44 protein-coding genes and 1 tRNA gene are annotated in these 46797 nt (G+C 62.6%); 13 read left to right on the top strand and 32 right to left on the bottom strand.

Going from position 1 to position 46797, the window contains the following annotated elements:
• Positions 1–1281 (top strand): PhoH family protein (locus AC1DXS_RS22075; RefSeq protein WP_477739594.1); only part of this gene is annotated, 1281 nt, incomplete at its 5' end.
• 72 nt (positions 1282–1353) lie between these two features.
• Here AC1DXS_RS22075 and AC1DXS_RS22070 read toward each other — a convergent pair.
• The 10 genes from AC1DXS_RS22070 to uvrB form a co-directional block, all read right to left on the bottom strand.
• Positions 1354–1428 (bottom strand) — tRNA-Val (locus AC1DXS_RS22070).
• A gap of 89 nt (positions 1429–1517) precedes the next feature.
• Positions 1518–2225, bottom strand: coding sequence for a DNA polymerase III subunit epsilon (dnaQ, locus tag AC1DXS_RS22065; protein ID WP_477739593.1), 708 nt, complete (start codon positions 2223–2225; stop codon positions 1518–1520).
• A gap of 54 nt (positions 2226–2279) precedes the next feature.
• Positions 2280–2618, bottom strand: a complete 339-nt coding sequence (gene fdx, locus AC1DXS_RS22060; protein WP_007867024.1) for an ISC system 2Fe-2S type ferredoxin — start codon at positions 2616–2618, stop codon at positions 2280–2282.
• Positions 2619–2638: 20 nt separating this feature from the next.
• On the bottom strand, positions 2639–4501 hold the full coding sequence (hscA, locus tag AC1DXS_RS22055) for a Fe-S protein assembly chaperone HscA (RefSeq protein WP_477739592.1): 1863 nt from the start codon (positions 4499–4501) through the stop codon (positions 2639–2641).
• A gap of 30 nt (positions 4502–4531) precedes the next feature.
• Positions 4532–5050, bottom strand: a complete 519-nt coding sequence (gene hscB / locus AC1DXS_RS22050) for a Fe-S protein assembly co-chaperone HscB (RefSeq protein WP_477739591.1) — start codon at positions 5048–5050, stop codon at positions 4532–4534.
• A gap of 87 nt (positions 5051–5137) precedes the next feature.
• Entirely contained in the window at positions 5138–5461 is a 324-nt protein-coding gene (gene iscA / locus AC1DXS_RS22045; RefSeq protein WP_074575253.1) for an iron-sulfur cluster assembly protein IscA, read from the bottom strand.
• A 46-nt stretch (positions 5462–5507) separates the two neighbouring features.
• A complete protein-coding gene (iscU, locus tag AC1DXS_RS22040) occupies positions 5508–5894 on the bottom strand; it encodes a Fe-S cluster assembly scaffold IscU (protein WP_007867013.1) in 387 nt (128 codons plus the stop codon).
• Positions 5895–5928: 34 nt separating this feature from the next.
• Positions 5929–7146 carry an IscS subfamily cysteine desulfurase gene (locus tag AC1DXS_RS22035; RefSeq protein WP_007867012.1) on the bottom strand — a complete coding sequence of 406 codons (1218 nt, stop codon included), beginning with the start codon at positions 7144–7146 and terminating at the stop codon, positions 5929–5931.
• 113 nt (positions 7147–7259) lie between these two features.
• The gene (iscR, locus tag AC1DXS_RS22030) at positions 7260–7796 is read right to left on the bottom strand and encodes a Fe-S cluster assembly transcriptional regulator IscR (protein ID WP_092128187.1); all 537 of its coding nucleotides are present in this window, start codon (positions 7794–7796) and stop codon (positions 7260–7262) included.
• Positions 7797–8062: 266 nt separating this feature from the next.
• On the bottom strand, positions 8063–10186 hold the full coding sequence (gene uvrB, locus AC1DXS_RS22025) for an excinuclease ABC subunit UvrB (protein ID WP_477739590.1): 2124 nt from the start codon (positions 10184–10186) through the stop codon (positions 8063–8065).
• 209 nt (positions 10187–10395) lie between these two features.
• Here uvrB and AC1DXS_RS22020 point away from each other — a divergent pair, with 209 nt between their 5' ends.
• Together AC1DXS_RS22020 and AC1DXS_RS22015 are read left to right on the top strand one after the other, a co-directional pair.
• Positions 10396–11592 carry an amino acid aminotransferase gene (locus AC1DXS_RS22020; RefSeq protein WP_477739589.1) on the top strand — a complete coding sequence of 399 codons (1197 nt, stop codon included), beginning with the start codon at positions 10396–10398 and terminating at the stop codon, positions 11590–11592.
• Positions 11592–12197 carry a nucleotidyltransferase family protein gene (locus AC1DXS_RS22015; RefSeq protein ID WP_477739597.1) on the top strand — a complete coding sequence of 202 codons (606 nt, stop codon included), beginning with the start codon at positions 11592–11594 and terminating at the stop codon, positions 12195–12197. The genes AC1DXS_RS22020 and AC1DXS_RS22015 overlap by 1 nt, the downstream gene beginning before the upstream one ends.
• Here AC1DXS_RS22015 and ygiD read toward each other — a convergent pair whose 3' ends face one another.
• On the bottom strand, positions 12198–13052 hold the full coding sequence (gene ygiD, locus AC1DXS_RS22010; protein ID WP_477739588.1) for a 4,5-DOPA-extradiol-dioxygenase: 855 nt from the start codon (positions 13050–13052) through the stop codon (positions 12198–12200).
• A gap of 269 nt (positions 13053–13321) precedes the next feature.
• Between ygiD and AC1DXS_RS22005 the strand changes: the two genes are divergently transcribed.
• Together AC1DXS_RS22005 and rsxB are read left to right on the top strand one after the other, a co-directional pair.
• Positions 13322–14692 (top strand): polyhydroxyalkanoate depolymerase, encoded by a 1371-nt coding sequence (locus tag AC1DXS_RS22005; RefSeq protein WP_477739587.1) that lies wholly within the window; start codon positions 13322–13324, stop codon positions 14690–14692.
• Between the two features lie 55 nt (positions 14693–14747).
• The gene (rsxB, locus tag AC1DXS_RS22000) at positions 14748–15431 is read left to right on the top strand and encodes an electron transport complex subunit RsxB (protein ID WP_477739586.1); all 684 of its coding nucleotides are present in this window, start codon (positions 14748–14750) and stop codon (positions 15429–15431) included.
• A 16-nt stretch (positions 15432–15447) separates the two neighbouring features.
• Here rsxB and AC1DXS_RS21995 read toward each other — a convergent pair whose 3' ends face one another.
• The 10 genes from AC1DXS_RS21995 to scpA form a co-directional block, all read right to left on the bottom strand.
• On the bottom strand, positions 15448–15924 hold the full coding sequence (locus tag AC1DXS_RS21995) for a VOC family protein (RefSeq protein WP_477739585.1): 477 nt from the start codon (positions 15922–15924) through the stop codon (positions 15448–15450).
• Positions 15924–17972: an acetyl-CoA carboxylase biotin carboxylase subunit gene (locus AC1DXS_RS21990; RefSeq protein WP_477739584.1), complete on the bottom strand. Its 2049-nt coding sequence runs from the start codon at positions 17970–17972 to the stop codon at positions 15924–15926. Before AC1DXS_RS21990 ends, AC1DXS_RS21995 begins: the two co-directional genes overlap by 1 nt.
• A gap of 10 nt (positions 17973–17982) precedes the next feature.
• On the bottom strand, positions 17983–18576 hold the full coding sequence (locus tag AC1DXS_RS21985) for a hypothetical protein (protein WP_477739583.1): 594 nt from the start codon (positions 18574–18576) through the stop codon (positions 17983–17985).
• Positions 18573–20105 (bottom strand): acyl-CoA carboxylase subunit beta, encoded by a 1533-nt coding sequence (locus tag AC1DXS_RS21980; protein WP_477739582.1) that lies wholly within the window; start codon positions 20103–20105, stop codon positions 18573–18575. The genes AC1DXS_RS21985 and AC1DXS_RS21980 overlap by 4 nt, the downstream gene beginning before the upstream one ends.
• Before the next feature lie 32 nt (positions 20106–20137).
• Positions 20138–21010, bottom strand: a complete 873-nt coding sequence (locus tag AC1DXS_RS21975; RefSeq protein WP_477739581.1) for an alpha/beta hydrolase family protein — start codon at positions 21008–21010, stop codon at positions 20138–20140.
• Positions 21007–22035 carry a methylmalonyl Co-A mutase-associated GTPase MeaB gene (gene meaB / locus AC1DXS_RS21970; RefSeq protein WP_477739580.1) on the bottom strand — a complete coding sequence of 343 codons (1029 nt, stop codon included), beginning with the start codon at positions 22033–22035 and terminating at the stop codon, positions 21007–21009. Before meaB ends, AC1DXS_RS21975 begins: the two co-directional genes overlap by 4 nt.
• Positions 22035–22511 (bottom strand): GNAT family N-acetyltransferase, encoded by a 477-nt coding sequence (locus AC1DXS_RS21965; protein WP_477739579.1) that lies wholly within the window; start codon positions 22509–22511, stop codon positions 22035–22037. The genes meaB and AC1DXS_RS21965 overlap by 1 nt, the downstream gene beginning before the upstream one ends.
• Complete coding sequence (locus AC1DXS_RS21960; protein WP_477739578.1) at positions 22508–22699, bottom strand: hypothetical protein; 192 nt, start codon at positions 22697–22699, stop codon at positions 22508–22510. Before AC1DXS_RS21960 ends, AC1DXS_RS21965 begins: the two co-directional genes overlap by 4 nt.
• The gene (locus AC1DXS_RS21955; protein ID WP_477739577.1) at positions 22684–22809 is read right to left on the bottom strand and encodes a hypothetical protein; all 126 of its coding nucleotides are present in this window, start codon (positions 22807–22809) and stop codon (positions 22684–22686) included. The genes AC1DXS_RS21960 and AC1DXS_RS21955 overlap by 16 nt, the downstream gene beginning before the upstream one ends.
• A gap of 79 nt (positions 22810–22888) precedes the next feature.
• Positions 22889–25054, bottom strand: coding sequence for a methylmalonyl-CoA mutase (gene scpA / locus AC1DXS_RS21950; protein WP_477739576.1), 2166 nt, complete (start codon positions 25052–25054; stop codon positions 22889–22891).
• Positions 25055–25262: 208 nt separating this feature from the next.
• Here scpA and AC1DXS_RS21945 point away from each other — a divergent pair, with 208 nt between their 5' ends.
• Complete coding sequence (locus AC1DXS_RS21945; RefSeq protein WP_477739575.1) at positions 25263–25898, top strand: GntR family transcriptional regulator; 636 nt, start codon at positions 25263–25265, stop codon at positions 25896–25898.
• Positions 25899–25918: 20 nt separating this feature from the next.
• On the opposite strand, the gene AC1DXS_RS21940 is transcribed toward AC1DXS_RS21945, so the two are convergent.
• From AC1DXS_RS21940 to AC1DXS_RS21915, 6 genes are all read right to left on the bottom strand, one after another.
• Entirely contained in the window at positions 25919–27478 is a 1560-nt protein-coding gene (locus AC1DXS_RS21940) for a SpoVR family protein (RefSeq protein WP_477739574.1), read from the bottom strand.
• Complete coding sequence (locus AC1DXS_RS21935; protein WP_477739596.1) at positions 27475–28749, bottom strand: YeaH/YhbH family protein; 1275 nt, start codon at positions 28747–28749, stop codon at positions 27475–27477. Before AC1DXS_RS21935 ends, AC1DXS_RS21940 begins: the two co-directional genes overlap by 4 nt.
• Positions 28750–28810: 61 nt before the next feature.
• Positions 28811–30733 (bottom strand): PrkA family serine protein kinase, encoded by a 1923-nt coding sequence (locus AC1DXS_RS21930; RefSeq protein WP_477739573.1) that lies wholly within the window; start codon positions 30731–30733, stop codon positions 28811–28813.
• Between the two features lie 451 nt (positions 30734–31184).
• Positions 31185–32132, bottom strand: a complete 948-nt coding sequence (locus AC1DXS_RS21925; RefSeq protein ID WP_477739572.1) for a DMT family transporter — start codon at positions 32130–32132, stop codon at positions 31185–31187.
• The gene (dusA, locus tag AC1DXS_RS21920; protein ID WP_477739595.1) at positions 32125–33105 is read right to left on the bottom strand and encodes a tRNA dihydrouridine(20/20a) synthase DusA; all 981 of its coding nucleotides are present in this window, start codon (positions 33103–33105) and stop codon (positions 32125–32127) included. Before dusA ends, AC1DXS_RS21925 begins: the two co-directional genes overlap by 8 nt.
• Positions 33106–33254: 149 nt before the next feature.
• Positions 33255–33740, bottom strand: coding sequence for a hemerythrin domain-containing protein (locus tag AC1DXS_RS21915; RefSeq protein WP_477739571.1), 486 nt, complete (start codon positions 33738–33740; stop codon positions 33255–33257).
• A gap of 253 nt (positions 33741–33993) precedes the next feature.
• Here AC1DXS_RS21915 and AC1DXS_RS21910 point away from each other — a divergent pair, with 253 nt between their 5' ends.
• From AC1DXS_RS21910 to AC1DXS_RS21885, 6 genes are all read left to right on the top strand, one after another.
• A complete protein-coding gene (locus AC1DXS_RS21910; protein WP_477739570.1) occupies positions 33994–35820 on the top strand; it encodes a M14 family metallopeptidase in 1827 nt (608 codons plus the stop codon).
• A gap of 294 nt (positions 35821–36114) precedes the next feature.
• A complete protein-coding gene (locus AC1DXS_RS21905) occupies positions 36115–36510 on the top strand; it encodes an RNA-binding protein (RefSeq protein ID WP_477739569.1) in 396 nt (131 codons plus the stop codon).
• 58 nt (positions 36511–36568) lie between these two features.
• Positions 36569–37105: a cupin domain-containing protein gene (locus AC1DXS_RS21900; protein WP_477739568.1), complete on the top strand. Its 537-nt coding sequence runs from the start codon at positions 36569–36571 to the stop codon at positions 37103–37105.
• Positions 37106–37131: 26 nt separating this feature from the next.
• Positions 37132–37851, top strand: coding sequence for a glutathione binding-like protein (locus AC1DXS_RS21895; protein WP_477739567.1), 720 nt, complete (start codon positions 37132–37134; stop codon positions 37849–37851).
• A gap of 30 nt (positions 37852–37881) precedes the next feature.
• Complete coding sequence (locus tag AC1DXS_RS21890; RefSeq protein WP_477739566.1) at positions 37882–38508, top strand: DsbA family protein; 627 nt, start codon at positions 37882–37884, stop codon at positions 38506–38508.
• A gap of 35 nt (positions 38509–38543) precedes the next feature.
• Positions 38544–39161 (top strand): DJ-1/PfpI family protein, encoded by a 618-nt coding sequence (locus tag AC1DXS_RS21885; RefSeq protein WP_477739565.1) that lies wholly within the window; start codon positions 38544–38546, stop codon positions 39159–39161.
• Positions 39162–39165: 4 nt separating this feature from the next.
• Here the strand turns inward: AC1DXS_RS21885 and AC1DXS_RS21880 are convergent, their stop codons facing one another.
• Positions 39166–40875 carry a cation:proton antiporter domain-containing protein gene (locus AC1DXS_RS21880; protein WP_477739564.1) on the bottom strand — a complete coding sequence of 570 codons (1710 nt, stop codon included), beginning with the start codon at positions 40873–40875 and terminating at the stop codon, positions 39166–39168.
• Between the two features lie 265 nt (positions 40876–41140).
• Here AC1DXS_RS21880 and AC1DXS_RS21875 point away from each other — a divergent pair, with 265 nt between their 5' ends.
• The gene (locus AC1DXS_RS21875) at positions 41141–41983 is read left to right on the top strand and encodes a hypothetical protein (protein ID WP_477739563.1); all 843 of its coding nucleotides are present in this window, start codon (positions 41141–41143) and stop codon (positions 41981–41983) included.
• A 91-nt stretch (positions 41984–42074) separates the two neighbouring features.
• Here the strand turns inward: AC1DXS_RS21875 and phbB are convergent, their stop codons facing one another.
• The 4 genes from phbB to AC1DXS_RS21855 all read right to left on the bottom strand — a co-directional run.
• Positions 42075–42812, bottom strand: a complete 738-nt coding sequence (gene phbB / locus AC1DXS_RS21870; protein WP_477739562.1) for an acetoacetyl-CoA reductase — start codon at positions 42810–42812, stop codon at positions 42075–42077.
• Positions 42813–42931: 119 nt separating this feature from the next.
• Positions 42932–44110 (bottom strand): acetyl-CoA C-acetyltransferase, encoded by a 1179-nt coding sequence (locus AC1DXS_RS21865; RefSeq protein ID WP_477739561.1) that lies wholly within the window; start codon positions 44108–44110, stop codon positions 42932–42934.
• 70 nt (positions 44111–44180) lie between these two features.
• Positions 44181–45941: a class I poly(R)-hydroxyalkanoic acid synthase gene (phaC, locus tag AC1DXS_RS21860; protein ID WP_477739560.1), complete on the bottom strand. Its 1761-nt coding sequence runs from the start codon at positions 45939–45941 to the stop codon at positions 44181–44183.
• 277 nt (positions 45942–46218) lie between these two features.
• On the bottom strand, positions 46219–46797 hold a 579-nt coding region (locus tag AC1DXS_RS21855), incomplete at its 5' end, for a purine nucleoside phosphorylase YfiH/LACC1 family protein (RefSeq protein WP_477739559.1).

Genomic DNA, 46797 nt, shown 5'->3' with positions numbered 1-46797 from the left:
GAGCTCGACGGCCACAAAAAAGGCATGACCGAGGTGGCGCGCAACGCCCGCCAGACCAGCCGCACCCTGGACGCCCTCGCCGGCGCGCAAGGCGCCGACATCGCCAAGGGCCTGAAGCTGGACACCACCGGCCATCCCGAGGCCGGCGGCTGCCTGTTTTTCCAGACCAAACCGCTGGATTACACGCTGCCCATGAGCCTTCCGCAGGGCAAGGCCGACAACCAGATCCTGGGCGTGGTCGAGGCCCTGCGCAAGGAATACGCGCCGCGCGAGGTGGTCCTGGTGTCCAAGGACATCAATATGCGCGTCAAGGCGCGGGCTCTGGGCCTGGCCACCGACGACTACCAGAACGACAAAACACTGGAGGACGGCGACCTGCTGTATTCCGGCTCGCTGGCCCTGCCGGCTGATTTCTGGACGCGCCAGAGCAAGACCATCGAAAGCTGGCAACAAGGCAGCCACACCTTCTACCGTATCACCGGCCCCATCGTGGGCAGCTTGCTGATCAACCAGTTCGTGTTCTTTGAGGCTCCGGGCGAGCCGCCCCTGTATGCCCGCGTGACGGAAATCCGGGCCAAAACAGCCGTCCTGAAGACCTTGAAGGACTACAACCACCTCAAAAACGCCGTCTGGGGCGTCACCACGCGCAACCGCGAGCAAAACTTTGCGATGAATCTGCTGATGGACCCTGAAGTGGACTTCGTCACCCTGGCCGGCACGGCGGGCACCGGCAAGACGCTGATGGCGCTGGCCAGCGGCCTCACGCAAGTGCTCGATGATCGCCGCTACACGGAAATCATCATGACGCGCGCCACCGTTTCGGTTGGTGAAGATATCGGCTTCCTGCCAGGCACCGAAGAGGAAAAAATGGGGCCCTGGATGGGCGCGCTGGACGACAACCTGGAAGTGCTGGGCAAGACCGACAGCGGCTCGGGCGAGTGGGGCCGCGCGGCCACCAATGAGCTGATCCGCTCGCGCATCAAGGTCAAGAGCATGAACTTCATGCGCGGCCGCACCTTCCTGAACAAGTACGTGATCATCGACGAGGCGCAAAATCTGACGCCCAAGCAGATGAAAACGCTGATCACACGGGCCGGCCCGGGCACCAAGATCATCTGCATGGGCAACCTGGCGCAGATCGACACACCCTACCTGACTGAAGGCTCCTCGGGCATGACCTTTGCCGTCGACCGCTTCAAGGGCTGGCCGCACGGCGGGCACATCACGCTGGCACGCGGCGAGCGCTCCCGCCTGGCCGATTTCGCGAGCGAAGTGCTCTAAGTCCGCGAAAAAACAACGCCCCAATGAAAAAAGGCCAAGTCGCAAGACTTGGCCTTTTTCTTCGTCAAATTCTGGTGGGCGGTGCAAGTTTCGAACTTGCGACCCCTGCAGTGTGAATGCAGTGCTCTACCCCTGAGCTAACCGCCCTATCGGTCAGCCTACGATTATATGCTGTTTCGGGCTGATTTTTTGGCTTGATAGGCGGAATCGCCTTTTACGGCCTGTCGACCCATCGCTCAGGCGGCCAGAGCCCGCCAAACCGTTTTCCCCTTGCTGGCCTTGTCGATGCCGGCCAGCAATTTCTCGTGCTCAGCGGCCTCCTGCTCGTTGGCCGCCAGCAAAGGTAGTTCAAACACACTCAGGTCTATCTGCGGTACGTTGTTGTCGCCCTCCTGGACCGTGTCGCCCACGTCCATGACCAGCGCGTTCTGGCCGCGGGTCAGGTTGATGTAGACGTCGGCCAGCAGTTCCGCGTCCAGCAAGGCGCCGTGCAGGGTACGGCCTGAATTGTCGACCTCCAGCCGGTCGCACAGGGCGTCCAGCGAGTTGCGCTTGCCCGGAAACAGCTCCTTGGCCATCATCAGGCTGTCGGTGACCTTGGCCACGCAATGCTTGATGGGCGGGCGGCCTATGAGTTCGAGCTCCTTGTTGAGGAAGCTCACGTCAAAGGGCGCGTTGTGGATGATGATCTCGGCGTCCTGCAGGTATTCCAGCAGTTCGTCGACCACGGCCGAGAATTTGGGCTTGTCTTTCAGAAACTCGTTGCTGATGCCGTGGACCTTGAGCGCGTCCTCGTGGCTGTCTCGCTCGGGATTCAGGTAGAAGTGGCGGTTGTTGCCGGTGAGCTTGCGAGCCACCAGTTCCACGCAACCGATTTCGATGATGCGGTCGCCGTTTTCAGCGGAAAGACCGGTGGTTTCAGTGTCAAGAACGATTTGGCGCATGGCTCGATTATCGCCTCCGCGCAGGACCGCCCTCGCCTGGTTTTTCCCGGAAACTCAGTGGTTTTCCTTGGCGTGGTTGATGGAGTACTTGGGTATTTCCACCGTCACATCGGTCTGGGCCAGCACGGCCTGGCAGCTCAGGCGCGAATTGGGCTCCAGCCCCCAGGCGCGGTCCAGCAGGTCTTCCTCGCTCTCGTCAAGCTCGTTGAGCGAATTGAAACCCTCGCGCACGACAACGTGGCAGGTCGTGCAGGCGCAACTGAGGTCGCAGGCGTGCTCGATGTTGATCTTGTTGTCGAGCAGGGCTTCGCAGATCGAGGTGCCGGCCGGTGCGCTGATTTCGGCGCCCTGCGGGCAGTATTCGGGGTGAGGCAGTATTTTGATGATGGGCATGGTTGTCTCAGTCAGTCGGCTCAAACCGCCTCGATGTTTTTACCGGCCAGGGCTTGTTTGATGCCGCGGTTCATGCGCTGGGCGGCGAAAGCTTCCGTGCCTTTGGCCAGGGCCTGGGTGGCGGCCTCTATCGCGGCCGCGTCGCCGTGGGTACGCGTGTCGGCCAGGCCGGCGATCAGGCCGTCGATCTGTGCGCGTTCATCGGGGCTCAGCAGGTCGGCGTCCGCGGCCAGCGCGCTTTGCGTGGCCAGGATCATGCGGTCCGCATCGACCTTGGCCTCGGCCAGGGCGCGGGCATTCATGTCCTGCTGGGCGGTGGAAAAGCTGTCCTGCAGCATGCGCGCGATGTCTTCGTCAGACAGGCCATAGGAGGGCTTCACGTCAATACGCGCCTCGACACCGCTGACCTGCTCTTTTGCATTCACGCTGAGCAGGCCGTCGGCATCAACGGTGAAGGTCACACGGATACGCGCGGCGCCGGCCACCATCGGCGGTATGCCGCGCAACTCGAAGCGGGCCAGGCTGCGGCAATCGGCCACCAGGTCGCGCTCGCCCTGCACCACATGCAAAGCCAGGGCGGTCTGGCCGTCCTGGTAGGTGGTGAAGTCTTGCGCCATGGCGGTGGGGATGGTCTGGTTGCGCGGCACAATGCGCTCGACCAGCCCGCCCATGGTCTCTATGCCCAGCGACAAGGGAATCACATCCAGCAACAGCAATTCGTCACCGGTGTTGTTGCCGGCCAGCTGGTTGGCGGAAATGGCTGCGCCCAGCGCCACCACTTCGTCGGGGTTCAGATTGACCAGCGGCTCACGGCCGAAGAAACTGGCAACCGCCTTGCGCACCTGCGGCATGCGCGTGGAGCCCCCCACCAGTACCGCACCCTGGATATCTTCCTTGGCGAGTTTGGCATCGCGCAGCGCCTTGCGAACGGCAGCCAGCGTGCGCTGGGTCAGGTGGGCCGTCGCGGTTTCGAAGTCTTCGGCCTTCATCTCGAAATTGACGAGGGCCTTGGCCAGTTGCACCGAAAAAGGCACGGGGTCGGCGGCCGACAGGGCTTCCTTGCAGTTTCGCGCGGTGCGCAGCAGGGCGGCCTTGTCTGTCGGCGCGAGGGTGTCGGCTGCCAGGCCCGCTTTGGCCAGCACCCAGTCGACCAGCGCGCGGTCGTAGTCGTCGCCGCCCAGCGCCGAATCGCCGCCGGTAGCCACCACCTCGAAAACGCCTTGCGTCAGGCGCAGGATGGAAATGTCGAAAGTGCCGCCACCCAGGTCATAGACGGCGTAAACGCCTTCGCTGGCGTTGTCCAGGCCGTAGGCAATCGCAGCCGCCGTAGGTTCGTTGAGAAGGCGCAGCACATTGAGGCCCGCCAGTTGCGCGGCGTCCTTGGTGGCCTGGCGCTGAGCATCGTCGAAATAGGCCGGCACGGTGATCACGGCGCCGTAGATGTCGTCGTTAAAGGTGTCTTCGGCGCGGTAACGCAAGGTGGCCAGGATCTCGGCGCTGATCTCAACCGGGCTTTTCTCGCCGGCAACGGTCTGCAGCGTAACCATGCCTGGCTTGTCGTTGAGCTCGTAAGGCAACTGGGCACGGCTGCCGATGTCGTCAATGCCGCGGCCCATCAGGCGTTTGACTGAAGAAATGGTGTTGCGCGGGTCTTCGACCTGCGCCGCCAGGGCCTCATAGCCGATCTGGCGCTTGTCGCCCTCCAGATAGCGCACCACGCTGGGCAGCAGCACCCTTCCCTGCTCGTCAGGCAGGCATTCGGACACACCATTGCGCACGCTGGCCACCAGCGAGTGCGTGGTGCCCAGGTCAATGCCGATCGCGATGCGCCGCTGGTGCGGGTCGGGCGTCTGGCCGGGTTCGGAAATTTGCAGGAGTGCCATGCGTGCTTGTCGTACTTTTTCTGTAATGCTTTATTGTCCCAGCAGGTCGATGCGCGCATCGACCTCGCTGGCAAAGCGCTCAATAAACATAAGGCTTCTGACCTGCCGGGCGGCCGCGGGAAAGTCCCTGTCCACGTCCAGCGATTGCGCTATTTTTGCCAGCTTCTCGCGCCCGCTCGACATGGCTTGCGAGGCGATTTCCTCAAAATCCTCGGCGGTCTCGGCCTCATCCAGCGCTTCACGCCACTGCATCTGCTGCACCAGGAAATCGTGCGGCATGGCCGTGTTTTTCTCGGCATCGATGGGTGCGCCATTGAGCTCGCACAAATAGCTCGCCCGCTTCAGCGGGTCCTTCAGGCGCTGGTAGGCCTCATTGATGCGCACCGACCACTGCATGGCCACACGCTGCGCCGCCGGGCCCTGGGCCGCGAACTTGTCGGGATGCGCCTCGCGCTGCAGGTCCTTCCAGCGCGCGTCCAGCGCGGCACGATCCTGCGCGAAGCGCTGGGGCACGCCGAAAAGCTCGAAGTCGTTGGATTGAAGATTCATGCCGAGCTTATGCCGATAAAAAGCCGCCAGCACAATCAGTGGAGGCGGCTTCGGTAAGGGTGCAGCACGCGTAAGACAGCTTGCCCGTCAAACCCGGAAACTTTCGCCGCAACCGCAACGGTCACGCTCGTTGGGGTTGATGAACTTGAAGCCTTCGTTCAGGCCTTCACGGACAAAATCCAGCTTGGTGCCGTCGATGTAGGCCATGCTTTTCGGGTCGACCAGCACCTTGACGCCGTTGTCTTCAAACACGACGTCTTCCGGCGCGATCTCGTCGGCGTATTCAAGCTTGTAAGCCAGGCCGGAGCAGCCGGTGGTCTTGACACCCAGGCGCACGCCAACACCTTTGCCGCGCTTGGTCATGTAGCGGGTCACGTGCCTTGCGGCTGCATCAGTGAGGGTTACGGACATTTAAATCACTCGAGAATGAAACAGGTGACGGGTAATGCGGTTCAGATCAGTGCGCGTGCTTTTGCTTGTAATCATTCACGGCGGCCTTGATGGCGTCTTCCGCCAGGATGGAGCAGTGAATCTTCACGGGCGGCAGCGCCAGTTCTTCGGCAATCGCGCTGTTTTTGATGCTGGCCGCTTCGTCCAGCGTCTTGCCCTTGACCCATTCGGTCACGAGCGAGCTGGAAGCGATCGCGGAACCGCAGCCATAAGTCTTGAAGCGCGCATCTTCGATCACACCCGTCACTGGGTTGACCTTGATCTGCAGCTTCATCACGTCGCCGCAAGCCGGCGCGCCGACCATGCCGGTGCCTACCGATTCGTCGCCCTTTTCAAAAGAGCCGACGTTGCGGGGGTTTTCGTAGTGGTCCACCACTTTTTCGCTGTATGCCATTTTGTTTACCTCTTTAAGCTGTCGGGCGCGCTGCTCAGTGTGCAGCCCACTGGATGGTGGACAAATCGACACCATCCTTGAACATCTCCCACAGGGGAGACAGTTCGCGCAGTTTCGCCACGTTTTCCTTGATGGTGGCGACCGCGTAGTCGATTTCTTCTTCGGTGCTCCAGCGGCCAATCGTCATGCGAAGGCTGCTGTGCGCCAGTTCGTCGCTGCGGCCCAGGGCGCGCAGCACATAGCTGGGTTCCAGGCTGGCCGAGGTGCAGGCCGAACCGCTGGAAACCGCCAGGCCCTTGATGCCCATGATCAGCGACTCGCCTTCGACGAAGTTGAAGCTCATGTTCAGGTTGTGCGGCACGCGCTTGTCGGCGTGGCCGTTGAGGAACACCTCTTCGACGTCCTTGAGGCCGTTGAGCATGCGCTCATGCAGGGCGCGTATGCGTTTGTTCTCTTCGTGCATCTCGGCCTTGGCAATGCGGTAGGCCTCACCCATGCCCACGCACTGGTGGGTGGGCAACGTGCCCGAGCGCATGCCGCGCTCATGGCCGCCGCCGTGCATCTGCGCTTCCAGCCGCACGCGCGGCTTGCGGCGCACGTACAGGGCGCCTATGCCCTTGGGGCCATAGGTCTTGTGCGAAGTCAGGCTCATCAGGTCGACCGGCAAGGTAGCCAGGTCGATGTCGATCCGGCCGGTCGCCTGGGCGGCGTCCACATGGAAGATGATGCCTTTTTCACGGCACAGGGCGCCAATGGCCGGGATGTCCTGAATCACGCCGATTTCGTTGTTGACGAACATGACGCTGACCAGAATGGTGTCGGGGCGGATGGCGGCCTTGAGCGCTTCGAGGTCCAGCAGGCCGTCGGCCTGCACGTCCATATAAGTCACCTCAAAACCCTGGCGCTCCAGCTCGCGGCAAGTATCGAGCACAGCCTTGTGTTCGGTCTTGACCGTGATGATGTGTTTGCCCTTGGTTTTGTAGAAATGGGCCGCGCCTTTGAGTGCCAGGTTGTTGGACTCGGTGGCGCCGCTGGTCCAGACGATCTCGCGCGGGTCGGCGCCGATCAGGTCGGCGATCTGCCCGCGTGCTTTTTCGACGGCGGCTTCCGCTTCCCAGCCCCAGGCGTGGCTGCGCGAAGCGGGGTTGCCGAAGTGTTCGCGCAACCAGGGAATCATGGCGTCCACCACCCGCGGGTCGCAGGGGTTCGTGGCGCTGTAGTCCATGTAGATGGGAAAGTGTGGGGTGTCCATGTGGCTAGCTTTTTTAATTCACGGGCTGGCTGGCAGCGCGGTCAACAGTCAAAAGAGTCAATGCAGTCGAGTCACAAAGCGGGGAAGCCGGGCGAGCGCCCGGCTTTGCTTCATCAGGATTTTGAGAATGCATTGCCCAGTGCAAAGACCGAATTCGGCGCATTCACGCGAATCGGCTTGACTGCCGGCGCCGTAAAGATGGCCTTCTTGACCTGCGGCGTGTTCTCGATCACCACGCCCTTGGCAAGCTGGTCTTCCACCAGCTTTTGCAGGGTCACGGAATCCAGGAACTCCACCATGCGGCTGTTCAGCGATGCCCACAGTTCGTGCGTCATGCAGCGCCCGCCTTCGCCCAGGCAGTTTTCCTTGCCACCGCACTGGGTAGCGTCGATCGGCTCGTCCACCGACACAATGATGTCGGCGACGGTGATCTCGGAAGCCTTGCGACCCAGGGTATAACCGCCGCCGGGGCCACGGGTGGACTCCACCAGCTCGTGGCGGCGCAGTTTGCCGAACAGCTGTTCGAGATAGGACAAGGAAATCTGCTGGCGCTGGCTGATCGCGGCCAGGGTGACCGGGCCGTTGTTCTGGCGCAGTCCCAAATCAATCATTGCAGTGACCGCAAAACGGCCTTTGGTCGTGAGGCGCATAACAAGCTCCTTTAAATGGCTTGACTGTCGTTTTCACCCCGCAAACTTGTGGCTTACAGGGAACTCTTCCTCCAGCCGCCCAGGTCAGTCAACCGGTATCGCGGGGGCTTTTTGTTGTTCTGGTATTGTTCTTGACTGTTTTCGTCAAGTATAACACAGCAGGGGTTTCCCCGCTGGCGCCGCCGAAACCATCAGGGCTAACCCGTAGCGCAAGACCAATAATGCACCAAAATGGTGCAACTCGAATCGGCCAGCGGCGCCGCGCCTCAGGCCCGTGATTGGCCCGCAGCGGAAAGAGGAACGACGTTGTCGGCACCGGGAGCGCCGAAAGCCTGTTCCTTGAGGACGTGCAACTGGTCCCGCACGCGGGCGGCTTTTTCGAACTCCAGGTTTTTGGCGTGTTCGATCATCTGCTTTTCCAGGCGCTTGATTTCGCGGGCGATGTCTTTTTCGCTCATGTCCTCGACTTGTGCCTTTTGCATCTCGAGCTTTTCCGCTTCCTTGCCGGATTTCTCGCTGTAGACCCCGTCGATCAGGTCGCGGATGCGTTTGACCACACTGCGCGGCGTGATGCCATGCTCCAGGTTGAAGGCGATCTGCTTGTTGCGCCGCCGCTCGGTCTCGCCCATGGCTTTTTTCATCGAATCGGTGATCCGGTCGGCATACAGGATGGCGCGGCCGTTGAGGTTTCGGGCGGCCCGGCCTATGGTCTGGATCAGGCTGCGCTCGGCGCGCAGAAAGCCCTCCTTGTCGGCATCCAGGATGGCCACCAGCGAGACCTCGGGAATGTCCAGGCCTTCCCGCAGCAAGTTGATACCCACCAGCACGTCAAAAGCGCCCAGCCGCAGGTCGCGCAGGATTTCAACCCGCTCCACCGTGTCCACATCGCTGTGCAGGTAGCGCACCTTGACGCCGTTGTCGCTCAGGTAGTCGGTCAGCTGTTCGGCCATGCGCTTGGTCAGCGTGGTGATCAGCACCCGCTCGTTCTTTTCGACGCGGATGCGGATTTCCTGCAGCACGTCGTCGACCTGGTGGGTGGCCGGCCGCACTTCGACCTGCGGGTCCACCAGGCCCGTGGGCCGGACGACCTGCTCCACCACCTGGCCGGCATGTTCCTGCTCGTAGGCGGCCGGTGTGGCCGACACGAAGATGGCCTGCCGCATCTTGGACTCGAACTCCTCGAACTTGAGCGGCCGATTGTCCAGCGCACTCGGCAGGCGAAAGCCGTATTCCACCAGCGTGGTCTTGCGCGCCCGGTCGCCGTTGTACATGGCATTGAGCTGGCCGATCATGACGTGGCTTTCGTCCAGGAACATCACCGCGTCCTTGGGCAGGTAATCGCATAGCGTCGAAGGCGGAGCGCCGGGAGGCGAGCCGCTCAGGTGGCGGGTGTAGTTCTCGATGCCTTTGCAGTGGCCGATTTCGCTGAGCATCTCCAGGTCAAAGCGCGTGCGCTGCTCGATGCGCTGGGCCTCTACCAGCTTGCCGTCGGCCACGAACTGGGCCACCCGCTCGGACAGCTCAAGCTTGATGGTCTCCACCGCCGTCATGACCTTGTCGCGGGGCGTGACGTAGTGGCTCTTGGGGTAGACCACAAAACGCGGGATTTTCTGGCGAATGCGGCCGGTCAGCGGGTCGAACAGCTGCAGCGTCTCGATCTCGTCGTCGAACAGCTCTATTCGTATAGCCAGCTCGGAATGCTCAGCCGGGAAGATATCGATCACGTCGCCCCGCACACGGAAAGTGCCGCGCGCGAAATCCTGCTCGTTGCGCGTGTACTGCATGCGGATCAGCCGCGCGATCACGTCGCGCTGGCCCATCTTGTCGCCTATGCGGGCGATAAAGCGCATCTGCGTGTAATCCTCGGGCGCACCGATGCCGTAAATCGCACTGACCGTGCCGACGATGATGGTGTCGCGCCGCTCCAGCACGCTCTTGGTGGCCGACAGGCGCATCTGCTCGATGTGCTCGTTGATGGCCGAGTCCTTTTCGATGAAAAGGTCGCGCTGCGGCACATAGGCCTCGGGCTGGTAGTAGTCGTAGTAGCTGACGAAATACTCGACCGCGTTCTTGGGGAAAAACTCGCGGAATTCGCTGTAAAGCTGCGCCGCCAGCGTCTTGTTGGGCGCGAACACGATAGCCGGGCGGCCCAGGCGGGCAATCACATTGGCCATGGTGAAGGTCTTGCCGGAGCCCGTCACGCCCAGCAGGGTCTGGAACACCTCGCCGTCCCTGACGCCTTCCACCAGTTGCTCGATCGCCGTCGGCTGGTCGCCTGCCGGCGGATAGGGCTGGAACAACTCGAACGGCGAATCGGGGAAACGAACGAACTGGCCCTCGCGGGGGGCCTCATCCGCAACCTCGGTTATGACTTCTAAAGCTTCTGGCATAAAACCTCGATCAAGCCCCGTTAAAATTCGGGGCAACCAAACAGAATACGACATTCGGCCGAAAATGGGAATTGCAATCCCCGATCACCCTCCGACTGCCGTTTTGATACCTCTTGTAGCCTTTTTTCCGGTCAACTTGTGACCTAAATTTGCGACCTGAGTCCCGCCCCTTCGCTTTCGCCTTTTTTCACTTTCTCTGAGGATATTTCATGTCTTTGTTTACCGCTGTCGAAATGGCCCCGCGTGACCCCATCCTGGGCCTGAACGAGCAGTTCAATGCCGACACCAACCCCAACAAGGTCAACCTGGGCGTGGGCGTGTACTACGACGACAACGGCAAGCTTCCCTTGCTCCAGTGCGTGCAGGCGGCTGAAAAACAGATGATGGCCGACCCCAAGGCACGCGGCTACCTGCCCATCGACGGCATCGCCGCCTACGACGCGGCCGTCAAAGGCCTGGTGTTCGGCGTTGACAGCGAGCCCGTCAAGTCCGGTCGCGTGGCCACTGCCCAAGGCATTGGCGGCACGGGCGGCCTGAAGATAGGCGCCGACTTCCTCAAAAAGCTCAGCCCCAACGCCAAGGTGCTGATTTCCGACCCCAGCTGGGAAAACCACCGCGCGCTCTTCAGCCAGGCCGGTTTCGTGGTTGACAGCTACCCTTACTACGACGCGGCCAAGCGCGGCGTCAACTTCGAGGGCATGCTCGCCGCCCTCAATGCCGCAGCCGAAGGCACCATCGTTGTGCTGCACGCCTGCTGCCACAACCCGACCGGTTACGACATCACCGCCGCCCAGTGGGACCAGGTGATCGCCGCCGTCAAGGCGCGCAAGCTCACGCCTTTCCTCGACATGGCTTACCAGGGCTTCGGCCACGGCATTGCGGAAGACGGCGCCGTCATCGGCAAATTTGTGGCTGCCGGCCTGAGCTTTTTCGTGTCGACCTCGTTCTCCAAGAGCTTCAGCCTCTACGGCGAACGCGTGGGCGCCCTGTCGGTGCTTTGCGAGTCCAAGGAAGAAGCCGACCGCGTGCTGTCGCAGCTCAAGCTGGTCATCCGCACCAACTACAGCAACCCGCAGATCCACGGCGGCATGGTGGTAGCCACGGTGCTGAATACGCCGGCGCTGCGCACCCAATGGGAGCAGGAACTGGCGGAAATGCGCGTGCGCATCAAGGCCATGCGCCAAAAGCTCGTGGACGGCCTGAAGGCCGCCGGCGTCACGCAGGACATGAGCTTCATCACCGCCCAGATCGGCATGTTCAGCTATTCCGGCCTCAGCAAAGACCAGATGGTGCGCCTGCGCAATGAGTTCGGCGTCTACGGCACCGACACCGGCCGCATGTGCGTGGCCGCGCTCAACAGCAAAAACATCGACTACGTCTGCGCCTCCATCGCCAAGGTCGTCTGATTTCCCCGGCGCCCTTAGCCCCTTCCAGCCCGGATGGCTTCATCCGGGACGCCCTGCTAAACCGCCACAACCAGCGCATCCTGCAGCAGCTGCCCACCCTGGGCCTGCCGGATGCCTGGCTGGTCGCGGGTTGCCTCTTCCAGACGGTCTGGAACCTGCGCTCGGGCAATCCGCCTGAAGCGCACGTCAAGGACTACGACCTGTTCTACTTCGACCCGGCCGATCTTTCGGAGGCGGCCGAGACTCGGGTCAACGAACAAGTCCAATCCTCTTTTACGGACCTGCAGATCACCGTGGAAGCGAAAAACCAGGCCCGCGTCCACACCTGGTACCAGGATTACTTCGGCTTTCCCTACCCTGCCCTGCGCAGCTCCCGGGACGGCATAGACCGTTTCCTCGTCACCTGCACCTGCGTGGGCCTGCGGGCCAGCAGCTCAGGCCTGGAGCTTTATGCGCCCAACGGCCTGGACGACCTTTACCAGGGCCGGCTCAGCCCGAACCCGCTGTGCCCCCACCTGCCGCTGTTTGAGCAAAAAGCCCGTGCCTACCAGGAACGCTGGCCTTGGCTGCAATCGGCGCTTGATCCGGGCGTCATCCGGGCTTGATCAGCCCCACACCGCCGAACGCATCGAAATCGAACCGGCCTGGAAGCTGGTATTGAAAAAGCGCATGACCTCCTTGCCGTCGGCGGCGCCGGCCGCATACAGCAAAGGCAGGTAGTGCTCATAGGTGGGATGGGCCATCCTGGCCACCTGCCCCAGCTTCTGGAAGTTCTGCAGCGCATCGAGATTGCCCTGCTGCAGATAGCCGCCGATGGTCTGGTCGAACTCCAGCGCCCAGTCGTAGGCCTGATTGCCGCTCGCGCCGCGCTGCATCTGCCGCAGGTTGTGCACGATGTTGCCGCTCGCCACAATCAGCACGCCGCGCTCGCGCAAGGCCTTGAGCTGCTTTGCCAGCGCATAGTGGTCCTCGGGCGCTCGGCCATAGTCCATGCTGAGCTGGATGACCGGAATGTCCGCACCCGGGAACATGGGCTTGAGCACCGACCAGGCCCCATGGTCCAGCCCCCACTCGCTTTCGTCCAGGCCCAGCGGCGCGGAGGCCCGCTGGCGCACCAGCTGGCTGATGGCTTGCGCGGCGGCCGGATCGCCCGGTACGGGGTACTGCTGGTCAAACAGCTCCTGTGGGAAACCACCAAAATCGTGGACGGTTTTGGGCTTGTCCATGGCGGTCAGCCACCAGCCTTCAGTCAGCCAATGGGCGGAAATGCACAAAATCAGCTGCGGCCTCGGGTATTTACTCCCAAATTCGGCACCCAGCGCCTGCCAGCTGCGCCGGTATTCGTTATCGCCGATGGCGTTCATGGGACTGCCGTGGCCCAAAAAAATCACCGGCATCCGGTCGGATTTCTTCAGGGAGGCGATTCGATCCAGCGCGGAGTCGTCAATCGTGGGGAGCATATATGTTGTTTCCTGTTTGGAGAGCGGCGCCAGCGGGGCAAAACCGCTGGCGGGCAGGCAAAATAGTAAGTGTTCCTTCAATTCCGCAAGTGGCGGCGGCTTATCGGTAAAACAAGCCCGCCCCGTCTGGTGGCGTTGGGGCACCAAACCCGTGAAAAGAGCCCGGAATTGGTGGTTTTCCTCAAAACAGCGCGGCAAGCCCCTGTTATATTGCACTGCAACATACTACGATTTACCTGTCATAACCACATAACCCAAGGTTGTCCCCGATGCTGTACCAAGTCTATGAAGCCCAGCGCACCTTGATGGAGCCTTTTGTCGATTTCGCGCAGGCCGCCGCCAAGCTCTACGGCAACCCGCTGTCGCCGCTCGGGCAGAATCCTTTTGCCCAGCGCGTGGCCGCCGGCTACAGCCTGATCTACCGGCTGGGCAAGGATTACGAAAAGCCAGCTTTCGACATCCGGACCGTCGACGTCAACGGCACCGAGGTCAGCATCCACGAACGCGTGGAAATCGACAAGCCCTTTTGCGAGCTGCGCCGCTTCAAGCGTTTCACCGACGATCCCGCCACCCTGACGGGCCTCAAAGGTGAACCCGCGGTGCTGATCGTGGCGCCGCTGTCCGGCCACTACGCCACCTTGCTGCGCGACACCGTCCGCACCATGCTCAAGGACCACAAGGTCTACATCACCGACTGGAAAAACGCGCGCACCGTGCCGCTGTCCGACGGCTCCTTCCACCTGGACGACTACGTCAACTACGTCCAGGAATTCATTCGCCATATCCAGGGCATTTACGGCAACTGCCACGTCATCAGCGTGTGCCAGCCCACAGTGCCGGTGCTCGCGGCCGTGTCGCTGATGGCCTCGCGCGGCGAGACCACGCCCCTGAGCATGACCATGATGGGCGGCCCCATCGACGCGCGCAAGTCGCCGACCGCCGTCAACAACCTGGCCATGAACAAGAGCTACGAGTGGTTTGAGAACAATGTGATCTACCGCGTGCCCAGCAACTTCCCGGGCGCCGGGCGCCGCGTCTACCCCGGCTTTTTGCAGCACACCGGCTTCGTCGCGATGAACCCCGACCGCCACGCCAGCAGCCACTACGACTACTTCAAGGACCTGCTCAAGGGCGACGACGCCAGCGCCGAGGCGCACCGCAAGTTCTACGACGAATACAACGCCGTGCTCGACATGGACGCCGATTACTACCTGGACACCATCAAGACGGTGTTCCAGGAGTTCAAGCTGGTCAACGGCACCTGGGACGTCAAGAACGTGGACGGGGAACTTGAGCGCGTGCGGCCCCAGGACATCAAGACCACGGCCCACTTCACTGTCGAAGGCGAACTGGACGACATCTCCGGCTCGGGCCAGACCGAGGCGGCCCACAGCCTTTGCCATAACATCCCCAAGGGGTTGCAAAAGCACCTGGAAGTCAAGGGCGCGGGCCATTACGGCATCTTCAGCGGCCGCCGCTGGCGCGAGATTGTCTACCCGCAGGTCAAGGCCTTTATTCTTGAGAACAACCGGCCTGCCGCTCCAGCCAAACGGGCGGCAGCGACAAAGACCCCCGCAAAATCCACGGCCAAACCCGCCACAAAACCGGCGGCAAAGAAGACGGCGCGCAAGCAAGCCTGAAGGCCAGCGCAGCACGGCCAGGCCGGGAAGCCGCGACTGGTAGGACAATAGGCGGGTGACCTCCCCCGCCGATTTCCGCCTTTTTGAGCGCCTCAACGACGCCCTGCCCCAGACCCAGTGCACCCGCTGCGGCTACCCCGACTGCGCGGCCTATGCCGAGGCCATGGCCTGCGGCCAGGCCGCCATCAACCAATGCCCGCCGGGTGGCGCCGAAGGCGTGCAACGCCTTGCGGCCATCACAGGCCTGCCCGCCCTGCCTCTGAACCCCGCCAACGGTACGGAAGGCCCGCGCGCCATAGCGGTCATCGACGAGAACTGGTGCATAGGCTGCACCCTGTGCCTCAAAGCCTGCCCCACCGATGCCATCATGGGCAGCAACAAGATGATGCACACCGTCATCGAGCCCTGGTGCACGGGCTGCGAACTCTGCATCCCTGTGTGTCCGGTCGATTGCATCAGCCTGGAAAACGTCACCGGCGCACGCACCGGCTGGCAAGCCTGGTCGCAGCAAGAGGCGGGCACTGCCAAGGCGCGCTATGAAGGCCATAAGGCCCGGTACAAGAAAGAAGAAGGCAAGCCTCCCGGCGGCATGGACGCCGGCAAGCCCACCGGTTCAGCGTCCGTAGCGCCGACGGATTCCGCCGCGCGCCCCGAGGCCGATCCCGCCGTAGCGGACCGCAAACGCGCCGTGATCGAAGCGGCGTTGGCCCGGGCCCGGGCACAGCGCACAAAAGAGTAAACCGGGTAGCCGGCTTTCAGCCCAGGGCGGCAAACGCCTTGATGACGTCAGGCGGCGCCTGCACCATCTCGACCAGCACACCCTCGCCCGCGATGGGAAATTCCTCGCTGGCCTTGGGATGCAAAAAGCAGATATCAAAACCCGCCGCGCCCTTGCGTATGCCGCCGGGTGCGAAACGCACGCCCTGGGCCGTCAGCCATTCCACGGCTTTGGGTAGGTCGTCTATCCACAGGCCCACATGGTTGAGCGGCGTGGTGTGCACCGCGGGCTTTTTGTCCACGTCCAATGGCTGCATCAGGTCAACCTCGACCTTGAAGGGGCCGCTGCCTATGGCGCAGATATCTTCGTCCACGTTCTCGCGTTCGCTGACGAAGTTGCCAGTGACTTCCAGGCCCAGCATGTCCACCCACAGAGTACGCAGTCGGTCTTTACTTGTGGCGCCGATGGCGATCTGCTGGATTCCGAGAACTTTAAAGGGACGTACGGCGCTCATTATTGGAACTCCACAATCGGCTGGTCCACGCTCAGCGACTCGCCTTTGTTCGCCAGCACCTTGCCCACCACACCATCGGCCACGGCAAACAACACGTTCTCCATCTTCATGGCCTCAATCACGGCCACACGCTCCCCGGCCTGCACCTTCTGGCCCACCTGCACCGCCACGTCCACCAGCAGGCCGGGCATGGGGGAAAGCACATAGCGGCTCATGTCGGGCGGCGCCTTGTAGGGCATCAGCGCATGCAGCTGCGCCGCGCGCGGCGACAGCACCAGGGCATCCAGCCGGGTACCGTTGTGCGCGATGCGGATGGCCAGCGGATTGCGCCCGACACCCCGCTCCACCTGTGCGGCGAAAGGCTGGCCGTTGACGGTGCCGCGAATGCGCGCACCGCCCAGGTGCCAGCTGCTGCAGATCTCATAACTCCTGGCACCTACCTCCACCGTGCCGGAACCGGTTTGCGCCTGGTAGTTGCCTACCGTCACCGGGTGTGGCGTGTTCTGCCCCGCCGCACCCAGGCTCACGACGACGAACTCCTCGCCCACCGTTACGCCGTGGCCCGGCAATTGACCGCTGATGCCGGCCGCGCGGCCCAGCATGCGGCGATTGACGTAAGCCGCCAACGCCAGCAGGAAGGACGGGTCTTCATGCGGCACGTCCTCGGCATGGAAACCCTTGGCGTAGTTCTCGGCGATAAAGCCGGTGTTGAAATCGCCCGAAACGAATTTGGGGTGCGCCAGCAAGGCTGCCTGGAAGGGAATGTTGCTGGAAATGCCGCGGATCACAAAACCATTGAGCGCCTCGCGCATCTTGGCGATGGCATCCTTGCGGTCCTTGCCGTGCACGATGAGCTTGGCGATCATCGAGTCGTAAAACATCGGAATCTCACCGCCGTCCTGCACGCCGGTGTCGACACGCACGCCCTGCAGTTGCGAAGTGTCGGCCGCGAACATGGTTTCCTTGGGCGGCTGGAACCGCACCAGCCGGCCGGTGGACGGCAAAAAGCTGCGGAACGGGTCTTCGGCATTGATGCGGCACTCGATGGCCCAGCCATTGCGCTGCACGTCTTTCTGCGCGATCGGCAGCTTCTCGCCGGCAGCCACGCGGATCATCAGCTCCACCAGATCCAGCCCGGTGATGCACTCCGTCACCGGATGCTCCACCTGCAGCCGGGTGTTCATTTCAAGGAAATAAAAATTCTGGTCCTTGCCGACCACAAACTCCACCGTGCCGGCGCTCTGGTACTTCACGGCTTTGGCCAGCGCCACCGCCTGCTCACCCATGGCCCTGCGTGTCGCGTCGCTGATAAAGGGCGACGGCGCCTCTTCAATCACCTTCTGGTGACGCCGCTGGATGGAGCATTCGCGCTCATTGAGGTAGACCACATTGCCGTGGCTGTCGCCCAGCAGCTGGATTTCAATGTGACGCGGCTCCTCGACAAACTTCTCGATAAAAACGCGGTCGTCGCCAAAGCTGTTGCGCGCCTCGTTGCGGCAGGAAGTAAAACCTTCCAGGGCCTCCTTGTCGTTGAAGGCCACGCGCAAACCCTTGCCGCCGCCGCCCGCGCTGGCCTTGATCATCACCGGGTAGCCAATCCCCTTGGCGATCTCCACGGCCTTCTCGGCGCTGTCAATTGCGTCGTTCACGCCCGGGATGCAGTTGACGCCCGCCGCGCCGGCCAGCTTTTTGGACTCGATCTTGTCGCCCATGGCGGCAATCGAATAGTGCTTGGGGCCTATGAAGACAATGCCCTCTTCTTCTACCCGCTTGGCAAAACCCGCGTTTTCGCTCAGGAAGCCGTAGCCAGGATGCACCGCCTGCGCGCCCGTCTGCTTGCAGGCCGCGATGATCTTGTCGGCCTGCAAATAGCTGTCGCGGCTGGGCGCCGGCCCTATGTTGACGGCTTCATCGGCAAGCTCGACATGGCGCGCGTCCTTGTCGGCATCGGAGTACACAGCGACGGTCTGGATGCCCATCTTGCGGGCGGTGAAGATGACGCGGCAGGCGATTTCGCCGCGGTTGGCGATCAGGATTTTTTTGAACATAACTTTGCCTTCATTCGGGAACACAAGACCGGAGAGCCTTCATCAGCGCCCCATCTTCATTACTGGGATATATCCGGATGACCCAGTAATCTCTATCGCTTAATGCCATGATGCCTTTCTCCTTTGTGAGAAGAAGCAACGAACTTCCACCATCAATCGAAAAAAGCTTGTGCTCCTGCGCATTGGCAAGCAGCGAGTGTATGAACTCCGACTCAGTACCAGTCTTCGTTATGGGTTCACTCGAAACTAGTTTTTCTATTTCAGATCCCGCATCAGCGGAATATGGAACGGACAGAATCAGACTTGACAGTCGTCCGGCGACGGGGCTGGACGTTGCCGTAGCAATAGCTGCATAGTTTTTGGACCCCACCAAACACATTTGACTGTAGTTTGCAAATAACAAACGAACTTCGCGCACGCAGGTATTTGACGAAAACGCCATCGTCTTGCTGGGTAAAAAACTCTCAATTCGAGCTTTCAACTCATCAAAAGATTGGTTTAAGGAAAGCGGAAAACATGAGTCCATCACGTCAGCGCGACTCACACCGTCAAAGGACAATCCGCAAACAATTACCGCAAGCTGTCCAAGTTGCCGGAGCTTCATAGCGGAATATTCCCGTGCTTGCGCCACGGGTTCTCAATTTTTTTGTCTCGCAGCATCACCAGCGAGCGGCAGATGCGCTTGCGCGTTTCATGCGGCAGGATCACGTCGTCGATAAAACCACGTGCGCCGGCCACAAAGGGGTTGGCGAAGCGCGCCTTGTATTCGGCTTCCTTGGCCGCCAGCTTGGCCGGGTCCCCCTTGTCTTCGCGGAAGATGATTTCCACCGCGCCCTTGGCGCCCATCACGGCGATCTCGGCGTTGGGCCAGGCAAAGTTGACGTCGCCGCGCAAATGTTTGGAGGCCATCACGTCGTAGGCGCCGCCGTAGGCCTTGCGTGTGATCACGGTGATCTTGGGCACGGTGCATTCGGCGTACGCGTACAGCAGCTTGGCGCCGTGCTTGATGATGCCGCCGTATTCCTGGCTGGTGCCGGGCATGAAGCCGGGCACGTCGACAAAGGTGATCACCGGGATGTTGAAGGCGTCGCAAAAGCGCACAAAGCGCGCAGCCTTGATGGAGCTCTTGATGTCCAGGCAACCGGCCAGCACCAACGGCTGGTTGGCGACGATGCCCACCGTCTGCCCTTCCATGCGGGCAAAGCCGATGATGATGTTTTTCGCGTATTCGGGCTGTATCTCGAAGAAGTCGCCGTCGTCCACCGTCTTGACGATGAGCTCCTTCATGTCGTACGGCTTGTTCGGGTTCTCGGGCACCAGCGTGTCCAGGCTCAGGTCCATGCGCGTGGCCGGGTCGGCGCTGGGGCGCACCGGCGCTTTTTCGCGGTTGTTGAGCGGCAGGTAGTTGTAGAGGCGGCGCAGCATAAGCAAGGCCTCCACGTCGTTCTCGAACGCCAGGTCGGCCACGCCGCTGCGTGTGGTGTGCGTCGTGGCGCCACCCAGTTCCTCGGCCGTGACTTCCTCATGCGTTACGGTCTTGACCACCTCGGGGCCCGTGACAAACATATAAGAGCTGTCCTTGACCATGAAGATGAAGTCGGTCATCGCCGGTGAGTACACCGCGCCGCCGGCGCTGGGGCCCATGATCATGCTGATCTGCGGAATCACGCCGCTGGCCATCACGTTGCGCTGGAACACATCGGCATAACCGCCCAGCGAGGCCACGCCCTCCTGGATGCGGGCGCCGCCCGAATCGTTAAGGCCTATGACGGGCGCGCCCACCTTCATGGCCTGGTCCATCACCTTGCAGATTTTCTCGGCATGGGCCTCGCTCAAGGCGCCGCCGAACACCGTGAAATCCTGGCTGAAGACAAACACCAGGCGGCCGTTGATCATGCCGTAGCCGGTGACCACACCGTCGCCGGGGATTTTGTTGTCCTGCATGCCGAAGTCGGTGCAGCGGTGCTCGACAAACATGTCCCACTCTTCAAATGTGCCCTCGTCCAGCAGCAACTCCAGCCGCTCCCGCGCCGTGAGCTTGCCTTTGCCGTGTTGCGCGTCTATGCGCTTCTGGCCGCCGCCCAGGCGTGCTGCGGCGCGTTTCTTTTCGAGTTGTTCAAGGATTTCTTGCATGGTGTGTTCCGCTATTTTTGGACGGTGAAAATCTACTTGCCAGAATCAAACAGAAGGCGCGCGGCGGCCTGGCTCATGCGGCGTGAGTCATGCCCTACTCCAGGCACAGTGACCCGCTCCCATGCTAGGGGCGTGCCCAGCTTTTGCGCCTGCATCTGTGCCTGCGTAAAGAAATTGGTACCACGCTCGAACCGGTTCACGCCCTGCGCCGTGGCCTGTCTGGCCTTGGGCAGGTTGGCTGCGTCGGTCTGGATGTCGGCCTCGCCGAGCAGCACGATCAGCTTGCGCGCAAAAACCTGTTTGAGCTTGTCGGGGCTGACAATGCTCTCGTCCAGAGCGTAAGGAAACTTGTCGTCCATCAGGCCTGGATAGCGGGGCATGGTGTAGCTGCCGGCATTGGCCGCCACCGCGACGGAAACGCGCGGCGCCTCCGTCAGCAGCATGAAGCGGTGCACAAACTGCCCGCCCGCCGAATGGCCGAACAGCAGGTAGTCGTTGGCCGACAGCCCCTCATCGGCGCGGACAAAATCAAACAGGTGCTCGATGATCTGGAAGGACCACTGGCTGCGGTCGCGGCTTTCAATGCCGCCCATGTTGAACAGCCGCGAGGAAAACCGCGCTTCGTCAAATTCCGGGGCCAGCACGATGAGCTTGTTTTTCTCGGCAAAAGGCAGCCAGTTGTCGCGCATGCGCGAGCCCTGTCGCTCGGCACCGTGGATCACCATCATGACCCTGGCATCGGGCCCGGCGCTGCGCGCCTTGTAGTAATACACGGTGACGGGCTTGTCCGCAAAAAAACCTTTGTCGGTGAAGACAAAGCTGCCCGGTTCGCCGGCTGCCAGGCCGCCGGCCCAGGCGATGCAGGCCTGCAGGAGCAGCGCGCAAAGAACGATTGTCTTTTTCATGGGTTCCCTCCTTTGGCAGCCACGGCCAGCAAGCTGCGTGCGGCGGTAGAGGCCGCGACTTCGCCGCGCGCCACTTCGGCGATGAGGCCGGGAAGGCGCTCGCGCACCTGCGGGTCCTGGCGGAAGGCCTGCTTAAGGCCCGCATCTATACGCTCCCACATCCAGGCCAGCGACTGCTGCCTGCGCCGCTCGGCGAACTGGCCGTTGGCGGCCTGCAAGTCCTTGAACCGCGTCACCGCTTTCCAGAACACGTCCACACCCTTGTTGTGCAGCGCGCTGAGCTGGATGACTTGCGGGTGCCAGCTTTTGTCGAAATTGGCGGCCTGTTCGCTGCTCATGGCGTTGTTGACCAGGCCGAACAGGCGCATGGCCGAGGTGATCTGGGCTTCGGCCCGCATGGCCGCGTCGGCGTCGATGTCGGCCTTGTTGATGATGACCAGGTCGGCCAGCTCCATCACGCCCTTTTTGATGGCCTGCAGGTCGTCGCCGGCATTAGGCAGCTGCATCAGCACAAACATGTCGGTCATGTTGGCCACAGCGGTTTCGCTCTGGCCCACGCCCACGGTCTCCACAATCACCACGTCGTAACCGGCGGCTTCGCAGACCAGCATGGCTTCGCGCGTTTTTTCGGCCACACCGCCCAGGTTGCCGCTGGAGGGGCTGGGCCGTATATAGGCGCGCTCATGCACCGAGAGCTTTTCCATGCGGGTCTTGTCTCCCAGAATGGAGCCACCCGAGACGGAGGAAGAAGGATCGACGGTGAGTACCGCGACGCGATGGCCCTGCGCAATCAGGTACAGGCCCAGCACCTCGATAAAGGTGGACTTGCCGACGCCGGGCACGCCGCTGATGCCCAGGCGCATGGCTTTGCCGGTGTGCGGCAGCAAGGCCGTGAGCAGTTCGTCACCCTGGGCGCGGTGGTCGGCACGCGTGGACTCCAGCAGCGTGATGGCCTTGGCGATCGCACGGCGCCTGGCCATGGCGTCCGGGCCCAGGATGGGCTGGAGGAAGTCAGGCGCAGCCATCACGCCACGTGCTCCGCCGCGGACCATTCATAGTGCAGGTCCACGCCTTCTTCGCCTTGCAGCACAAAACCGTGGCGCAGGTAGAAGCGGTTGGCATCGCTTTCCTTGAGCGCGGTCAGCCTCACGGCCAGGCCGCGTTCGCGCGCCTGGGCCAGCACCTGGCGCAGCACCCAGGAGCCTATGCCCTGGCCGCTGGCGCTGCTGCGCAGATAAAGGTGGTCAAGCCGCAGGGCCATTTCACCTTCAGCGCCTTCGGGCTTGAGCGTGAAGAACCCCACGCGCTCGCCGTCCAGCAGGATGTGCTGCATATAAGCCGGAAAGAAGCCTGCCGTCAGTCGCTCGCGCGAGCGTGCGAGATCAAAGCGGCCCACGCGCTCCAGGCTGGGCCGCATCGCGTCTATGCGCAAGGCCAGCATGTCCTCGAAGTCGCCGGCCACTACCGGCCGCAGGGACAGGCGCAAACTGATGTCCGTCACCGCACACTCACTTCGCAACAGCAGCGCGTATCTGTTCCAGCACATCCTTGGCGCTGGCCGACATCGATACAGCTTAATTCCGGCTGCGTGACGACCTTGGCGATCGCGCGGCGCTGCGCAGCGACCCCACACAGCCCCAAAACACCATCATGAAAATCAACAATCGGCGACATCACAAACTTGGCCACCGTGCCAGTTTTTCCAGCAGCACATCGGAGCCAAAAAGCAAAACGCCAATGAACCCGAAAAGCAGAAAAAGTATGAGAAGTGCTCCAAAAGTCTCGCCTGCGATCAGCATGATGATTCCTGGGGGAAACACAAGAATAAAAAGTAAGCCAGCACAGACCCATCGTCCAACAGGATCCTTTCTTTGAGAGTCAGGCATTAACGGCTTTCCGTATTTGTTCCAGCACATCCTTGGCGCTGGCCGGAATCGGCGTGCCAGGGCCGTAGATGCCCTTCACGCCGGCTTCGTAAAGCATGTCGTAATCCTGGCGCGGGATCACACCGCCCACAAACACGATGATGTCGTCGGCGCCCTGCTTCTTGAGCTCGGCGATGATGGCAGGCACCAGCGTCTTGTGGCCCGCGGCCAAGGTGGAGACCCCCACCGCGTGCACGTCGTTTTCAATCGCCTGGCGGGCGCACTCCTCGGGCGTCTGGAACAGCGGCCCCATGTCCACGTCAAAGCCCAGGTCGGCAAAGGCCGTGGCCACCACCTTGGCGCCGCGGTCGTGGCCGTCCTGGCCGAGCTTGGAGATCATCACGCGCGGGCGGCGGCCCTGCTCTTCGGCAAAGGCATTGATTTCGGTCTTGAGGGTTTCCCAGCCTTCGGCCGAGTCATAAGCGGCAGCGTACACACCGGTCACCTTTTGTGTATCGGCGCGGTGGCGCCCGTAGACTTTCTCGAGGGCATCGCTGACCTCCCCCACCGTGGCGCGCAGGCGCACGGCCTTGATGCTGAGATCCAGCAGGTTGCCGTTGTTATTTTCGGCGGCTGCCGTCAAGGCGTCCAGCGCGGCCCGCACCGCCGCATTGTCGCGGCTGGCCCGTATGGCCTTGAGGCGCTTGATCTGGCCTTCGCGCACGGCCACGTTGTCGATGTCGCGCGCCTCGATCGCGTCTTCGGTCTTGAGCTTGTATTTGTTGACGCCGACGATGACGTCCTTGCCGCTGTCGATGCGTGCCTGTTTTTCAGCCGCGGCCGCCTCGATCTTGAGCTTGGCCCAGCCGCTGTCCACGGCCTTGGTCATGCCGCCCATGGCCTCGACTTCCTCGATGATGGCCCAGGCGGCGTCGGCCATGTCCTGGGTCAGCTTTTCCATCATGTAGCTGCCGGCCCAAGGGTCAACGACATGCGGAATGTGGGTTTCTTCCTGGATGATGAGCTGGGTATTGCGGGCGATGCGCGCGCTGAACTCGGTGGGCAAGGCAATCGCCTCGTCGAAGGAATTGGTGTGCAGGCTTTGCGTGCCGCCAAAGACCGCGGCCATGGCTTCGATGGTGGTGCGCACCACGTTGTTGTAAGGGTCCTGCTCGGTCAGGCTCCAGCCCGAAGTCTGGCAATGCGTGCGCAGCATCAGGCTTTTCGGGCTCTTGGCATTAAAGCCCTTCATGATGCGGCACCACAGCAGGCGCGCGGCGCGCATCTTGGCGACTTCAAGGTAGAAGTTCATGCCTATGGCCCAGAAGAAGCTCAGGCGCCCGGCGAATTCGTCCACGTCCAGGCCCTTGCCCAGCGCGGTTTTTACATACTCTTTCCCGTCAGCCAGGGTGAAGGCCAGCTCCAGCGCCTGGTTGGCGCCGGCCTCCTGCATGTGGTAGCCCGAGATGGAGATCGAATTGAACTTGGGCATGTTCTGCGCCGTGTATTCGATGATGTCGCCGATGATGCGTATGCTGGGCTGGGGCGGAAAGATATAGGTGTTGCGGACCATGAACTCCTTGAGAATGTCGTTCTGTATGGTTCCGCTCAATTTGTCCTGGGCGACGCCCTGCTCTTCGGCCGCCACCACATAACCCGCCAACACCGGCAGCACCGCGCCGTTCATGGTCATGGAGACGCTGACCTTGTCCAGCGGGATCTGGTCGAACAGTATCTTCATGTCCTCGACCGAATCGATGGCCACGCCGGCCTTGCCCACGTCGCCGGTCACACGCGGATGGTCGCTGTCATAGCCGCGGTGCGTGGCCAGGTCAAACGCCACCGACACGCCCTGCCCGCCGGCGGCCAGCGCCTTGCGGTAGAAAGCGTTCGACTCTTCGGCGGTGGAAAAACCGGCGTACTGGCGAATCGTCCACGGCCGCACCGCATACATGGTGGCCTGCGGCCCGCGAATGAAGGGCTCAAAGCCCGGCAGCGTGTTGGTGTGGGGAAGGTCCTTGATGTCCTCAGCGGTGTACAGCGGCTTGACGCTGATGCCGTCCGGCGTTTGCCAGTTGAGCGCGCCCAGATCGCCGCCGGGCGCCGACTTGGCGGCTGCCTTGGCCCAGGCCTCCAGGCTGGCGGCGGGAAATTCAGGTTCGGAATGAGGCTTGGACATGGGATGTTGTTACCGTACAGGGCTTCCGGCCATGGGCTGCGATGCAAGCAGCATAGGCTCAAGCCGAGGTGAATACATGAATCGGGGGCAAGTTTACATCATTTATAATTATTGATGCAAAATTCAGTTTCAGTTAAGATACCGCCAGCGCTGACAGGAAGCAGCGCCCGCTGAAGCCTCCTGCCCCACCCAAAAACACCCTATGTCCATGGCCGCCGTGTCCCTGACTCCCCGAGCGCTTTATGAAGAAGTCGCCGAGCTCCTGCGCCAGCGCATCTTCAACCGCGAGCTGGCGCCGGGCAGCTGGATAGACGAGCTCAAGCTGGCCGAGGAATACGGCATCAGCCGCACGCCGCTGCGCGAGGCCCTGAAAGTGCTGGCCACCGAGGGCCTGGTCACCATGAAGGTGCGGCGCGGCGCTTACGTGACCGAGGTCTCCGAACGCGATCTGGCCGACGTGTACCACCTGCTCGCCCTGCTCGAAAGCGACGCGGCGGGCGTGGTGGCGACCCAGGCGACGGCGCCCCAACTCAAGGAACTGCAAGGCCTGCACGAGGAGCTTGAAAAAGCCGCCGGCAACCGCGAGCGCTTTTTCGAGATCAACGAGGCCTTTCACATGCGCCTGCTGGAAATCGCCAACAACCGCTGGCGCGACCAGATGGTGGCCGACCTGCGCAAGGTGATGAAGCTCAACCGCCACAACTCGCTGCTCAAGAGCGGCCGCATTGAGGAATCATTGGCCGAGCACCGCGCCATCATGCAGGCGCTGGCCGCGCGCGACGCCGAGGGCACGGCGCAGCGCATGCGCGAGCATTTCAAAAACGGGCTGGAAGCGGCGGGCTGAAGTCCGGCGCCAGCGGGATCTCAAGCGGGCGGCAACGCCTCCCAGTGCTGCACCACCTTGCCGTGCTTGTCCACGCTTTCAAGCAAAACGCTGAAACCCCAGAGCCGGGCGACGTGCTTGATGACCTCCTGCACATCGTCGGTGAGCGTGCGGTCGTTGTGGCGGCTGTGGCGCAGGGTCAATGAGCGGTTCCCGCGTACGTCGACGTCCCAGACCTGGATGTTGGGCTCGCGGTGGTTCAGGTCGTTCTGGCGCGACAGCGCTTCGCGCACATGCCGGTAACCGTCGGCGTCATGGATGGCCGCCACTTCGAGCTCGGACTTGTTGGCATCATCCACCACCGAGAAAAGGCGGAACTCGCGTATCAGATGCGGCGACAGGTATTGCCCGATAAAACTCTCGTCGCGGAAATGCCGCATGGCATAGTCCAGCGTCTCCCGCCAGTCTGAGCCCGCCACGTCGGGTAGCCATAGCCTGTCCTCATCCGTCGGGGATTCGCAGATACGCTTGAGGTCGCTGAACATCGCAAAACCCAGCGCATAGGGATTCACGCCGCTGTAGGCCGGGTGCGTCACCGGCGGCTGGTAAACGACATTGGTATGCGACCGAAGGCATTCGATCATGAAGCCATCGGTCAGCAAGCCGTCGTCGTAAAGCTTGTTAAGCAGCGTGTAATGCCAGAACGTGGCCCAGCCTTCATTCATGATCTGGGTCTGGCGCTGCGGGTAAAAATACTGGCCGATCTTGCGCACGATGCGGATCACCTCGCGTTGCCAGGGCTCCAGCAGCGGCGCATTTTTTTCGATGAAGTACAGGATGTTTTCCTGCGGCTCCGGCGGGAAGCGCCGGTTGGGTTTTTCGGCCGGCTTGTCGGCTGACTTGGGCACCGTGCGCCAAAGATCATTGAGCTGCTGCTGCAAATAGGCTTCACGGTCCTTGCGGCGCACCTCTTCCTCCGCGAGCGACAGCTTTTGCGAGCGCTGGTAGCGGTCCACGCCGTGGCTCATCAGCGCGTGGCAGGAGTCCAGCAATTGCTCGACCGGCTCCCAGCCGTGGCGCTCCTCGCACTCGGTGATGTAGGCCCGCGCATACACCAGGTAGTCGATGATGGCGGCGGCATCGGTCCACATCTGGAACAGGTAGTTGCCCTTGAAGAAGGAGTTGTGTCCGTAGCAGGCATGGGCCATCACCAGCGCCTGCATGGGCATGGTGTTTTCTTCCATCAGGTAGGCGATGCAGGGATTGGAGTTGATCACGATTTCGTAGGCCAGCCCCATCTGCCCGCGGCGGTAATTTTTCTCCGTCGAAATGAACTCCTTGCCGAAGGACCAGTGCCGGTAGTTCACCGGCATGCCCACCGACGCATAGGCGTCAATCATCTGCTCGGCGGTGATGACTTCGAGTTGCACCGGGTAGGTGTCCAGGCCGAAGGACTTCGCCGTTCGCGCAATCTCGCCGTGGTAAAGCTCGATCAATTCGAAGGACCAGTCGGAGGGGCTGGGCAGGCAGGCGCGCCGCCGCCCCACACCCTGCACGCCAGGCGCCGCCACTTCGGCAGGTTTTCTCGCGGTTTTTGTCATGGCTTGACGCCTTTTTTGAACAGCTCCCTGAACACCGGGAAAATCTCGTCCGCGGCGCCAACCTTGCGCATCGCAAAGTTTCGGTTGTCTTCCTGCACCCGGGTGTACTCCTCCCAGAGGTTCTGGTCTTCTTCGCCGACCTGGACATAAGCGAAATACCGCGATACCGGCAGCAGCTTGCCGACCAGCAGCTCACGGCATCGGGCCGAATCCTGGTGCCAGTTGTCGCCGTCGGAAGCCTGGGCGCCATAGATGTTCCAGTCGCTCGGGGGGTAACGCTCCTGGATGATCTGGTGCATCAGGGCCAGCGCGCTGGAAACCACGGTGCCGCCGGTCTCGGTGGACTGGAAGAACTCTTCTTCAGACACCTCGGTTGCCTGCGTATGGTGGCGAATAAAGACGACATCGGTCTTTTCATAGTGCTTCCTGAGGAAGAGGTACAGCAGGATGAAAAACCGCTTCGCAATGTCCTTGCGTGTTTCGTCCATGGAACCCGAGACATCCATCAGGCAAAACATCACTGCCTTGGCGCTGGGCTGCGGCACCCTGACCCGGTTGCGGTAGCGCAGGTCAAACGGGTCGAAGAAGGGAATCGTCTTGAGCCGCCGGCGCAGCGTGTCGATCTGCGTTTTCAGCGCCAGAATTTCGCTGGGCGACCCGGGCACCTCGCGCAGGGCCAACGCCAGCTGTGCCTCCAGCTCATGCAATTGCCGCCGTGACTCACCGCCAATGGCGATGCGCCGGCTCAGCGCGACCCGCAGGGAACGCACCACGTGCAGGTTGGTCGGCGTTCCATCGGAAATAAAACCCGCACGGCGCGACTTCCATTCCGGCGCATCGGGCAAAAGCTGGGTGCGAATCAGGTCGGGCAGTGCAAGGTCATCAAAGAAATACTGCATGAACTCTTCGCGCGTGATGCGAAAGACAAAGTCGTCCTCGCCCACGCCATCGGGGCTGGCCTCGCCGCTGCCGCCGCCCTGCCCACCGCCCTTGGGCTTGGCGATCCTGTCGCCGCGCACGTACTCGCGGTTGCCGGGATGCACGCTCTCGCGCGTGCCGCCGGTATGCCCGAACACCGGCTGGTAAACATCGCGCCGCGGCAAGGTGACGTCCTCACCCTGCTCGATGTCGTGGATGCTGCGGCCCGCGATAGCGCGGCGCACGGTATCCCGTATCTGCTCGCGAAAGCGGCGCAGGAAACGCTCGCGGTTGCCGATCGACTTGTTCTTTCCCGCCAACCGCCTGTCAATGACTTGCTGGAGCACAGTGATCTCCGGTCACAACATACACACGACACATTGCACATGGCACGCGCGGCGGCGCGCCGCGGCCTCAGGAACTCTTTCGTACCCGCAAGTACCAGTCGCACAGCAGGCGGACCTGCCGCGTGGTGTAACCCTTGGCGACCATGCGGTTGACGAAGTCCTCGTGCTTTTGCTGCTCGTCCGCGCTGGCCTTGGCATTGAAGGAGATCACCGGCAACAGGTCCTCGGTGTTGGAGAACATTTTTTTCTCGATCACGGTCCGCAGCTTTTCATAGCTGGTCCACAAGGGGTTCTTGCCGGCGTTGTTGGCCCGCGCGCGCAGCACAAAATTGACAATCTCGTTGCGGAAGTCTTTCGGATTGCTGATGCCGGCCGGCTTCTCGATTTTTTCGAGTTCGGCATTGAGCGCCGAGCGGTCGAAAATTTCCCCGGTATCGGTATCGCGGTACTCCTGGTCCTGGATCCAGAAGTCGGCATAGGTCACGTAGCGGTCGAAAATGTTCTGGCCGTATTCCGAATAGGACTCCAGGTAGGCCGTCTGGATTTCCTTGCCGATGAACTCGGCATAACGCATGGCCAGCACTTCCTTGATATAGGCCAGGTACTTCTGCTCGGTCTCCGGAGGGAACTGCTCGCGCTCAATTTGCTGCTCCAGAACATACATCAGGTGCACCGGGTTGGCCGCGATTTCGGTGGAGTCGAAGTTGAACACCTTGGACAGGATCTTGAACGCAAAACGCGTCGAGATCCCATTCATGCCCTCATCGACGCCCGCATAGTCGCGGTACTCCTGGTAGCTCTTGGCTTTCGGGTCGGTGTCCTTGAGATTTTCGCCGTCGTACACCTGCAGCTTGCTGAAAATGCTGGAGCTTTCGGGCTCTTTCAGCCGCGTCAGCACGGCAAACTGCGCCATCATCTTCAAGGTGCCGGGCGCGCAAACCGCTTCGTGCAGCGAAGAGTTGTGGATCAGCTTTTCATAGATCTTCACCTCTTCCGAAACACGCAGGCAATACGGAATCTTGACGATGTAGATCCGGTCCAGGAAGGCCTCGTTGTTCCGGTTGTTCTTGAACGCCTTCCATTCGCTTTCGTTGGAGTGCGCCATCACGATGCCGTCGAAGGGAATCGCGCCAAAGCCTTCGGTGCCCTTGAAGTTGCCTTCCTGGGTGGCGGTCAGCAGGGGGTGCAGCACCTTGATGGGCGCCTTGAACATCTCGACGAACTCCAGCAAGCCCTGGTTGGCCAGGCACAGGCCGCCGGAATAGCTGTAGGCATCCGGGTCGTCCTGCGCGTAGGTTTCCAGTTTGCGGATGTCGATCTTGCCGACCAGTGAGGAGATGTCCTGATTGTTTTCGTCGCCGGGCTCGGTCTTGGAAATCGCGCATTGCTTCAGAATCGAAGGGAAGCGCTTCACCACGCGAAAACGCCGGATGTCGCCGCCGTACTCTTCAAGCCGTTTGACAGCCCACGGCGACATCACCCGCTGCAGGTAGCGCGGCGCAATGCCGTACTGCGATTCGAGCAAGGGCGCGTCTTCGGCGTTGTTGAACAGGCTGAGCGGCGACTCATTGACCGGCGAGCCCTTCAAAGAATAAAACGGCACCTGCTCCATCAGCTGTTTCAGCCGTTCGGCGATGGATGATTTGCCGCCGCCCACCGGCCCCAGCAGATAGAGGATTTGTTTTTTCTCTTCCAGGCCCTGCGCGGCATGGCGGAAGTAGGAAACCACCTGTTCGATGGGATCCTCCAGGCCGTAAAAGTCGCGAAAGGCCGGGTAGATCTTGATGACCTTGTTGCCGAACAGGCGCGACAGGCGCTGCTCATGCCGCGTGTCGAGCAGCTCCGGCTCGCCGATGGCGGCGAGCATGCGTTCAGCCGCGGTGGCGTAAACAAGACGATCGCGTTTGCAGGCATCGAGGTAGTCCTCGATGGACAGTTCCTCTTCTCGCGTCTGTTCATAACGCGTCAGAAAATTACGGACGACATCCATAAATCCTCCTTTGCGCGCGAGACCCGAAGAACCCCGACTCGTGATGGAAATCTGCTCCAGATTCCGCGCTGTGCATCGAACTGTTGCTTCACACCAAGTGACTGATAGATCGCCGCCACAAGGGAAAGTTCCAACGAACATTCGACTTCATTATTTTCCAAATGCGCGAATAGGTACAGCGTATTTTTTAACGAATGCGAAAGATGTGTTCGTCCTTTGCACATGCAGGAAGCAGCGCGTTCCCGTCAGCCCCACCGTTGAACTTGCTATTTTTTCAATAGCGTGGTGCCTAACTATTCAAGCAGCTCAGGAGGTTTTTCCGAACAACGCAGCGCTTTCGCTGCGGTTCATCTGGAGGGCCGGCCGCCTTCAAAAGACAAAACTCATGCACACGCGTTGCACGAGCAGACAGCAGGCCGCAAGCTGAAATCGCCAACGCGTGTCGGGAATTTCAAGCGCCTTCTGTCAGTATCGGCCTTGAATGTTTTTTCGTCAGCCCTTTGCCGGCGCCCGTTACAAAAAAGACGCCAGGCAGTATCAATGCAGCACCCACAGCGTGGTGCCAACCCAACGGCTCGCCCAGCACACCCCACGCAGCAAGCCCTGCGTAAAGCGGCCCCAGGTAAAGCGACACCGCCACACGGCTGGCGCCCAGGATTTTTTGCGCCCAGCCGTAAATCCAGTAGGCGCCCAGCCCCGGCACTATCGCGGCCACCACGATCAACACCAACCCGTAGCCGCTCAGCGGCAGGGCATCGGCTCGTGACATTTCCCACAAAGTGAAGGGCAGCAGCACCAGAGTGCCACCCACACAGATGGCTGCCAGACGGGCCGTGGCACCCAGCGGGCTGGGCCACTGCTTTTGCAGCAAGGCGTAAGCCGCCCACGACACCGTAGCGGCCACGATCCACAAGTCTCCGGCGGAGAACTGCACGCCGGCCAGCGCGGTCCACTGGCCTTTGACCACCACGTGCACCACGCCCAGGATGGCCAGCAAGACGCCCAGGCCCTGGCGCAAGGCCAGGCGCTCGCCCAGCCAGATCACCGCGCCCAGGCCGATGAGCACCGGTGAAGCGGAATAGATGAGCGCGATGTTCATCGCGCCGGTGGAACGCGCGCCCTGGTAGACCCAGGCGCCACAGATCATCATGCCCAGGGTGCCCAGCACGATGTACTGCCACCACGCCCTGGCTATATGGCCGCGCTCGCGCCACAGCTCGGATCGGGTCAGCATCAGCAGCAAGAGTGCCGCCAGGCCCCAGCGGCCGAAAGCCAGCAGATAGGGACCGATCACGCCGGGCGCCTTGCGCGCCACGATGTAGTTGACCGTCCAGAGCGCAGGCACCAGCCAGAGCAAGGCCAGCGCGCGGCGCGCCTGTTTCTGCGCGGAATCAGGCATCGGCCATGGCGCTGGTGTCGGCAAGCGACGATGGGGACGAGGCCGGCATTTCATGCGCAAGCGCCATCACGGCATGCGGCGGCATGTCGCGCAGGCGATGGTCGCTCCAGACCTGGCGCCAGCGGCGCGCACCGGGCAGCCCATTGCGCAAACCCAGCATGTGGCGCGCAATGGCGCTTTTGGGCGTGCCGTGCTCGGCTGCCTCGCGGACCATGTAATCGCACATCTGGGCTTCGACGGTCTCACGGGTGGGCAGGGACTCGGCAGCGCCGAAGAAGGCGGCGTCCCAGGACGCCAGCCACCAGGGGTTGTGATAAGCCTCGCGGCCGATCATTACGCCGTCGAGCGCGGCCAGGTGCCCGGCCACCTCTTCCTGCGTGTTGATGCCGCCGTTGATGCAGATCACCAGTTGCGGGAACTCACGCTTGAGGCGATGCACAAGCTCATACCGCAGCGGCGGCACCTCGCGGTTTTCCTTGGGCGAAAGGCCCTTGAGCCAGGCGTTGCGCGCATGCACGATAAAAACCTTGCAGCCGGCCTCGCTGACCGTGCCCACAAAGTCGCGCACGAATTCGTAGCTTTCAGCCTTGTCGATGCCTATACGGTGCTTCACCGTGACCGGCACGTCGACCACGTCGACCATGGCTTTCACACAATCGGCCACCAGTTGCGGCTCGGCCATCAGGCAGGCGCCAAAAGCACCGCGCTGCACGCGTTCACTCGGGCAGCCGCAGTTAAGGTTGATTTCGTCATAACCCCATTGCTCGCCCAGCCTGGCGCACTGCGCCAGGTCGGCCGGCTCGCTGCCGCCAAGTTGCAAGGCCACGGGATGTTCTTCCGCATTGAAGCGCAGGTGGCGCTCCACGTCGCCGTGGATCAACGCACCCGTGGTCACCATCTCGGTGTAAAGCAAGGCATGGCGCGACAGCAACCGGTGAAAATGCCGGCAATGCCTGTCGGTCCAATCCATCATGGGGGCGACACTCAGCCGCCAGGGAGAGCTGGACGCGGAAAACGCGGAAACGCCGGCGGAGCGCTCAGGGGTAAACGGGGCAGACATGCCCCTATTTTCCCAGAAAGCACCCTGCCGGCGGTGGCGCGGGGTCTTGCGCCCGGGTAGCGTCAGACCTCAGCGGTCTTGAACTCTTCCATCAGCGCCAGTTTCCGCTGGCTGAGCTCTTCGGCCATGGCCACCAGATCTATGTCCGTCTTGCGGGCCTTGGGGAACATTTCCTCGCGCTCTTCCTTGACGTGGTGGTCTATGTATTCGCCCAGCACGGTGACCCGGGCGTCATACAGGTCGTCTTCGGGGTCCATGCCCGAGATTTGCGCAATCAGGTCCTTGGCCGTGCTGTGCTCCACCTCGGCCTCGTCCAGCAAGGGATCGTCGCTGAGGGCTGCGCGAATTTGCGGATAGAAAATTTCCTCTTCGATCTGCATGTGCACCGTCAACTCCTGGCAGATCCGGTCGGCGAGTTCACGCTTTTCTTCGGCCGGTGCGTTGCCTTCGCTCAGCTTTTTGTAGGCGGTGAAAAGCTTTTTGACGGCGATGTGGTCGGCGTCGAGCAGGTCGACGGCGTCATTCTTTTTGGGGGGTGCTTTGCTCATGGGGTTCCTCTTTGGGTTGGTCGTCGTTGATCGGCTTTGCAAATGAAAGCGGCCGCAAGGCCAGCCGCTGGAATCAATTTAGGTTGGCCACAGAGCCCCCGGTGTGGGACGCACCGGGAGTGTCATGTAGGAAAACACGAAGCAGTCCCAACACTGTGGCGCCGACGCAAACCGGGGTGCCGCCAGCCTTGCAGGGCGGGTAACATGGACAGTCCATCCACAGCATCTGGCCACGCTTGAGGCGCAGAAACCCATGACGACCACCCTGCCGCGAACCCTGACGACACAGCTCCCTGCCCCGCGTACCCGCCGGCACCTGCGCCCGCTGGTCCTGCTGGCGCCGCTGGCCCTGCTGGCCGCCTGCAGCTCCGTTCCGCTGCCGCCTTGGACACCGCCTTCTGCCCAGCCTGCCGCCGCGCCGGCCGCGCAGCGCCCTTCATCGCCGGTGATCCCGCCCAGCACCGTCCAGGTGACGCCCGTACCGGCAGCGCCGGCCGTACGGCCTTCTTCGCCCACGGGCCAGGCCGAGGCGCCCGCCCCCTATAGCGCCGCGGTGGCCGCCCGTTTCCCCGCGCCCGCGGTGATCTACAACACACCTGGCCTGCAGGCCGGCCGCAGCGCCTTCACCACCCAGTCTGAAATCCAGGCCTGGCTGCGAGACCAGGCAAGCGCCGCCACGCGCACGCCGGGCGTGAGGGCCAGCGTGCTGACGATAGGCCGCTCACAACGCGGCGAAGCGCTGGAGGCGCTGGTCCTGACCCGCGCGGGCGGCACCGACCCGGCCGTCATGCAGGCCGCCGGCAAACCCACGGTGCTGCTGGTCGGCCAGCAGCACGGCGACGAGCCGGCCGGCAGCGAGGCGCTGCTGGTGATTGCGCGGGAACTCGCCCAGGGCTTGCTGCAACCCGCGCTGGAGCGCATCAATGTGGTGATCGTTCCACGCGCCAATCCCGACGGCGGTGCCATCGACCAGCGCGCCACCAGCGGCGGACTGGACATGAACCGGGACCACCTGCTGCTCAACACACCGGAAGCCCAGGCGCTGRCACGGCTGGAGCGAGACTACAAACCGACCGTGGTGGTCGATGCCCACGAATACACAGTGGTGGGCCGCTACCTGCAGAAATTCGGCGCGGTGCAGAAGTTCGACGCACTGTTCCAGTACGCGACCACCGCCAACCTGCCCGAGTTTTTGACCAAGGCGGCCGAAGAGTGGTACCGGCGCCCGTTATTGGCCGCGCTCAAAGGCCAGAATCTCAGCAGCGAGTGGTACTACACCACTTCCGGCGACCTCGCCGATAAAAAAATCTCCATGGGCGGCACTCAGCCCGACACCGGCCGCAATGTGAACGGCCTGAAAAACGCCGTCAGCCTGCTGATAGAAACCCGCGGCGTCGGCATAGGCCGGCTGCACATCCAGCGTCGCGTTCACACCCAGGTCACGGCGATTACCAGCGTGCTGGCCAGCACGGCCCAGCGCGCCAACGAGCTGCAGCAGCTGCGCCCCTATCTCGACAAGGAAGTCAGCGGCCAGGCCTGCAAGGAGCAGGCCGTCGTCGAAGCCGGCCCCACCGCCGCCCAGTACGAACTGCTGATGCTGGACCCGGTTACCGGTGCCGACAAGGCCGTCAGCGTGGACTGGGATTCCGCGCTGGCGCTGCGCACCCTCAAGGCACGGGCCCGGCCTTGCGGCTACTGGCTGTCGGCAGCGTCCACTGTGGCCGTCGACCGGCTGCGCCTGCACGGCGTGCAGGTCATGCGTGTTGCCGAGCAGGGCTCCATGCTGGGCGACAGCTACCGAGAAACCGCCAGCACCTCGGGTGAACGCCAGGACGTGCGAGGCGCCATTGCCGACGGCAACGCCATCATCAAGGTGCAGGTCAGCCTGGCACGCGGCGTGGTCGACGCGCCCCGCGGCAGCTACTATGTGCCGCTCAACCAGCCCCTGGCCAACCTGGTGATGGCGGCCCTGGAGCCCGACACCCAGAGCAGCTTCTTCGCCAACCAGATCCTGCAAGGGCTGCAAAGCACGGTTCGGGTAATGGCGGACCCCTCCATCAAGCTTGAAGAGCTGAACTAGCAACTGGCCCCATCGAGCCTCCCAAGGCGGGTTGGGGACCTGTCTTCGCCAGCAAGGGCCGCGGGACGGGCCTTGGCCTGTCCTGAGCCTGCCGAAGGGCCAGGCCGCAGGCGCAGCGCCCCCATTCGTCAGGAAAGGGGCATCGCGCCGCAGGCTCGAAGTGAAAAGCGTGGGGGCTCCTCCTATCTTGACGTTCACGTCTGACAGGAACAGGATGTGATGGCTGACCGGAAATTGACAATTTCCGCGCCTTAATGATTCGTTGTTGCAACGCAATGCATGAAAGGACTCGCCATGAAGCACTTTGAACTGACCAAAAAAATGCTCAGTATGGGCGGTGTGTTTTATCCCACCGGCTACGCCTTCATCATGTTCCCGGACGCGGAGGATGCCAGGCACGTGGCCGATGAGCTGGAGGTGAGCAGCGACGGCGTCATGCTGCTGACGCCCGAAGAGATCATCGGGGAAATCAGCCGCGCGGATGGCCACTCCGATGTTCGCTTGCCACGCGTCGGCACCGAAGGCGCCACGGTTCACAAATACGTGGATCTCGCGCGCGAGGGCCATCACGCCCTGATGATTCCCGTGCCGAACAAAGAAGCCACGGAGCGCACCATGGAGGTGGTGCGCAAGGTGCCGTTCTCCTACGCGCAGAAGTACCACAGCCTGGCCATTGAAGACCTGGAATAGCAGCGGCGAAATCGCGCCAGCCCGCCGCAGGCCCGGGGTTTGAGGCAAACTGCGCCTCATGCCCCAGCCCAGCCATGCCAATCTCACCCCCACAACCCGCGCCCGGCAGCTGATTGAACAGCTGCAGCTGCAAGCCCACCCCGAGGGCGGCTGGTACCGCGAGGTGTTCCGCTCGGCGGGCCAGGTCATGCCGCAGGACGGCAGGCCTGCGCGCAGCGCCCTGACCTCGATTTACTTTTTGCTCGAAGCCGCGCAGCACTCGCGCTGGCATCGCGTGCTGTCCGACGAGGTATGGGTACACCTGGAGGGCGCACCTCTGGATCTTTGGACCTGGGACGCGGCGGACAGCCGACTGCACGGTACGCTCCTGGGCCCCGTTGGCGGCGCCACCCTTCCCCAGCAGGCCATAGCGGCCGGCCTCTGGCAAGCAGCCAGGCCCCGGGTCGGCGACGCCGCCGCAGGCACAGGCTTCACACTGGTAGCTTGCATGGTGGGTCCGGGCTTTGACTTCACCGACTTCCAGATGATGGCGCCAGGCGGCAGCGAAGCCCGGCGCATTGCCGCCGACCACCCGCAGCTGGCTCATCTGATTTAAAACATTTCACAAGCACGAGAATTCCCATGATCGACCTGCACTACTGGCCCACACCCAACGGATGGAAGATCTCCATCATGCTGGAGGAATGCGGCCTGCCCTACCGCCTGCAACCCGTCAACATCGGCAAGGGCGAACAATTCACGCCGGAGTTCCTGGCCATCAGCCCCAACAACCGCATGCCCGCCATCGTCGACCATGCGCCCCCAGGGGGCGGTGCGCCCGTGCCGGTATTTGAGAGCGGCGCCATCCTGCTCTACCTGGCCGAAAAAAGCGGGCGCTTCCTGCCCACAGGACTGCGCGAGCGCTACCAGGTGACGCAATGGCTGATGTGGCAAATGGGCGGGCTGGGGCCCATGGCGGGGCAGAACGGCCACTTTCTTTTGTACGCGCCCGACAAAATCCCTTACGCGATAGACCGCTACGGCAAGGAGGTGGACCGGCTTTACGGCGTGCTCGACGCACAGCTGGACCGCACGGGCGCGTTTGTGGCCGGCGCCGATTACTCCATCGCCGACATGGCCATCTTCCCCTGGGTGCGCACGCACAAAGCCCAGCAAGTCGACCTGCAAAAATTCCCGCATGTGCAGCGCTGGTACGACGCCTTGTTTGAAAGGCCGGCCGTCAAACGCGGGCTGGACCTGGGCAAGGAGCTGCGCGCGCCAGCCCTGACGGAGGAAGCGCGCAAAGCCCTGTTCGGGCAGACCGCGCAAAGCGTGCGCGACGGCGCGCACAAGGTGTCCTGACCTCCCCAGCAAAGACAAAGAGACAAACCCATGATTGAATTTTTCTTCGACTGCTCCAGTCCCTGGACCTATATCGCCTTTCGCAACATCCAGCCGCTGGCCTCCGAACTCCAGGAGACCATCGTCTGGAAACCGGTGCTGGTGGGCGGCATCTTCAACAGCGTCAACAAAGGCATTTATGCGGCGCGCGAAGACATGGACACGTCCAAAAACCGCTACATGCTCAAGGACGTGCGCGACAACGCGCGCGAGGCGGGCCTGACCATCGCCTTCCCGCCCAAGGTGTTCCCGGTCAACAGCGTCAAGGCGATGCGCGGCTGCCTCTGGATCGCGCAGGATGCCGCAGCCCAACCCCACTACCTCGCCTTTATCGAAGCCTGCTTCGCGGCCTACTTCACGCGTGAGGAAGACATCTCGCAGGACGAAGTACTGGGTGCGATTTGCCGGCAAGTGGGCATCGATGCCGAGGCCTTTATGGCGGGCATCGCCCGGCCCGACATCAAGGAGCAGCTCAAGGCCAACACCGATGAAGCCATACGCCGCGGCGCCTTCGGCTCGCCCACCTTTTTTGTGGGCGAAGACATGTACTTCGGCAACGACAGGCTGGCACTGGTGCGCTCGGCCGTGCTGCGGGCCAGGGCGACTGCGATTGGCTGACCTGAACCTCAACCCGGCACGGAGAAACCGCCACCATGCACATCGCCATCCTCACTTTTGAAGGCTTTAATGAACTTGACTCGCTGATCGCGCTCGGCATCCTCAACCGCGTCAAGAAGCCGGGTTGGCGGGTGTCAATCGCCAGCCCTTCGGCGCGCGTGAAGTCCATGAACGGCGTGGTGCTCGAGGCGCAGGCATCGCTGGCCGAGGCGAGCGCCGCCGACGCGGTCATCGTCGGTAGCGGCATGCGCACGCGCGAGGTGGTGGCCGATGCGGCCTTGATGGCGCAGCTGCGGCTGGACCCTTCGCGGCAGCTGCTGGGCGCGCAGTGCTCGGGCACGCTGGTGCTGGCGAAACTCGGGCTGGTTGCCGGTGTGCCGGCCTGCACCGACCTGACGACCAAACCCTGGGTGGAGGAAGCCGGTGTCACCGTGCTGAACCAGCCTTTTGTGGCCAAGGGCAATGTGGCGACGGCGGGCGGCTGCCTGGCCTCGCAATACCTGGCCGCCTGGGTCATTGCCCGCCTGGTGGGCCTGGCGGAGGCGCATGGCGCGATGCATTACGTCGCGCCCGTGGGAGAAAAAGAAGACTACGTCGCACGCGCGATGCGCAACATCAAGCCCTTCATCGACACGCCGCTCGCCACGGCCTGAGGCACTAGTGGCTTGCGCCCGGCGCCGCGGCCGCGCCGGAGCGCTCCAGCACATGGCGCGTCATGGACTGCGCCAGTTCATGCTCGCCAAGGAAGACCTTGCCGGCGTTTTCGCTGTCGAGCAGCCGCGCCTCGGTCTCGCTGTGGGTGCGCACCACGATTTCAATGGCCGGGTTGAGCGCCCGCGCCGTCGCCACCATCTGCCGAACGTCCAGCGTGTCGGGCGTGGCGATGACCAGCATGCGCGCCTGCGCGATGTGGGCCTGCACCATCACTTCGGCCTCCACCGCATCACCGGACACGGCCGCAGTGCCTTGCTCCCGCAGCCGCTCCACCGCCTCGCGGTTCTGCTCGGCCACCACGTAGGGGACGTGGTGGGCTTTGAGCGCTTCGGCAATGCGCCGCCCCACCCGGCCGTAACCCACCAGCACGACATGATGGGACAGATATTTCTCCTCGGTCGTGGCCGGCAGTTCGGCCGTGGGGTCGTCACGCGCTTCGAGCTTGCGCGCCAGCGGTGACTTGGCCAGTATCCATTTCTGCAGCGGCGCCACCGCCTTGAACACCAGCTCGTTCAGTGCAATCGAGATCAACGCGCCCGCCAGCACCAGGCTTTGGCCTTCAGCAGGCAACAAGCCCAGCGTAGCACCCAGCCCGATCAGGATGAAAGAGAACTCGCCGATCTGCGCCAGGCTGGCCGAGACCGTAAGCGCCGTGTTGAGCGGGTAGCGAAAAGCCAGCACCAGCACGCCGGCCGCCAGCGTCTTGCCGACGATGATGATGCCCACCACCGCCAGCACCTGCAGCGGCCGCTCCAGCAGCACCCAGGGATCGAACAACATGCCCACAGACACAAAGAACAGCACGGCGAAAGCGTCGCGCAGCGGCAGCGACTCTTCGGCGGCGCGGTGGCTGAACTCGGATTCGCGCATGACCATGCCGGCAAAAAAAGCGCCCAGCGCGAAAGACACGCCAAACAACGCCGTGGCGCCGAAGGCAATGCTCACGGCGGCTGCCACCACGCACAGCGTGAACAGCTCGCGCGAACCAGTGCGCTGCACCTGCCACAACACCCAGGGGAAAAAGCGCCGCCCGACCACCAGCATCAGGGCCACAAAGCCGCCCACTTGCAGCAGCGTGATGCCCAGCGTTTTCCACAGCGCGTTGACGTCGGCATCGACCTTGCCCGACAGCCAGCCGCCCAGCGGCGGCAACAACACCAGCACAAGGACCATGGCCAGGTCTTCGACGACCAGCCAGCCCACCGCGATGCGCCCGTTGACCGAATCGAGGATGCCGCGGCTTTCGAGCGCGCGCAGCAGCACCACGGTGCTGGCCACAGAAAGCGAGAGGCCGAACACCAGCGCGCCGCCCAGGTTCCAGCCCCACCAATGGGCCAGGCCCATGCCCAGCGCGGTGGCCACCGTCATCTGCACGACTGCGCCGGGCACGGCGATCTTGCGCACTGCCAACAGGTCGTCGAGCGAGAAATGCAAACCCACGCCGAACATCAACAGCATCACGCCGATCTCGGCGAGCTGGCTGGCAATCTCGGCGTCGGCCACAAAGCCGGGCGTGAAGGGTCCGATGATCACGCCCGCCAGCAGATAACCCACCAGCGCGGGCAAACGCAGCCGCACGGCAAGAAAGCCAAAGATCAAGGCCAGGCCCAGGCCGGCGGCGATGGTGCTGATCAGGGAGACGCTGTGGGGCATGCGGGAAGGATTCCTTTTAGAAAACGGTTAAGAGCCCATCAAGACTCCAAGGAAGGCCTGCGACGCAGCCCGGCAGGCGGGCTGTCCCCGTAGAACACGTTGATTTAATTTACTACAGTCGCCTGGGTGCTCACCCGCCAAGTCCCCACAGCTTTACAGGGTGTTTGCCGTGAGAGGCTCTGGCGGACCGCGGGCGAAGCCGGCAAACCCATCATCAAGGGTAAAACCAGGGGCCCGGCCGCACACCCCTGCCTACAATGGCCGCATGCCGAACCCCACGTCATCCGTCATGCGAAACCGGTGGATCGGCTACTGGTGGGCGCCGTTGACGCTGGTCGCCCTGGCGCTGGCGGTGATCGCCTACCTGCACCCCTACCAGCCGCTGGCGCTCTCGGATCTTTCGCCCCAGGTGGTCGCCAACGCGGCCGCGCTGGACGCTTCGTTCGGCAAACCCGTCACACGCTCATTCAAGTACGCCACCCGGCGCAGCTATTCCTCGCCGTCCGGCCAGCTGGAGGTGGAGATTCGCGTGACCCTGCAACCCATGGGCAGCGGCCTGGTCATGCGCCAGGACGACTGGTTCGACCTGGGGGGCCGCAGCGTGGTCTACCAGGAGCGCTACGTGCTGTTTCGCAACCTGTTTTCGGTGCACACACGAAGCAGGGAAGTCGCGCCGCTGGTGCACGATCTCATGGGCCGGGTCGGCTGGTACAACGACTCGGTGCAAGCCCTCAAAAGCACGCTGGAAGGCGGAACGCCCGACGCAGCCGCCTGGAAGCTGGATCTCACCATGGACAGGCTGTCCGACACCGACGGCAAGAGCCTGACGCTGCAGACCACGCGCTACCAGAGCAGCCGACACTGTGAACGCTCCGGGCAGGTGGACGGTGCGGCGATAGGCACCGGCTTCACCGGCTCCTACGCCAAGGTCAGTTGCACCAGCCATACCAGCGAGCAGTCCGCCGAGCGCCGCTCGGACTATGTCTGGCTGCCGGAGCACGGCATCTTCCTGTCGCTGGGATTCCAGCAAGCGGCGGAAACGGCCGAGAAGCCCGGCACCGTGCTGGACGTGAAGGGACGCTATGTTTCTTTCGAGCCCCTGCCCTGAGTTTTCCGCGTCCTTCCTTTTTTGCGCTGAGCCATAAAAAAACCCGCCAAGGCGGGTTTTTCAACAAGCGCGGCAAGCGCGCCAACGGCACTCAGCCCATGTGCAGGCCACCGTTGAGCGAGAAGTCTGCGCCAGTGGCATAGCCGCCTTCTTCGGACGCGATCCACGCAATGATGGAGGCGATTTCTTCGGGCTGGCCCAGGCGCTTGGCCGGCACACCCGCGACGATTTTTTCCAGCACGTCGGGGCGGATCGCCTTGACCATGTCGGTGCCGATATAGCCGGGGCTCACGGTGTTGACCGTCACGCCTTTGGACGCGACTTCCTGCGCCAGCGCCATGGTGAAGCCGTGCAGGCCGGCCTTGGCGGTGGAGTAGTTCACCTGGCCGAACTGGCCCTTCTGGCCGTTGACCGAGGAGATGTTGATGATGCGGCCGAAGCCCGCTTCAATCATGCCCTCGATGACCTGCTTGGTCACATTGAACATGCTGTTGAGGTTGGTGGAAATCACCGCATCCCAGTCGGCCTTGCTCATCTTGCGGAACTGGCCGTCGCGCGTGATGCCGGCGTTGTTGACCAGCACGGCCACCGGGCCGTGCTCGGCCTTGACTTTGTCGAAGGCCGCGACGGTGGAGTCCCAGTCGCCAACATTGCCCACCGAGGCGTAGAAAGTGTGGCCCAGGGCCTTCTGCTCATCGAGCCACTTGGCATAGTCGCGCGTGGGGCCGCAGCCCGCGATGACCGTGAAACCGTCTTTTGCCAGGCGCTGGCAGATGGCGGTTCCAATGCCGCCCATGCCGCCCGTGACGTACGCTACTTTTTTTGCCATTGCGATCTCCTTGATTGATTTTTTGAACTGTCTATAACTGTCTTAACTGCCTGAATACCGTTGCATGTCCCAACTTCCCATGCACGATATGTGCCGGTTGGGTCATTGTGACCTCAAGCTCAGCGCTCGAGGGTAAGGGCCACCCCCATGCCGCCGCCAATGCACAGGCTGGCGATGCCTTTTTTCGCGTCCCGGCGCGCCATCTCGTGCAGCAGCGTCACCAGAATGCGGCAACCGGACGCACCAATCGGGTGGCCGATGGCGATGGCGCCGCCGTTGACGTTGACCTTGCTGGTGTCCCAGCCCATTTCCTTGTTGACCGCGCAGGCCTGGGCCGCAAAGGCTTCATTGATTTCGAGCACGTCGAGGTCCTGGGGTTTCCAGCCCGCGCGCTGCAGCGCCTTGGTCGAGGCCGGCACCGGGCCCATCCCCATGTAGGCCGGGTCCAGGCCGGTCGTCGCGTAGCTGGCGATGCGCGCCAGCGGCTTCAAGCCCAACGCGGCGGCTTTCTTGGCCGTCATGACCATCACGGCGGCGGCGCCGTCGTTCAGGCCCGAGGCATTGCCGGCCGTCACGCCGCCGGCCTTGTCAAACGCCGGACGCAGGCCGGCCAGGCCTTCGGCGCTGGTCTTGCGGTTGATGAACTCGTCGGCGGCAAACACCACCGGGTCGCCCTTCTTCTGGGGAATGGTGATGGGGATGATTTCATCCTTGAACTTGCCGGCGTCCTGCGCGGCGGCGGCCTTGGTCTGGCTGGCCAGGGCCAGTGCGTCCTGCGCTTCGCGGTTGATCTCGTACTTCTTGGCCACGTTCTCGGCGGTGATGCCCATGTGGTACTGGTTGTAGACGTCCCACAGGCCGTCGACGATCATGGAGTCGACCATCTTCCAGTCGCCCATGCGCTGGCCGTCGCGCGAACCGTTGAGCACGTGCGGTGCGGCGCTCATGTTTTCCTGGCCGCCGGCAATCACGATTTCGCTGTCGCCCGTGGCCACGGCCTGGGCCGCCAGCATGACGGACTTCAGGCCCGAGCCGCAGACCGCGTTGATGGTCAGGCCCGGAATGCCGTTGGGAAAGCCGGCCTTGATGACGGCCTGGCGCGCCGGGTTCTGGCCGACACCGGCCGTGAGCACCTGGCCCATGATGACTTCGCCCAATTGGTCGGCGCTGAGGCCGGAGCGCTCCAGCACGCCCTTGATGACAGCCGCGCCGAGTTCGGTCGCGGAGATCTTGGCCAGCGAGCCGCCGAATTTGCCCACCGCGGTGCGGCCGGCTGCAACGATAACGATGTCTTCCATGGTGTTTCCCTTTTTGAAGTTTATGGAGTGGTTTTTAAAAAATAATGACGGCCTGCGCGCGGCGGGTATCTCAGGCCTTGGCCTTGACGTAGCGGCCCGGCGCGGGTTCTATGACGGGGTGCTTGCGGCTGCCGTAGGACTTGGGCGCGGCAACCTGCTTGCCGGCGTGGCCCTTGAGCCAGTCCGACCAGTCGGTCCACCAGCTACCGGGGTGCTCGGTCGCACCCTTGAGCCATTCGGCCTGGGTGGCGGGGAATTTGCCCTGAGGCAGTTTGTCGCGGGTCCAGTAGCTGCGTTTTTTCTTGGCCGGCGGGTTGATCACGCCTGCGATGTGGCCCGAGGCCCCCATCACGAAGCGCTTGGGGCCCGGCAGGTGCTGGGTGGAGGCGTAGGCGCCGCCTATCGGCACGATGTGGTCTTCACGCGAGCCATAGAGGTAAACCGGGATGTCGACCTTGCGCAAGTCGACCTTCTGCCCGCACACCACGGCCTTGCCGGGTTTGATGAGGTTGTTTTCGAAATAGGTGTTGCGCAAATACCAGGCGTAAAAAGGCCCGGGCAGGTTGGTGGAATCGCTGTTCCAGTAGAGCAGGTCAAAGGGTGGCGGTGTTTCGCCCTTGAGGTAGTTGCCCACCACATAATTCCAGACCAGGTCGTTGGGCCGCAGGAAGCTGAAGGTGGACGCCAGGTCCTGGCCCTTAAGCAAACCGCCCTGCCCCATCTCGGCCTCGCGGTACTTGACCGAGGTCTCGTCGATGAAGATGTCCAGGATGCCGGTGTCGCTGAAATCGAGGAAAGAGGTGAGCAAAGTGGCGCTGGCTACCGGCTTTTTGCCGCGCGCGGCCAGCACCGACAGCGCCGTGCCCAGGATGGTGCCGCCCACGCAAAAGCCCAGGGCGTTCAGCGTCTTGGCGCCGGTGATCTCCTGCACCACCTCGATGGCCTTGATGGCGGCATGCTCGATGTAATCGTCCCAGGTCTTGCCGGCCATGGACTCGTCGGGGTTGCGCCAGCTGACCACAAACGTGCGGTGGCCCTGGCTGACCGCATAGCGGATCAGCGAGTTCTCGGGCTGCAAATCAAGAATGTAGAACTTGTTGATGCAGGGCGGGATCAGCAGGAAAGGCTTTTCATAGACCTTGGCCGTGAGCGGTTTGTACTCGAGCAGCTGGAAGAATTCGTTCTCGAACACCACCGCGCCTTCGGTGGTGGCCACGTTCTTGCCGACTTCGAACACACGCTCGTCGGTCATGGACACATGGCCCTGCTTCATGTCGTGCAGCAGGTTGGTGAGGCCCTGGGCAATGCTTTCGCCCTGGCTCTGGATGGCTTTTTGCTGCGCCTCAGCGTTGAGCGCCAGGAAGTTGCTGGGGGCTGTGGCCGCCATCCATTGCTCGACGGCAAAGCGCACACGTGCGCGCGTCTTCGCGTCGGCCTGCACGGCTTCGGCCAGCTCCATCAGGGTGCGGGCGTTCAGCAGGTAAGTGGAGGCGGAAAATTTCGAGACCGGGTTGGCCTTCCAGGCTTCGTTTGAAAAGCGGCGGTCGGAGGCAACAAGGGAGTCTGCGCCGTCCTGCAGGCCCTGGTTCCAGAGCGCGGAGGCGTCCGCGATGTAGCGCTGTTGCAGTTCCTGGAGTTTGGCCGGGTCGAACTGCAATTGCGGCAGGCCTTGAAGGCCGTTCGCACCACTGGTGCCATTGGCGCCGTTGCCGAACCCAAAGCCCGCCGGCAGACCGGCGCCGGCCATTGCGCCCATGGCCTGTTGCAGGCCCGCGGCAAAGGTCTCTTGCATCTGACGGGCCGCCTGGGCCCGGTTTGCGTCAGAATTCATTTATCTCCCCGATCGTATTGAGTCTCGGTGACTCTTTGAGTACACCACCAGTATCGTAGGATTTGCTTTAAAAATTTCTGACTGCACGCACAGTTTCAAGTATTTATGTATTTGGTTGTCATCGCCTGGATTTACGTCGTGCTCATGATGAGCGTTGCTGAAGCTACAAACAGCAACGGCACGGTTCTGGGGGCACTGGTTACCTTTGTACTCTATGGACTGGGACCTGTGGCATTGGTGGTTTACCTGATGGGTGCGCCCGCGCGCAGCAAGGCGCTCAAAAAGCGCGCGGCGCAGGAACGCCTGCAGCAAACTGCAGCCGAAGACGCGGCCCGCGAGAAAGCGGCGCAAGCCCACATACCCGCCGCGCAAGAAACTCCCAAGAGCCCCTGAGGGCAGCGCTTCRGGCGCGCCAGATGCAGGCGGCCATGCGCCCCGTCGTGCCAAAGCCGTTGCCCGCCGGCCCAGCGTCGCGCCTGTGCGAGAAAAACCGCGCGGGATTGCGCACGGTGCACCAGGCATCGCTGCCGTCATTGCCATAGATGCGGGTAATGCCCAGCGCCTGCAAACGCAGTCGCGCCAGGCCCGGAAGGTCGGCCAGGTATTTGCCGGCGCCGGTGGGGGCAAACAGTCGGGCGGCCTCAGGCTGGACGGCTTCGAAGGCGGCCTTGACTTCGGCGCCAACCTCAAAAGCAGAAGGCCCTATGCAGGGGCCCAGCCATGCTAGGGTGCGGGCATCTGCTTTCATGGCTGCGTGAGTCGCTTCCAGCACGCCCTGCCCGCCCTGCCCAGCCAGTCCGCGCCAGCCCGCGTGCGCCGCAGCCACCACGGCACCGTCATCCGTCGCCAGCAGCAC

The sequence above is a fragment of the Polaromonas sp. P3_B1 genome (assembly GCF_056402935.1).
This window is presented reverse-complemented; position numbering and strand designations above follow the sequence as displayed.

Coding starts and splice junctions, on each gene's coding strand:
- AC1DXS_RS21995 (WP_477739585.1), bottom strand. CDS start 15,924: ATGAGCGCCGTACGTCCCTTTAAAGTTCTCGGAATCCAGCAGATCGCC.
- hscB (WP_477739591.1), bottom strand. CDS start 5,050: ATGAATCTTCAATCCAACGACTTCGAGCTTTTCGGCGTGCCCCAGCGC.
- AC1DXS_RS21900 (WP_477739568.1), top strand. CDS start 36,569: ATGCCCCAGCCCAGCCATGCCAATCTCACCCCCACAACCCGCGCCCGG.
- AC1DXS_RS22005 (WP_477739587.1), top strand. CDS start 13,322: ATGCTGTACCAAGTCTATGAAGCCCAGCGCACCTTGATGGAGCCTTTT.
- AC1DXS_RS21975 (WP_477739581.1), bottom strand. CDS start 21,010: ATGAAAAAGACAATCGTTCTTTGCGCGCTGCTCCTGCAGGCCTGCATC.
- AC1DXS_RS21930 (WP_477739573.1), bottom strand. CDS start 30,733: ATGGATGTCGTCCGTAATTTTCTGACGCGTTATGAACAGACGCGAGAA.
- dusA (WP_477739595.1), bottom strand. CDS start 33,105: ATGATGGATTGGACCGACAGGCATTGCCGGCATTTTCACCGGTTGCTG.
- AC1DXS_RS21955 (WP_477739577.1), bottom strand. CDS start 22,809: ATGCTGATCGCAGGCGAGACTTTTGGAGCACTTCTCATACTTTTTCTG.
- meaB (WP_477739580.1), bottom strand. CDS start 22,035: ATGGCTGCGCCTGACTTCCTCCAGCCCATCCTGGGCCCGGACGCCATG.
- hscA (WP_477739592.1), bottom strand. CDS start 4,501: ATGGCACTCCTGCAAATTTCCGAACCCGGCCAGACGCCCGACCCGCAC.
- iscA (WP_074575253.1), bottom strand. CDS start 5,461: ATGTCCGTAACCCTCACTGATGCAGCCGCAAGGCACGTGACCCGCTAC.
- AC1DXS_RS22020 (WP_477739589.1), top strand. CDS start 10,396: ATGTCTTTGTTTACCGCTGTCGAAATGGCCCCGCGTGACCCCATCCTG.
- AC1DXS_RS21925 (WP_477739572.1), bottom strand. CDS start 32,132: ATGCCTGATTCCGCGCAGAAACAGGCGCGCCGCGCGCTGGCCTTGCTC.
- dnaQ (WP_477739593.1), bottom strand. CDS start 2,225: ATGCGCCAAATCGTTCTTGACACTGAAACCACCGGTCTTTCCGCTGAA.
- uvrB (WP_477739590.1), bottom strand. CDS start 10,186: ATGCCAGAAGCTTTAGAAGTCATAACCGAGGTTGCGGATGAGGCCCCC.
- AC1DXS_RS21940 (WP_477739574.1), bottom strand. CDS start 27,478: ATGACAAAAACCGCGAGAAAACCTGCCGAAGTGGCGGCGCCTGGCGTG.
- AC1DXS_RS21885 (WP_477739565.1), top strand. CDS start 38,544: ATGCACATCGCCATCCTCACTTTTGAAGGCTTTAATGAACTTGACTCG.
- phbB (WP_477739562.1), bottom strand. CDS start 42,812: ATGGCAAAAAAAGTAGCGTACGTCACGGGCGGCATGGGCGGCATTGGA.
- AC1DXS_RS21890 (WP_477739566.1), top strand. CDS start 37,882: ATGATTGAATTTTTCTTCGACTGCTCCAGTCCCTGGACCTATATCGCC.
- ygiD (WP_477739588.1), bottom strand. CDS start 13,052: ATGCTCCCCACGATTGACGACTCCGCGCTGGATCGAATCGCCTCCCTG.
- AC1DXS_RS21980 (WP_477739582.1), bottom strand. CDS start 20,105: ATGCAAGAAATCCTTGAACAACTCGAAAAGAAACGCGCCGCAGCACGC.
- scpA (WP_477739576.1), bottom strand. CDS start 25,054: ATGTCCAAGCCTCATTCCGAACCTGAATTTCCCGCCGCCAGCCTGGAG.
- AC1DXS_RS21990 (WP_477739584.1), bottom strand. CDS start 17,972: ATGTTCAAAAAAATCCTGATCGCCAACCGCGGCGAAATCGCCTGCCGC.
- iscR (WP_092128187.1), bottom strand. CDS start 7,796: ATGCGCCTCACGACCAAAGGCCGTTTTGCGGTCACTGCAATGATTGAT.
- AC1DXS_RS21985 (WP_477739583.1), bottom strand. CDS start 18,576: ATGAAGCTCCGGCAACTTGGACAGCTTGCGGTAATTGTTTGCGGATTG.
- iscU (WP_007867013.1), bottom strand. CDS start 5,894: ATGGCATACAGCGAAAAAGTGGTGGACCACTACGAAAACCCCCGCAAC.
- AC1DXS_RS21875 (WP_477739563.1), top strand. CDS start 41,141: ATGCCGAACCCCACGTCATCCGTCATGCGAAACCGGTGGATCGGCTAC.
- AC1DXS_RS21880 (WP_477739564.1), bottom strand. CDS start 40,875: ATGCCCCACAGCGTCTCCCTGATCAGCACCATCGCCGCCGGCCTGGGC.
- AC1DXS_RS21945 (WP_477739575.1), top strand. CDS start 25,263: ATGGCCGCCGTGTCCCTGACTCCCCGAGCGCTTTATGAAGAAGTCGCC.
- AC1DXS_RS21865 (WP_477739561.1), bottom strand. CDS start 44,110: ATGGAAGACATCGTTATCGTTGCAGCCGGCCGCACCGCGGTGGGCAAA.
- AC1DXS_RS22035 (WP_007867012.1), bottom strand. CDS start 7,146: ATGGACACCCCACACTTTCCCATCTACATGGACTACAGCGCCACGAAC.
- AC1DXS_RS21895 (WP_477739567.1), top strand. CDS start 37,132: ATGATCGACCTGCACTACTGGCCCACACCCAACGGATGGAAGATCTCC.
- fdx (WP_007867024.1), bottom strand. CDS start 2,618: ATGCCCATCATCAAAATACTGCCTCACCCCGAATACTGCCCGCAGGGC.
- phaC (WP_477739560.1), bottom strand. CDS start 45,941: ATGAATTCTGACGCAAACCGGGCCCAGGCGGCCCGTCAGATGCAAGAG.
- AC1DXS_RS21905 (WP_477739569.1), top strand. CDS start 36,115: ATGAAGCACTTTGAACTGACCAAAAAAATGCTCAGTATGGGCGGTGTG.
- AC1DXS_RS21915 (WP_477739571.1), bottom strand. CDS start 33,740: ATGAGCAAAGCACCCCCCAAAAAGAATGACGCCGTCGACCTGCTCGAC.